At 44.0% G+C, this 57,671-nt stretch carries 53 protein-coding genes, 2 tRNA genes and 1 pseudogene (2 of these 56 running past the window's edge); 55 read left to right on the forward strand and 1 reads right to left on the reverse strand.

The genetic code is table 11. From position 1 onward, the window contains the following. From polA to sdhB, 32 genes and pseudogenes are all read left to right on the forward strand, one after another. On the forward strand, positions 1-180 hold the end of the coding sequence (gene polA / locus DFR63_RS02415) for a DNA polymerase I (protein WP_115884151.1). 2,424 nt of this gene lie to the left of the window's left edge; only the last 180 of its 2,604 coding nucleotides appear in the window; its start codon lies beyond the left edge, outside the window; its stop codon occupies positions 178-180. Positions 181-188: 8 nt separating this feature from the next. Further along, positions 189-1,052 (forward strand): bifunctional DNA-formamidopyrimidine glycosylase/DNA-(apurinic or apyrimidinic site) lyase, encoded by an 864-nt coding sequence (gene mutM, locus DFR63_RS02420; protein ID WP_115884152.1) that lies wholly within the window; start codon positions 189-191, stop codon positions 1,050-1,052. Positions 1,053-1,061: 9 nt separating this feature from the next. After that, complete coding sequence (gene coaE, locus DFR63_RS02425) at positions 1,062-1,655, forward strand: dephospho-CoA kinase (RefSeq protein ID WP_115884153.1); 594 nt, start codon at positions 1,062-1,064, stop codon at positions 1,653-1,655. Positions 1,656-1,727: 72 nt separating this feature from the next. Next, positions 1,728-2,732, forward strand: a complete 1,005-nt coding sequence (gene gap, locus DFR63_RS02430) for a type I glyceraldehyde-3-phosphate dehydrogenase (protein WP_115884154.1) — start codon at positions 1,728-1,730, stop codon at positions 2,730-2,732. A gap of 82 nt (positions 2,733-2,814) precedes the next feature. After that, entirely contained in the window at positions 2,815-3,234 is a 420-nt protein-coding gene (locus DFR63_RS02435) for an antibiotic biosynthesis monooxygenase family protein (RefSeq protein ID WP_115884155.1), read from the forward strand. A gap of 440 nt (positions 3,235-3,674) precedes the next feature. Further along, positions 3,675-4,133: a transcriptional regulator NrdR gene (gene nrdR, locus DFR63_RS02445; protein WP_115884157.1), complete on the forward strand. Its 459-nt coding sequence runs from the start codon at positions 3,675-3,677 to the stop codon at positions 4,131-4,133. Position 4,134: 1 nt separating this feature from the next. After that, the gene (locus tag DFR63_RS02450) at positions 4,135-5,475 is read left to right on the forward strand and encodes a replication initiation and membrane attachment family protein (RefSeq protein ID WP_115884158.1); all 1,341 of its coding nucleotides are present in this window, start codon (positions 4,135-4,137) and stop codon (positions 5,473-5,475) included. A gap of 8 nt (positions 5,476-5,483) precedes the next feature. Next, entirely contained in the window at positions 5,484-6,404 is a 921-nt protein-coding gene (gene dnaI, locus DFR63_RS02455; RefSeq protein ID WP_115884159.1) for a primosomal protein DnaI, read from the forward strand. A gap of 313 nt (positions 6,405-6,717) precedes the next feature. Continuing rightward, positions 6,718-8,649, forward strand: coding sequence for a threonine--tRNA ligase (gene thrS / locus DFR63_RS02460; RefSeq protein WP_115884160.1), 1,932 nt, complete (start codon positions 6,718-6,720; stop codon positions 8,647-8,649). A 199-nt stretch (positions 8,650-8,848) separates the two neighbouring features. Continuing rightward, positions 8,849-9,379 (forward strand): translation initiation factor IF-3, encoded by a 531-nt coding sequence (gene infC, locus DFR63_RS02465; RefSeq protein ID WP_170133372.1) that lies wholly within the window; start codon positions 8,849-8,851, stop codon positions 9,377-9,379. 22 nt (positions 9,380-9,401) lie between these two features. Next, positions 9,402-9,605 carry a 50S ribosomal protein L35 gene (gene rpmI / locus DFR63_RS02470; protein ID WP_115884161.1) on the forward strand — a complete coding sequence of 68 codons (204 nt, stop codon included), beginning with the start codon at positions 9,402-9,404 and terminating at the stop codon, positions 9,603-9,605. Positions 9,606-9,625: 20 nt separating this feature from the next. Further along, positions 9,626-9,985 carry a 50S ribosomal protein L20 gene (rplT, locus tag DFR63_RS02475; protein ID WP_115884162.1) on the forward strand — a complete coding sequence of 120 codons (360 nt, stop codon included), beginning with the start codon at positions 9,626-9,628 and terminating at the stop codon, positions 9,983-9,985. A 401-nt stretch (positions 9,986-10,386) separates the two neighbouring features. Beyond that, a pseudogene (locus DFR63_RS12060) lies at positions 10,387-10,614 on the forward strand (ATP-binding protein); the annotation flags it as partial. 166 nt (positions 10,615-10,780) lie between these two features. Further along, a complete protein-coding gene (locus tag DFR63_RS02485; RefSeq protein ID WP_115884163.1) occupies positions 10,781-11,722 on the forward strand; it encodes a dsDNA nuclease domain-containing protein in 942 nt (313 codons plus the stop codon). A gap of 7 nt (positions 11,723-11,729) precedes the next feature. Then, positions 11,730-13,388, forward strand: coding sequence for a hypothetical protein (locus DFR63_RS11895; protein ID WP_115884164.1), 1,659 nt, complete (start codon positions 11,730-11,732; stop codon positions 13,386-13,388). Between the two features lie 379 nt (positions 13,389-13,767). Next, positions 13,768-14,751 (forward strand): nuclease-related domain-containing protein, encoded by a 984-nt coding sequence (locus DFR63_RS02495; protein WP_115884165.1) that lies wholly within the window; start codon positions 13,768-13,770, stop codon positions 14,749-14,751. 288 nt (positions 14,752-15,039) lie between these two features. Then, positions 15,040-15,822: a YhfC family intramembrane metalloprotease gene (locus DFR63_RS02500; RefSeq protein ID WP_115884166.1), complete on the forward strand. Its 783-nt coding sequence runs from the start codon at positions 15,040-15,042 to the stop codon at positions 15,820-15,822. Between the two features lie 255 nt (positions 15,823-16,077). After that, positions 16,078-17,631: an alanine/glycine:cation symporter family protein gene (locus DFR63_RS02505; RefSeq protein WP_115884167.1), complete on the forward strand. Its 1,554-nt coding sequence runs from the start codon at positions 16,078-16,080 to the stop codon at positions 17,629-17,631. A 114-nt stretch (positions 17,632-17,745) separates the two neighbouring features. Further along, the gene (locus tag DFR63_RS02510; protein ID WP_115884168.1) at positions 17,746-18,822 is read left to right on the forward strand and encodes a M42 family metallopeptidase; all 1,077 of its coding nucleotides are present in this window, start codon (positions 17,746-17,748) and stop codon (positions 18,820-18,822) included. Continuing rightward, positions 18,816-19,559, forward strand: a complete 744-nt coding sequence (locus DFR63_RS02515) for a TrmH family RNA methyltransferase (protein ID WP_115884169.1) — start codon at positions 18,816-18,818, stop codon at positions 19,557-19,559. The genes DFR63_RS02510 and DFR63_RS02515 overlap by 7 nt, the downstream gene beginning before the upstream one ends. A gap of 299 nt (positions 19,560-19,858) precedes the next feature. Further along, positions 19,859-20,923, forward strand: a complete 1,065-nt coding sequence (pheS, locus tag DFR63_RS02520; RefSeq protein WP_115884170.1) for a phenylalanine--tRNA ligase subunit alpha — start codon at positions 19,859-19,861, stop codon at positions 20,921-20,923. Further along, positions 20,910-23,312: a phenylalanine--tRNA ligase subunit beta gene (gene pheT / locus DFR63_RS02525; RefSeq protein ID WP_115884171.1), complete on the forward strand. Its 2,403-nt coding sequence runs from the start codon at positions 20,910-20,912 to the stop codon at positions 23,310-23,312. Before pheS ends, pheT begins: the two co-directional genes overlap by 14 nt. 254 nt (positions 23,313-23,566) lie before the next feature. After that, positions 23,567-23,749 carry a hypothetical protein gene (locus DFR63_RS11625; protein WP_147302193.1) on the forward strand — a complete coding sequence of 61 codons (183 nt, stop codon included), beginning with the start codon at positions 23,567-23,569 and terminating at the stop codon, positions 23,747-23,749. 216 nt (positions 23,750-23,965) lie between these two features. Beyond that, positions 23,966-24,229: a cell division protein ZapA gene (zapA, locus tag DFR63_RS02530; RefSeq protein ID WP_115884172.1), complete on the forward strand. Its 264-nt coding sequence runs from the start codon at positions 23,966-23,968 to the stop codon at positions 24,227-24,229. A 3-nt stretch (positions 24,230-24,232) separates the two neighbouring features. Continuing rightward, positions 24,233-24,766, forward strand: coding sequence for a CvpA family protein (locus tag DFR63_RS02535; protein ID WP_115884173.1), 534 nt, complete (start codon positions 24,233-24,235; stop codon positions 24,764-24,766). A gap of 28 nt (positions 24,767-24,794) precedes the next feature. Beyond that, the gene (gene polX / locus DFR63_RS02540; RefSeq protein WP_115884174.1) at positions 24,795-26,507 is read left to right on the forward strand and encodes a DNA polymerase/3'-5' exonuclease PolX; all 1,713 of its coding nucleotides are present in this window, start codon (positions 24,795-24,797) and stop codon (positions 26,505-26,507) included. Next, positions 26,500-28,827, forward strand: a complete 2,328-nt coding sequence (locus tag DFR63_RS02545; RefSeq protein ID WP_115884175.1) for an endonuclease MutS2 — start codon at positions 26,500-26,502, stop codon at positions 28,825-28,827. Before polX ends, DFR63_RS02545 begins: the two co-directional genes overlap by 8 nt. A 177-nt stretch (positions 28,828-29,004) precedes the next feature. After that, positions 29,005-29,319 (forward strand): thioredoxin, encoded by a 315-nt coding sequence (trxA, locus tag DFR63_RS02550; RefSeq protein WP_115884176.1) that lies wholly within the window; start codon positions 29,005-29,007, stop codon positions 29,317-29,319. 50 nt (positions 29,320-29,369) lie between these two features. After that, the gene (gene uvrC, locus DFR63_RS02555) at positions 29,370-31,145 is read left to right on the forward strand and encodes an excinuclease ABC subunit UvrC (RefSeq protein ID WP_115884177.1); all 1,776 of its coding nucleotides are present in this window, start codon (positions 29,370-29,372) and stop codon (positions 31,143-31,145) included. A 113-nt stretch (positions 31,146-31,258) separates the two neighbouring features. Beyond that, a complete protein-coding gene (locus DFR63_RS02560) occupies positions 31,259-31,870 on the forward strand; it encodes a succinate dehydrogenase cytochrome b558 subunit (protein WP_115884178.1) in 612 nt (203 codons plus the stop codon). A gap of 14 nt (positions 31,871-31,884) precedes the next feature. Beyond that, on the forward strand, positions 31,885-33,636 hold the full coding sequence (gene sdhA, locus DFR63_RS02565) for a succinate dehydrogenase flavoprotein subunit (protein ID WP_115884179.1): 1,752 nt from the start codon (positions 31,885-31,887) through the stop codon (positions 33,634-33,636). 23 nt (positions 33,637-33,659) lie between these two features. After that, positions 33,660-34,439, forward strand: a complete 780-nt coding sequence (sdhB, locus tag DFR63_RS02570; protein WP_115884180.1) for a succinate dehydrogenase iron-sulfur subunit — start codon at positions 33,660-33,662, stop codon at positions 34,437-34,439. A 3-nt stretch (positions 34,440-34,442) separates the two neighbouring features. Here sdhB and DFR63_RS02575 read toward each other — a convergent pair whose 3' ends face one another. Beyond that, positions 34,443-34,853 (reverse strand): hypothetical protein, encoded by a 411-nt coding sequence (locus tag DFR63_RS02575; protein ID WP_162842261.1) that lies wholly within the window; start codon positions 34,851-34,853, stop codon positions 34,443-34,445. A 575-nt stretch (positions 34,854-35,428) separates the two neighbouring features. On the opposite strand from DFR63_RS02575, the gene DFR63_RS02585 reads away from it, so the two are divergent. The 23 genes from DFR63_RS02585 to DFR63_RS02695 all read left to right on the forward strand — a co-directional run. Beyond that, entirely contained in the window at positions 35,429-35,872 is a 444-nt protein-coding gene (locus DFR63_RS02585; protein WP_115884183.1) for a MarR family winged helix-turn-helix transcriptional regulator, read from the forward strand. Next, on the forward strand, positions 35,865-36,674 hold the full coding sequence (murI, locus tag DFR63_RS02590) for a glutamate racemase (protein ID WP_115884184.1): 810 nt from the start codon (positions 35,865-35,867) through the stop codon (positions 36,672-36,674). The genes DFR63_RS02585 and murI overlap by 8 nt, the downstream gene beginning before the upstream one ends. Next, the gene (locus DFR63_RS02595) at positions 36,674-37,264 is read left to right on the forward strand and encodes an XTP/dITP diphosphatase (RefSeq protein WP_115884185.1); all 591 of its coding nucleotides are present in this window, start codon (positions 36,674-36,676) and stop codon (positions 37,262-37,264) included. Before murI ends, DFR63_RS02595 begins: the two co-directional genes overlap by 1 nt. 13 nt (positions 37,265-37,277) lie before the next feature. Continuing rightward, entirely contained in the window at positions 37,278-37,763 is a 486-nt protein-coding gene (locus tag DFR63_RS02600; RefSeq protein WP_115884186.1) for a metallophosphoesterase family protein, read from the forward strand. Positions 37,764-37,781: 18 nt separating this feature from the next. Then, a complete protein-coding gene (locus tag DFR63_RS02605; RefSeq protein WP_115884187.1) occupies positions 37,782-38,321 on the forward strand; it encodes a GNAT family N-acetyltransferase in 540 nt (179 codons plus the stop codon). 82 nt (positions 38,322-38,403) lie between these two features. After that, positions 38,404-38,477 (forward strand) — tRNA-Arg (locus tag DFR63_RS02610). A 239-nt stretch (positions 38,478-38,716) separates the two neighbouring features. Beyond that, positions 38,717-38,790: transfer RNA gene (locus DFR63_RS02615), tRNA-Arg, on the forward strand. A gap of 347 nt (positions 38,791-39,137) precedes the next feature. After that, positions 39,138-39,752 carry an NUDIX domain-containing protein gene (locus DFR63_RS02620; protein ID WP_115884188.1) on the forward strand — a complete coding sequence of 205 codons (615 nt, stop codon included), beginning with the start codon at positions 39,138-39,140 and terminating at the stop codon, positions 39,750-39,752. Next, positions 39,733-40,683, forward strand: coding sequence for a hypothetical protein (locus tag DFR63_RS02625; protein ID WP_162842262.1), 951 nt, complete (start codon positions 39,733-39,735; stop codon positions 40,681-40,683). Before DFR63_RS02620 ends, DFR63_RS02625 begins: the two co-directional genes overlap by 20 nt. Positions 40,684-40,765: 82 nt before the next feature. Then, positions 40,766-42,055, forward strand: coding sequence for a trigger factor (tig, locus tag DFR63_RS02630; RefSeq protein WP_115884190.1), 1,290 nt, complete (start codon positions 40,766-40,768; stop codon positions 42,053-42,055). 133 nt (positions 42,056-42,188) lie between these two features. Continuing rightward, entirely contained in the window at positions 42,189-43,445 is a 1,257-nt protein-coding gene (clpX, locus tag DFR63_RS02635; protein ID WP_115884191.1) for an ATP-dependent Clp protease ATP-binding subunit ClpX, read from the forward strand. A 48-nt stretch (positions 43,446-43,493) separates the two neighbouring features. Continuing rightward, positions 43,494-44,081 (forward strand): ribosome biogenesis GTP-binding protein YihA/YsxC, encoded by a 588-nt coding sequence (gene yihA, locus DFR63_RS02640; protein WP_115884192.1) that lies wholly within the window; start codon positions 43,494-43,496, stop codon positions 44,079-44,081. Between the two features lie 102 nt (positions 44,082-44,183). After that, the gene (gene hemA, locus DFR63_RS02645) at positions 44,184-45,530 is read left to right on the forward strand and encodes a glutamyl-tRNA reductase (RefSeq protein ID WP_115884193.1); all 1,347 of its coding nucleotides are present in this window, start codon (positions 44,184-44,186) and stop codon (positions 45,528-45,530) included. Positions 45,531-45,545: 15 nt separating this feature from the next. Then, positions 45,546-46,370 carry a cytochrome c biogenesis protein CcsA gene (gene ccsA / locus DFR63_RS02650; protein WP_115884194.1) on the forward strand — a complete coding sequence of 275 codons (825 nt, stop codon included), beginning with the start codon at positions 45,546-45,548 and terminating at the stop codon, positions 46,368-46,370. Positions 46,371-46,384: 14 nt separating this feature from the next. After that, on the forward strand, positions 46,385-47,317 hold the full coding sequence (hemC, locus tag DFR63_RS02655; RefSeq protein WP_115884195.1) for a hydroxymethylbilane synthase: 933 nt from the start codon (positions 46,385-46,387) through the stop codon (positions 47,315-47,317). After that, complete coding sequence (locus DFR63_RS02660; protein WP_115884196.1) at positions 47,295-47,993, forward strand: uroporphyrinogen-III synthase; 699 nt, start codon at positions 47,295-47,297, stop codon at positions 47,991-47,993. The genes hemC and DFR63_RS02660 overlap by 23 nt, the downstream gene beginning before the upstream one ends. Further along, positions 47,993-48,973 (forward strand): porphobilinogen synthase, encoded by a 981-nt coding sequence (hemB, locus tag DFR63_RS02665; RefSeq protein WP_115884197.1) that lies wholly within the window; start codon positions 47,993-47,995, stop codon positions 48,971-48,973. The genes DFR63_RS02660 and hemB overlap by 1 nt, the downstream gene beginning before the upstream one ends. A gap of 1 nt (position 48,974) precedes the next feature. Continuing rightward, positions 48,975-50,261, forward strand: a complete 1,287-nt coding sequence (hemL, locus tag DFR63_RS02670) for a glutamate-1-semialdehyde 2,1-aminomutase (RefSeq protein ID WP_115884198.1) — start codon at positions 48,975-48,977, stop codon at positions 50,259-50,261. A gap of 75 nt (positions 50,262-50,336) precedes the next feature. Then, a complete protein-coding gene (locus DFR63_RS02675; RefSeq protein ID WP_245954107.1) occupies positions 50,337-50,852 on the forward strand; it encodes a c-type cytochrome in 516 nt (171 codons plus the stop codon). Between the two features lie 84 nt (positions 50,853-50,936). Continuing rightward, positions 50,937-52,376 (forward strand): MDR family MFS transporter, encoded by a 1,440-nt coding sequence (locus tag DFR63_RS02680; protein WP_115884199.1) that lies wholly within the window; start codon positions 50,937-50,939, stop codon positions 52,374-52,376. Between the two features lie 575 nt (positions 52,377-52,951). Further along, complete coding sequence (locus DFR63_RS02685; RefSeq protein ID WP_115884200.1) at positions 52,952-54,013, forward strand: AbrB family transcriptional regulator; 1,062 nt, start codon at positions 52,952-52,954, stop codon at positions 54,011-54,013. Between the two features lie 328 nt (positions 54,014-54,341). Further along, positions 54,342-56,972, forward strand: coding sequence for a valine--tRNA ligase (locus DFR63_RS02690; protein ID WP_115884201.1), 2,631 nt, complete (start codon positions 54,342-54,344; stop codon positions 56,970-56,972). Between the two features lie 3 nt (positions 56,973-56,975). Further along, positions 56,976-57,671, forward strand: partial view of a bifunctional folylpolyglutamate synthase/dihydrofolate synthase gene (locus DFR63_RS02695; protein WP_115884202.1) — the 5' portion only. Its footprint extends 570 nt past the window's final position; the window shows 696 of its 1,266 coding nt (coding positions 1-696); the start codon lies at positions 56,976-56,978; its stop codon lies beyond the right edge, outside the window.

Genomic DNA, 57,671 nt, shown 5'->3' on the forward strand with positions numbered 1-57,671 from the left:
CAGAAATTTAATGCAGAATTATTATTACAGATCCACGATGAGCTGATCTTTGATATTCCGGAAAACGAAGTGGAAGCTTTTATCCCGGTTATCAGAGATATTATGGAGAATGCTATAGACATCGACGTGCCGCTGAAAGTAGATGCAGGCTACGGAACGGACTGGTATGAAGTGAAGTAGGTGAAGAAATGCCGGAACTGCCGGAAGTAGAACTCGTTAAGCGGGAACTCACACCCGTTATCAATTTAAAGATTACGGATGTCGAGCTGTCGCAGTATATTTACAACGGGCATAAAACAAATAAAAGAACAATCGTCAAAGATAATCTCGACGCCTTTAAGACTCTGGTTGCAGGCAAGACGATTATGCACATCGGCCGGCGAGGAAAGTATTTATATTTCCTGCTCGGTGACGAGTATGAAACGACGCATTTAGTCAGTCATCTCGGCATGTCCGGGGCGTATTTTATCGTGTCGGATTTTGAAGATATTAAAGAACATAATTTTAAAAAGCACTGGCAGGTTATTTTCTCTCTGGATAATGGTCAGAAGCTCATATATTCCGATATACGCCGCTTCGGGGAAATGCATACGCATGAAAGTCTGCATGACTTTCCGCCGTTTGCCCGCATGGCGCCGGAATATACGGATGAATTTAGCCTGGATCATTATATGACGATGATGCGCGCGAAGAAATATGAAAACAAGCCGGTTAAGGCGGCGATTATGGACGGCGAAGTGATTCCGGGCGTCGGTAATATATATGCAGTTGAGAGCTTGTATCTGTCTCATATTCTGCCGACTCGGAAAGTGAAAAATATTTCCGATAAACGCCTCCGCGAGCTGTTCGACCGGATTACGGAAGTGTTTGAACTGTCCTTATCGAGGGGCGGTTCAACAATTTCCGACTACCGGAGTGTTACCGGCGGCAGGGGCGAAATGCAAAACAGCTTTAATGTCTATCAGCGAAAAACATGTCCGCTCGGACATCCGCTCAAGACGAAAGTGATTAATACACGCAATACTTTTTATTGCACAACATGTCAGAGGTGACGAAGGTCCATGTATAAAATAATCGGTTTAACAGGCGGCATCGCAAGCGGAAAAACAACGGTGAGCGACTATTTGAAAAAGCGGGGCTACGTTGTGCTTGACGCTGATGCCTATTCCAAAAAAACAACAGCGAAAAACGGTCCGGCGATTCCTGCAATTATCGAAGCTTTCGGAGCGGATATTGTGGATGAAGCTGGCGAACTTGACCGGAAAAAACTCGGCAGCATTATTTTTAATGATGCCGATAAACGCCGCGAGCTGAATGAAATCGTTCATCCGCTGATCAGGGAGATGATGAATGCGGATGAAGAGAAGTATATTCAAAAAGGACATGTTTTTCTCGATATTCCGCTGCTGTTTGAAAACGGGCTGAACGAACGCTGTGATTACGTGGTAACGGTCTTTGTCGACCGTGATACGCAGATTAAACGGCTGACAGCCCGGAATGATTTAACGGTGGAAGAAGCGGAAGCACGCATTAACAGCCAGATGCCGCTGACAGAAAAAGTTCAAAAGAGCGACTTCAGGCTGGATAATAACGGGACTGTCGAAATGCTGTATGAACAAATCGACAGATTTACAGAAGACTTGGAAAGCATGTGAAAACGTGTTCAATCACGACTTTAAATGTGTTATACTATTTATGAAAAATGATCATTCAAAGGAGCTCTAGTCATGAAAAAAGTTGCAATTAACGGTTTAGGTAGAATAGGAAGAATGGTGTTTCGTATTGTCACGGAATCAAAAGAACTTGATCTCGTTGCTATCAACGCGACACACTCTGCAGAAACTATCGCACATTTACTGAATTACGATACTACGCACGGAACATGGGATAAGCATGTTGAAGTGAAAGACGGCAACCTTGTGGTAGACGGTAAAGAAATTGCTGTAACAGGCGACCGCAATCCTGAGAACCTGCCATGGGCTGACCTCGGCATCGATGTAGTTATCGAAGCAACAGGCGCTTTCAACCACGGTGACAAAGCACAGGCGCACATTAACGCCGGTGCTAAAAAAGTGCTGTTAACAGGACCTTCTAAAGGCGGCAATGTACAAACTCTCGTACGCGGAGTTAACTGTGCAACCTTGGATACTTCATCATACGATGTATTCTCAAATGCATCATGTACGACAAACTGTCTTGCACCTGTAGCGAAAGTACTGAACGATGAGTTCGGCATTAAAAACGGTCTCGTAACGACAGTTCACGCTTACACGAACGACCAGATGAACATCGACAACCCGCATAAAGATTTACGCCGTGCGCGTTCAGCTGCAGAAAACATTATTCCGACTTCAACAGGCGCTGCAAAAGCAACTGCTTTAGTGCTCCCGGAACTCGAAGGCAAACTCGACGGTATGGCACTCCGCGTACCGGTATCTAACGTATCTTTAGTCGACCTTGTAGTAGACCTTGAAAAAGATGTGACTAAAGAAGAAATCAATGAAGCGTTCAAGAAATACGAAGCTGACGCAATGAAAGGTATTTTAGGTGTAAGCGACGCGCCGCTAGTATCAAGCGACTTTAATACAGATCCGCGCAGCTCTATCGTTGACTCAGCCCTGACTATGGTTATGGATAACAACAAAGTTAAAGTACTTTCATGGTACGATAATGAGTGGGGTTACTCTGTAAGATGTGTTGAATTGGCTGAAATGATCGCGAAAGATATTTAACAATACAGTCACAGGAGGATAGTTGATGCTATCCTCTTTTTTGATACAATAAAATTAACAATATGAACGAAGGAGTGCTGGCATGAAATTAGTAAATAAAGAAGGACAAAGTACAGAACTGATTATCAAAGGTGAGACAGCATCATACAAAGGCGAGGAATACGATGTGATTATTCACGACGGGGACCTTGCAGGCGCCGGACATATTGCGACGAATAACTTTATCGTCAAAGAAGAATATATTAAAGAAATGATTAAAAGATTTAAAGGCCGGAAAGGCAATGTCGACCAGTACGACGGCTTTCAGGGCTTTATGCTGATAAAAAAAGACAACAAAATGTCGGTGCTGACAGGCTGGCAGACAACAGAAGACTTTACAGCCTGGGTGGAATCGGAAGCCTTCCAGAACTCGCACGTTAAAAAAGAACAGCGTGTAAAATCCGAAGGCAGCGATTACTTGGAAGCAATGCCGGTACGTGAAAACTTCAGCGTCGAAGGCTAAACTTTTTGTATGAAACAGTCGTGACACCTCTTACTTTGAGGTGGCGGGACTGTTTTTTTTTGATGAGGGGTGGATGGCGATTGAGACGGGCGCGCCACTGTGAATGCGACAATGGCCCAGTAAAGCGTCCAGCACGCCATTGTGAACGCGACAATGGCCCAGTAAAGCGTCCAGCGCGTCATTGTGAATGCGACAATGGCACGGTAAAGTGTCCAGCGCGCCACTGTGAATGCGACAATGGCACGGTAAAGCATCCAGCGCGCCATTGTGAATGCGACAATGGCCCAGTAAAGTGTCCAGCGCGCCACTGTGCCTCCCGCAATGACCAGACAGCCGGCCTGCACCGCCCAATTTACCTCAATCCGCTTTCTTTTTTATGTTTATTGCTTTCGGTGTTATAATAATTGAAACTAATCTATTACAAATGAGGTGAACATCATATGAGATGTCCAAAGTGTCAGCATACAAATTCAAAAGTGGTGGATTCGCGTCATGCGGATGAGATGAATGCAATTCGGAGACGCCGGGAATGCGAAGATTGCGCAACGCGTTTTACAACGTTTGAACGGATTGAACTGTCACCCCTTGTCGTTATAAAAAAGGACGGAACACGCGAAGTGTTCGACAGATCGAAGGTGCTTGACGGCCTTTTAAAAGCTTGTGAAAAACGGACGATTCCTTATGATGAAATTGAAAAGCGCGCGGATAACGTGGAAGCTGCTTTACGGAATTTAAACAAGGCTGAAATTTCCTCGAACGATATCGGCGAATCCGTTATGAAAGAATTAATTACTCTCGATCAGGTAGCATACGTGCGTTTTGCATCTGTGTACAGAGAATTTAAAGATATCGATCAGCTGATGGATATCCTTCAAAATCTAGAAAAAGGTAAGGCGTAAAATGAAATTTAATGAACGTTTAAAACCGAATACGGAGTTTATCGTTTACCAGCCGGGAACTTTGTCCGACGATAATTACGAAGTGCTGAATGCCTTATATTTACCGGTTATCGGCACTGAAGCCTTCGGTATCTATCTGTATTTGTTTGAATCGACAAAAGTATACGATAAGCTTGCCGTCCGTTTTCACCGTGAGCTGATGGACGAGCTGTCGCTGAACTTATCGGACTTTGAAACGTCGCTCGATAAGCTCGAAGCCATCGGACTCGTGCGCACTTATGTATCGAACAAAGAACACGATGACCTCTTTGTCTACAGACTGCTGCAGCCGCTCACTCCGGAGATGTACTTCAAAGATCCCATGCTGTCCATGTATTTATATTCTCAGGTCGGCTCGGCTAAATTCAACGATAAAAAAGACCGTCTTACCTATCCGGAACTGCCCGGCGACCTGACCGAGGTAACGAAGAAATTCACCGAGGTGTTCTACCACGCGAGAGATGCGAAATTCCGTACACCGGATGAACACTTTAAACAGAATGACGTCTCCCGGGGACCGTCGATTGACCTCGATGATTTTGATTTCGAAGTGCTGTATACACACTTGAAGGGGACGCGCATCGATAAGCAGTTTTTTACAAAGGAAGTAAAAAAACTTGTCGTGCAGCTGAGCCAGCTGTTTAAATTAAATGCATATGATATTAAGCAGATTCTATTGCAGTCATCGAGTCCCCAGTTCGGAATCGATAAAGAGCGCTTAAAAACCGAAGCCCGCAAATACTATCAGAAAGAATACGGGGAAGTTATTCCGAGTTTTACAACAGCCGAAGAAGCAGTAAGACCTTCCGGTGATGAATCGTATCTCGACAGCCTCGACAAGGTGAGTCCGCTCGACAGAATTAACGACCTCAGAAATTACAAACCGTCGGAAAACGATTTAAAAGTCGTGACGGAATTAATTGTTAAAACCGGCCTTGAAAACGGCGTGCTGAATGTGCTCATGGAGTATGCTATTCAGATGAAAGAGGGCGATCTGCCGCTCAGATACGTGATGACTATCGCGGAAAACTGGGAAAAAGAAGGTTACCGCACAGCAGCGGAAGCGTATCAGTCGATTATGGAATTCCGTGAAGCCCAGGAAGAAAAACGGCGGAAACGCCAGTTTAAATACGCGGGCCCTGGTGAGGAACAGCCGGCCTGGCTGAAAGAGAAGACAGGCACAAAAGAAAACCGGCAAGGAACCTCTAAGACTAAGAATACGAAGAAAACCGGTGAACAGATGAAAACGCTGAAAGACGATGAAGACTTCAGCAAACTGATTAATAAATTTAGAGAAAATTAGGTGAGGCGATGGAACCGATCAGCAGTTTCGTTAAAAATTCCAGCAGAATTGCGGAGAATAACGAACGTATTTATAACGAAATTATTAATCATCCGAAGATGAAGGCGTTTATGGATGCACATGAAGGTGAAGTTACCCGCTCCATGATTCAAAATGATCTGATGATTTTAAAACATTATATAAATCAGCCGGCTGAATGCGAACCGGCCGGGGAAGGTAAATGCCTGAGCCATCCGGACGGCTTTATTATAAACCTCGATATCCGCCAGGGTCGTTTCAACATGATTTATACTAAATGTCCGATTAAAGCAAAACACGAGGAGTTCTTAAAACGGGAAAGTCTGATACAGAGCTTTCATATTCCGCGGGATGTGCGTGAAGCGACTTTCGATACGATTTTCTTAAATGACGGCCGCCGGGATATTTTAAAAAATGCTATCCAGAAAGCAGATAAAATTGCGCGCGGCGAAGATTTCCGCGGGCTGTATATACACGGCGAGTTTGGTATCGGTAAATCTTATATACTCGGCTGTATTGCAAACGAACTGAAAGAAAAGTCCATTTCATCGATGATGATCTACGTGCCTGAAATACTGCGCGATTTAAAGTCCGGCTTTAACGACGGCACGACGAACGAGCGCTACGATGCAATCAGAAATGCTGAAGTGCTGATTCTGGACGACCTCGGCGCGGAAGATGTAACTGCCTGGAGCAGGGATGAAGTCATCGTCAGTATTTTAAACTACCGCATGGTCGAGCAGCTGCCGACCTTTATCAGTTCAAACTTTGCAATTAATGAACTTAAAGGCCGCTACAGCTATACGAAAACAAACGGCAAGGAAGAAACAAAAGCGCTCCGCATGATTGAAAGAATCCGCGCCTTATGCGAAGAAGTCGAGCTTACCGGTGATAATTTAAGAAACATATAGCTTGATTTATATGAACCGTTCGTGTACTATATAGCTATATTTCATTAATAATCCAAGGACAAGACAATTTTTAAAAGTTTATTGAAGAGAGTGCATGACTTGCTGAGACGTGCATATAAACCGCGAATTGTTACTACCTGAACACGGATGCTTTTTTAATCGAAAGCCGGATGGACCGTTATCCCGAAAGCTTGAGGCACTGGATAGATCTGTGTAAATCAGGGTGGTACCGCGGTAAAGTCGCCCCTATTTTTATAATAGGGACGGCTTTTTTCTTGTTAAAAATAATTTGGAAACTGAAAGGATGTTTAGTATGGTTGAAAAAATCGAAGTAAGATTCCCGGACGGGAACGTAAAAGAGTTTGATTTCGGCGTTACTCCGGAAGAAATTGCCGGCTCAATCAGCCCGGGACTTAAAAAGGCTTCGCTTGCAGCAAAAGTGGACGGAGAGCTCTATGATTTAACACGTCCGCTCGAAACTGACAGTGAAGTTGAATTAATTACAAATAAAAACGAAGAAGGCCTGGAAATCCTGCGGCACTCGACTGCCCACTTAATGGCCCAGGCGCTAAAACGCCTTTACGGCAACGTTCATTTTGGTGTAGGTCCGGTCATTGAAGAAGGATTCTACTACGACTTTGATATCGAAGAAAACATCTCTTCAGAAGATTTCCCTAAAATAGAAAAAGAAATGAAGCGCATTGTCGATGAAAATATCGAAATCGAAAGACGCGTGCTGTCACGGGATGAAGCGAAAGAATTATTTGCAGACGATCCTTATAAACAGGAATTAATCGAAGCAATTCCGGAAGATGAACAGGTGACTGTATATACTCAGGGCGAATTTACGGACCTCTGCCGCGGCGTGCACGTGCCGAGAACATCCAAAATTAAAGTCTTTAAACTGTTATCGACTGCCGGTGCATACTGGCGCGGCGACTCGGACAACAAGATGCTCCAGCGCATATACGGTACAGCCTTCTTTGATAAAAAAGAACTTGCAGCTTACATGGAGCTGCTTGAAGAACGCCGCGAGCGCGACCACCGCAAGATCGGTAAAGAGATGAAGCTGTTTGAAAACAATCAGCTGATCGGTGCAGGCCTGCCGTTATGGCTGCCGAACGGTGCGACAATCCGCCGCGAAATCGAACGTTATATAGTAGATAAAGAAGTAGCACTCGGCTACAACCACGTTTACACACCAATCATGGCGAACACAAATCTTTATAAAACAAGCGGACATTCCGACCACTACCAGGACGATATGTTCCCGCCGATGAAAATCGGCAGCGAAGAGCTTGTGCTCCGTCCGATGAACTGCCCGCATCACATGATGATTTATAAAAACGAACGCCATTCCTACCGCGAACTGCCGATCAGAATCGCAGAACTTGGCATGATGCACCGCTACGAGGCGAGCGGGGCAGTCAGCGGACTGCAGCGCGTACGCGGCATGGTCCTAAACGATGCGCACGTTTTCGTCCGCCCGGATCAGATTAAAGAAGAATTGATCCGTGTCGTGGAACTGATTCAGGAAGTTTACAAGGACTTCGGTCTCAGCGACTACAGATTCCGTCTCAGCTATCGCGATCCTGAAGACACAGAAAAATACTTCGACGACGATGACATGTGGCAGCGAGCTGAAAATATGCTGAAAGATGCTGTCGATGAAATGGGTCTTGAATACGTAGAAGAAGAAGGCGAAGCGGCCTTCTACGGACCTAAACTGGACGTCCAGGTTAAAACAGCGCTCGGCAAAGAGGAAACTTTATCGACTGTACAGCTAGACTTCCTGCTGCCTGAACGTTTCGACTTAACTTATGTCGGCAAAGATGGCGAGGAACACCGTCCAGTCGTTATTCACCGCGGAGTTGTGTCTACAATGGAACGTTTCGTTGCCTTCTTAACTGAAGAATATAAAGGAAACTTCCCGTTATGGCTGGCGCCGCAGCAAGTGGAAATCATCCCGGTCAACGTCGACCTGCATTATGACTATGCACGTGAAATCTACGATGAAATGAAGAGTCAGGGCATCCGCGTCCATATCGATGACCGCAACGAGAAGATGGGCTACAAGATTCGTGAAGCTCAAATGAAGAAAATTAAGTACCAGGTCGTTGTCGGCGATAAAGAAAAAGACGAATCACTCGTCAACGTCCGCAAGTACGGTGAAGAGAAACAGGAGAGCTTTGACAAGGAAGAATTCCTGTGGAACTTAATCGATGAAATCAGACTGAAGAAATAATTTTGACAAACATGACTTAATGCTGTATAGTATTAAGAGTTGAAAGAAACGGACAAGTTGGAGCTCCCGCTTCACACCCGCAAACGCTTTGAGTGACCGGGTAAATGGGGAAATGCAGACGCAGTAACTATTGCGCCTGCAACTTCTTAGGCGGGTGCAGCAATGCATTCGCCTTTTTTGTTCGTTAAATATTCTGGAGGTGCTAAACATAGCTAAAGATCAGACATTGATCAATAATCGTATTCGCGCAAAAGAAGTTCGTTTAATCGGAGAAGATGGTTCACAGCTGGGTATTAAAGCAACGAGAGATGCAATTGAGCTGGCAGAGAATGCCAACTTGGATGTAGTGCTTGTTGCACCAAATGCTAAACCGCCTGTTGCACGTATTATGGATTACGGTAAATACAAGTACGAGCAGCAGAAGAAAGATAAAGAAGCTCGTAAGAAACAAAAGGTAATTAACCTTAAAGAAATTCGTTTGTCACCGACAATCGAAGAGCATGACTTTAACACTAAGTTAGGCCATGCTAAGAAATTCCTTGCTAAAGAAGACAAGGTTAAAGTCTCTATTCGCTTTAAAGGCCGTGCAATTACGCACAAAGAAATCGGACGCAAGGTGCTTGAGCGTTTCGCTGAAGCTCTGAAAGAAGATGGCCAGATTGAACAGAGACCGAAGATGGAAGGACGTTCCATGTTCCTGATCGTTGCACCGCTTGCAGAGAAAAAATAACAATTAATCGGAGGACTTTATCATGCCAAAAATGAAGACGCATAGAGGTTATGCTAAACGAGTTAAAAAAACTGGTACAGGCAAATTCAAACGCTCACAAGCGTTTACTAGCCACTTATTCGCTAACAAAACTACTAAACAGAAACGCCAATTAAGAGGATCAGCTTTAGTTCATAAATCAGATGCAAGAAGATTAGTTCACTTATTAGCTAAATCTGCTAAATAATATAAAAGGAGGAGTTAGAAATGGCTCGCGTAAAAAATGGATTAACATCTCGCAAGAGACGTAAAAAAGTATTAAAACAGGCAAAAGGTTATTTTGGTGCTAAGAGCACTTTATATAGAACAGCTAAACAAGCTGTAATGAAATCAGGTCAGTACGCATACCGTGACCGCAAACAGAAAAAACGTGAATTCCGTAAATTATGGATCTCACGCATCAACGCTGCTGCACGTCAGCACGACATCAGCTACAGCCGTCTGATGAACGGACTTAAAGTTGCAGGCATCGATATCAACAGAAAAATGCTTTCTGAAATTGCTATCGCTGACGACGCTGCTTTCGGTCAAATCGTAGAACAGGCTAAAAAAGCTTTAAATAAATAATACTGTTATAATTTGAAAAGGGCACCCATAAAGTTGGGTGCTCTTTTTTTGTTTTATTGTTGAAATTTAAGTACTTATATATTCAGTTTGAGTAGAAATTTGTGAAACGCAAGTACAGAACAGACAGCCCGAAATTGAAAGTGAAATAAGTCCGGAGCCGGTTTATGAACGTAAGAAACCAGGTCTTAAAAAGGCTCGTCGTTCTCCACAGTTCTCAAAACTTTAATATATGCTTATATATCAACATTTCAAGACATTTTCCAATTTTTTTTGGAGAGTATCTTTTTTTATTTCTGTGTCTAAGAAATTGTAGAAAAATTAGAAGAACTAATATTGAATTTAAAACAATTAAGAGTTTAAAAAAAATTACTATTTATCCTAATTGTGCCGTAAGCACCCAGCTGTTTTTTCAGTTTATCTATGATATGTATGACAAAACAGCGTTCATCTTAACATCGAATAAGGGGCCTAACGAATGGAGAAAATTTTGGGGAGACACGACACTGACCACGGCGATCTTAGATCGCCTCCTTCACCGAAGTGAAATCATTACCTTCGATGAGAATCAAGACAGTATCAGAATGAAATACAGAAGAGCGTTATTTGAAGTAAAGAGTGTTGAGTCCTAATTGGGATAAGCTGTTGAATCTTATTTGGGGTAAAGTGTTGAATTCTACTTGACTGTTACAAATGGTAATTTATAAGAAGATATAATTAAAGATAAAAAAGAAAGGTATTAATTTAGTAAGTAAATTGCTACTATGTAATTAATAGTATTTTTGAAGGAGGGGCAGTATGAGTATAGTTGATAATGGTGGTGCATTTGCAATAAAAGGTTTTAATTACCAAAAAGCTGCAATTATATTTGTGATGATTCACCATTTTGAAAAAAACAACTTTAAAATTGTTCCTGAATCCAAAGATGATTTTGAAGTATATTTAGATGACCAAGTTTATTATATACAAGTCAAAGGTACAAAAAAATTGTCAATTGCTAAATTAAAATCAAAACCTAAAGGAAAAGAATCAATTATTGAAAAAAATTTATTTCCTGGAGTAGATAACGATAATAGAAAAATTTTTTTGTGGGATTTAGCAGAAACAACAAAATCAGAATTAACTAAAGTTAGAGGAACATTATTTCCAGAAAAGTATCAATTTTCGGATAAACAAAAAATGGATTTAGCTGAATCTTTAGAACTAAATCCTTCACAACTTTTAAGATTAGAACACCAGTTTATTTATGTGACTCCCTTTACTAACGATTTAGAGAAAGCTTTGATAATGTTAAAAGGATATATGGTTGAAGAAGAATTGTTAGTCACTAATGAAAGAGTATCTATTGTATTGAGCGAGCTAGCTTTAGAGATAGACCAAAAAAGTGAAATTTTAATTGATGTCGAAGAGGATTTTGTAAATAAAGAGATTGATGGAAATTATCTAAAAAAGATATTTACAAGGGTCAAACAAAAAGAAATGTTTGATGAAGTTTTGAATAATCTAATTTTAAATACACGTACGAAAGAAAAAATAAGAGCTATAAAATTACGAATTCCACTACTTCACACCACGTTAAAAGAGGAAATAAAAGAAAAAATAGTAACAAATGAGGTTATGGATTGTAATACAGATGAAGATGCTATTCGTTATATAAGAAGTTTAATCGGAGAAAATATAGCAACTGAATTATCAATAGCATTAGCGATAGATTACTTTTGTGAAATAGAGGAGGTGTAGAATTATTATGATAATTGAATCTTTTTCAATTTTAGATTTTAGAACTAAAGAAGCGAGAACTTTTGAATTTCAAAATGGAACAAACTTAATAATTAGTAACGGGAATACAGAAGGTAAGTCGAGCCTTCTAAAATCTCTTTATTACACATTAGGATTTGATGTTCGTCAGTTTCCAAGTGGATGGAATAAAGATGATATGTATTTTCAAGTTAGAGTAAATATAGGTAATCAAAAGTTTAATATCACTAGACAAAAAAATTCCTTTAGAGTAAGTGATAATGACGAGATAATGAACGTTAAAGAGTACTCAGAATGGTTGAGTCAGAAGCTAAATATTTATATGGAATTACCTAATGTTTACACTAAGACATTAAGTTTAGCGTATTCATCAGCACTAATTTTACCTTTTTATATAGATCAAGATGACTCTTGGGAGGGAACTCTATATAGAAGGGTTACTGATACGTTAAATCAATATTCTGGTGTTCCACAAAATATTTTTGAGAGTATATTTTTATTATCTGACGAGGAAGTTACTCAACTAAAAAATGATATTGCAATAGATAATAGCAAAAAGAATAGTGTGGAATCTACAATAACAAGTTTCTTTGAGATTGTTGAAGAATACAAAAAAGAAAATGAAGAAGTAGTAGAAATAACAAAAATTGATAAGAAAGTTTTAAAGAATGATATAGATAAATATTTACGTATGTTAAATGATTTTAATAAGCAAGTAACTAGCTATAAAATGAAGTTGTTAAATAAGCAAGAACAACTAGATTTGCAAAAACAAGAGCTAATAGAATTAGAAAAGCTTTTAGATATGAATAAAAATAGATATAGCACTATAAAATCAGAATGTAATTATTGCCACTCTAAATTGACTAAAGAAAAATCATTAACTAGATTAGATTTATCGAATAATTTTTATGAAATTTCAATTCTGAAAGATACTGTAGAAAAAGAAATTAGTAAATTAAGTATTGAAATTGATGACTTGAAGTTAGATAAAGAGAATGTAGATGAAGAAATTGATACCCTCAATGAGCGAATTCAAAAATCAAAAGAGTTACTAACTATAGATGAGTATGTAAAAGCAGCAGCAAGAACTGAAGCAATCAATGAAATGGAGAATTTAATAGAAAAACAAGTCGAACTAAAAGTAAGTTTAGAACAAAATTTAGTGAAACTAAGAAAAACACTTGCGGAATTAAATAAGGAAAAAAAAGATTTGAGAAAGACTATAGAAAATAGATATAATGAGTTAATTATAAATATGAAGACTATTTTTTCAAAGACTAACTTAAATGAACTGGATTTTATGAAATTTAAAAAGATAGATGGTAGTGGAATAGATAAAAATAAAAAATATTTAGCTTATTATTTAATTTATTTTAATTTACTTAGAGAATACGGAACGTATACAATTCCATTTTGTATGGATTCATTTATAAAAAATGAGATTTCAGGTGATAATGCTATAGAAATGTTTGGAGCTATAGAAAAATATTTTTTCGACAGCAATAATCAATCGTTCTTTTCTATTGTATCTGAGAATCTTAAACATTTCGAAAATACAAAAGAGTATAATCAGGTTGAAGTGAATGGAAAATTATTGTTAAAAGAAAATTATGACAAAGTTAGTTTGAAATTTCACTTTGAATAGAGAATATATGGGACTAGTTAATGGGACGACTAACTTATTTTTAATTGAATTGTATTGAAAGGTATAATTTAAAAATACAGGATAGAATTGAAAATAAACGATTTTAAAAGATAGATTAAGTTAATCTATCTCAAACTAGGTCTTAAAAAGGCTAGTCGTTCTCCACAGTTCTCAAAATGTTAATAACGCTGTTATATCAATGTTTATTGCACTTCTCGAAAGTTTCGGGAAGTGTTTTTTAGGTGTTTTTTCTTTTGGGATGTTATGTAAGATTATTTTGTTTGTATAAGTAAATAAAATAACTTGTACGATAAAAAAATAAATCAGCGATTTTCCCTATATATAGGATAAGAAGTATTTTATCCTGAGGAGGAAGATTATGATTGTGACTGAAAGATTTCCAGGAAAGGAATTAGCATACTACCGCGCCTTGAAAAGACGTACGGCACTGCCGGCGAAAGAGGAGAAAAATTTAGCGGTGCTTGAAAAAGGTTATCGTGGAGAATATGAATACGACCGGGTGTTTGACGAGACGGGCCATAGTTCTGTATTCGTGTTTCGGGATATTTACTTGCGGATTGGGGGAAGTGTTGCACAATACGATTGTCTCGTTGTCAGTGATGACGGGATAGTCGTTAATGAAATTAAAAACTATTCGGGTCTTTATTGTTATGACAGAGGGAAGTGGTATATTCGGGATTCTCAAGTGTCGGAAGATGCGCTTGCGCAGCTCCGCCGGGCGGTTGGAAAACTCGTGAAGCTGCGGTATCAGGTGAGAGGCCAGTTTGATATTACTGGGAAGATAGTGTTTCCGAATATTGAGTTCCGCCTGCAGACGAACGACGAAGAGCTTTGGGAGAATGTGGTGCTGCGGTCGGGGCTTCGGAATTACTTGCTGCAGTTTAAAAATTTGTATGCCGGGCGTGTGGCCGAGGAGATTGCAGAGCTGATCCGCGGGCATATTGTTCCCAATCCATATTTCGATAAATGTGCCGATTTCGATGTGCTGCGTAAAGGCTTATACTGCGGCAGCTGCGGCGGATTTGAATTGGAAAATCGAAAATATCATTTGGTCTGTGAGTCATGCGGCTCGAAAGAAACCAAGGAAACCCATATCATCCGGGCGATTAGTGATTATAAAGCTTTGTTTTTAAATGAGAAGCTGACTAAAAAGCGGTTCGTGGAGTTTATCGACTACAAAGTAAGTCCGCGAACAGTACTTCGTATGTTAAATATATACTGTGAACGGACTTGGAACGGTGCTTTTACGTATTATGATTTTAAATATCAAAATTTTGAAGATGCATATGTAAATAGTAATCGTTTATGGAGATATAAAGATTATAATTTAAAATATGAATAATACTGATATGGCGCGCCATTGTAATTATGATAATGGCACAGTAGAGCATCCAGCGCGCCACTGTGGTTATGACAATGGCACAGTAGAGCATCCAGCGCGCCATTGTGGTTGTGACAATGGCACAGTAGAGCATCCAGCGCGCCATTGTGGTTGTGACAATGGCACAGTAAAGTACCTAGCATGCCGCAACTGCTGCATCCATGAGACCCGGCCAAAATATCATCCCGAATCCATCATTGTTCCGCTCCTCTTTTATCGCTACAATATTTATAAAGGAGCGTGTTTATAATGATTCCGCAGTCGGAAATTATGATGATGGCTGCGACAGCGGTCGCAGCAGTCTTATTGCCTTTTATTTTTATGTTTATACTTAGAAAAAAGTTTAAAATCAGATGGCTGCCTTTTATCCTCGGTATCGGTATATTTATAGTCTTCGCATTAATTCTCGAACAGATTATGCATTATATCGTCCTCAGTCCGTCAGCGGACGGCACTATCGAATTATTATCAGCAGCGCCGTGGCTCTACGTACTGTATGGCATATTCGCAGCAGGCATATTCGAAGAAACCGGCCGGCTGCTCGCCTTCTTAATTACGAAGAGACATTACAAAGATATCGACAGCGCTGTTTCATACGGGATAGGGCACGGCGGTATCGAAGCGGTGGCAGTGGTCGGCCTCGGCATGCTTAACGGGATAGTGCTTGCTGTCCTCATTAATTCAGGTTCGGAAGCGCTCAGCGCCTTGCCCGCTGCACCGGAAGATTTAATCCAGAGCGGCCCCTGGTATATGTATCTCGTCACGATTGGAGAAAGAATTCTCGCCATGACGCTTCATATCGGTTTGTCGGTGATCGTTTTCTGTGCAGTCATGATGAAAGGGAAGTGGTGGCTGTATCCGCTCGCGATTATTCTTCATGCTCTTGCTAACACAACAGCAGCTATGATGCAGGCGGGTCTGCTTACTAATATCTACTTAATGTATGCAGGTCTGATCATTATGACCGCAGTGACAACCGTCATCGCAGCAAAATTAGTCAAAGATTACAGAGAAAATGTTTATTCCTTGTAAGATAAAAATCGTCGTACGGTGTTTATCGTTAAATTAAAGATTAATATTCAGATTATTCAACCTTATCCATTAAATGGATAAGGTTTTTAAATTCCGCTATCCTTTATATACCAAGGCTTTAAAGACACAATGCTGATATATCAGCATTGTAAGCGGTAACAATATTTTAAAAAAGCATAGACAAGGGAATGTAAATAGACTATATTTGAGTGGTAATTTCTTATTATAGAAAGAAAACAAAGGGGAATCATTCAAATGGAGACAGTGGTAACGTTTTTTAACGACATCGTCTGGAGTGCTGCACTGGTCATACTCCTCGTTGTCACAGGGTTGTACTTCTCAATTCGCATGAGATTGTTCCAGGTGCGATACATAGTCGACATGGTCCGTCTGATGTTTAAAGGCGGCAAATCAAATGATGGAATTTCAAGTTTCCAGGCAATTGCCGTATCACTTGCAGGCCGTGTCGGAACGGGTAATATCGTCGGCGTGTCTACTGCGATCTTTATCGGGGGGCCGGGCGCTATTTTCTGGATGTGGCTCATCGCCTTCCTTGGTGCGGGGAGCGCCTTTGTAGAATCTACACTGGCACAGATTTACAAGCAGAAAGAGGATGGGCAGTACCGCGGGGGACCAGCCTACTACATCGAAAAGGGGATCGGTGGAACGTTTGGTAAATATTACGCCCTGCTGTTTGCAGTAGTGACTGTACTTGCGTGCGGACTCTTACTTCCGGGTATACAGTCCAACTCGATTTCGAGTTCTGCAACAAACGCACTACCGATGATTGACGGCTGGATGATCGGTGCCTTTCTCGTAGTCATTCTTGCGGTGGTAATTTTCGGAGGAATCCGTTCAATCGCCAACGTAGCGACAGCTGTCGTGCCTTTCATGGCGATTGCTTATATAATCGTTGCGGTTATCATTGTAATTATGAACATTGGAGATGTACCTGCTTTAATCGGTTTAATCTTCAGAAGTGCCTTCGGTCTTGAACAGCAGTTTGCAGGTACGGTTGGTGCCATGATTATGATCGGTGTTAAACGCGGACTGTATTCAAACGAAGCTGGTCAGGGTACGGGAGCTCACGCAGCAGGTGCTGCTGAAGTATCCCACCCGGCGAAACAGGGTCTGGTTCAGTCGTTCTCAGTGTACATCGATACATTATTCGTATGTACTGCAACTGCACTGATGATTTTAATGACAGGCATGTATAACGTTTCTGACGGCAATGATGGTTTAATTATCGACAACGGCGTCTATCAGACTAACGCTGACGGCGAAAAAGATGTCAGCGGTACGGTGACATTTACCCAGGCAAGCATCGACAGCGCTTTCCACGGTATGGATTCGTTCCAGGAAGGCTTTATCGGTTTTGGTTCGTACTTTATCGCATTCGCGCTGTTGTTCTTCTGCTATACGACCATGCTCGCTTACTACTATATAGCGGAAACCAACCTCGTTTATATGCTGAGAGGAAGAATGCCTTGGCTGAAAATTGTGCTCGGCCTCGTTTTAATCGGTTCTGCTTTTTACGGTACAGTGTCAACTGCTGACCTTGCATGGCAGATGGGTGACCTCGGTGTAGGACTGATGGCATGGATTAATGTTATCGGTATACTCATTCTGCAAAAACCGGCGCTTAAAGCGTTCAAGGATTATGAACGCCAGTACAAGCTGCAGAAAAAAGGAGAAATCGACGAGATTGTCTATACACCGGAGCGCGGGGAATTTAAAGATCATAACTTCTGGGTGGATGAATACCCGAGAAGAGATGAAGAAGGCTACTCTTATCCGGACAGAAATTAATTTTTATGAAGCATTCTCTTAACGGGAGTGCTTTCTTATGCAGTGAAATTATTTCGAAACGTGAAATACTTATGCTAAAATTAAAGAAACAACAATTTAAAAGGGGAATTTTAAATGGATAAACAGCTTGAAATGTTAAAGGATTTAACCGATGTAAACGGTGTTGCGGGGTTTGAACATGCAGTCAAACAGAAAGCTAAATCTTATCTCGAGCCGCTCAGCGATGAAATTATTGAAGACAATTTAGGCGGCGTTTACGGAAAGAAAAATGCAAAAGACGGCAGTAAAACGATTCTGATTGGCGGCCATCTGGATGAAATCGGCTTTATGGTGACTGAAATCGATGACAGCGGCTTCCTCAAATTTACGCCGATTGGCGGCTGGTGGAATCAGGTCATGCTGTCGCAGCGCATGCACATTACAACGGGTGAAGGAAAGGTCATCACCGGCGTAATCGGTTCGAAACCGCCGCACGTGCTGTCACCGGAAGAGCGTAAAAAGCCTGTTGAGATTAAAGATATGTTTATCGATATCGGTGTTGCCTCAAAAGATGAAGTGCTGGAAGCGGGCATTGAGCTCGGTGATATGGTGACACCGGCCTCGGAATTTGAAGAGATGACCAACAAAAATTACCTGCTCGCTAAAGCATGGGATAACCGTTACGGTGTCGCTTTATCAATCGATGTAATGAAGAATCTTGAAAAAGAAGATATTAATATTAACCTGGTGAGCGGGGCGACAGTCCAGGAAGAAGTCGGCCTCCGCGGTGCGAAAGTGGCGGCGAATAAAGTGAAACCGGACCTTGCCATCGCAGTGGATGTCGGTCTCGCTATGGATACGCCGGGCATGAAATCATCAAACGGTACAGGAGATCTCGGCAAGGGTCCGCTGGTTCTCCTCCTAGACGGCTCGAACATCGGCCACGTACCGTTCAGAAAACACGTATTGGCAGTTGCCAAAGATAAAGATATCCCTGTACAATTACAAGTGATTCCGGGCGGAGGCACGGATGCAGGTTCTTTCCACGTATCGAACGAAGGTGTGCCGTCACTCGCTATTGGAGTGCCGGTGCGCTACATGCATTCAAACGTGTCTATTATGCATAAGGAAGACTACCAGAATGCGGTGAAACTCGTAACTGAAGTAGTCAAATCATTAAACGACGATAAGGTGGACGAAATTATTTGGTAAAAGAAGTTATTTCTTCAAAAGATAACACGCGCATTAAAAATTACCGTAAGCTCCATACGGCAAAAGGGCGCAGAAAGTCAGACCAGTTTTTAATCGAAGGTGTTCACTTAGTTGAAGAAGCGGTTAATTATAACCAGCCGGTCGATACGATTATTATCGAAGACGGTTTTAAGCACGATTTAAATATTGAAAAATTTAAGACGCTGTACGTTTCACCGGATGTTATGAAATCTTTATCGACACTCGAAACACCGCCAGGCATCGCAGCTGTGATGAATCAAAAATCGCCGGGCAAACTCGATTTTAACCGTGTGCTGCTGCTTGAAAATATCCAGGATCCGGGTAATCTCGGTACGCTGATCCGCACGGCGGATGCATTCGGTTTTAAAACAGTCTTGATTACACCGGAGAGCGCGGATCCGTATAATCCGAAAGTATTAAGAAGTGCCCAGGGCAGCCATTTCCATCTGAATATTTTACAACGCTCGGCAGCGGAAGCAGCTGAAACTTTTAAAGGCATTAAAATCGGCACCTCGCTCAATGACGCGGTCTACATTGATGACTTCAATAAGCCCGACGGTGATCTTATGCTTGTGCTCGGCAACGAAGGGCAGGGTTTGACAGACGAAACACTCAATCTGATGGATATCAATGCGAAAATTGCTATGCCTGGATCCAGTGAAAGTTTAAACGTTGCGATTGCCGGTGCGATTATGATGCATCATTTTAAATCTTGATTTTAACTGTATTTCAGCTATAATAAGTGTAACAATATTATAAAGCTGCTTCGGTTGAAGTTAGGAATAAATGATTATCGAGACCAGTCACAGAGAACATTAATATCAGCTGAAAATTAATGTATGGTTTTAATCAGTGTTCACCTGATTGATGAAGTATTTGGGACCGCGTCACCATATAGACGTCAATAAGTGTCTGCAGCTGCAGAAAATTAGGTGGTACCACGGAACTCCGTCCTTTTATTAGGACGGGGTTTTTATGTTTTTAATAATATTTTTAAATATGAGGAGTGACGGGCATGACACAGGAGATGGAAACAACCCAGCTTGAATTTAACGATAAATTAAGCACAATCAATAACAGTAAAGCACTCGCTGATCTACGCGTTGAATATTTAGGTAAAAAAGGCAAAGTAACCGGATTAATGAAAGAGATGAAAAATCTTTCTAATGAAGAACGTCCGGCTTACGGTCAAAAAGTAAACGAGCTGCGGACTCACATTGAGAAGCAAATCAGCGAACTTGAAACTGAACTGTCAAAACAGGCGATGGAGAAAAAACTGGCAGAAGAAACAATCGACGTGACACTGCCGGGCCGCACGCTTGAAATTGGCGGTTCGAACCCGATCGACCGGATTGTAGAAGACATCGAGGATTTCTTCATCGGCCTCGGTTATGAAATTAAAGAGGGCTACGAAGTCGAGCAGGATTACTACAACTTTGAAGCGCTGAATCTGCCGAAATCACATCCGGCACGCGATATGCAGGACAGCTTTTACATTTCTGAAGAGATTCTGCTCCGCACGCACACGTCACCGGTGCAGGCGCGCACACTTGAAGCGCAAAATGGCGAAGGCCCGGTTAAAATTATCTGTCCCGGAAAAGTGTACCGCCGCGACAGCGATGACGCGACGCATTCACATCAGTTTACGCAAATTGAAGGCCTCGTTGTCGATAAAAATATTCACCTCAGCGACTTAAAAGGCACGCTTGAGTTATTTGCGAAAGAAATTTTCGGCGCAGACAGAGAAGTCCGTCTCCGTCCGAGCTACTTCCCGTTCACAGAGCCGAGCGTTGAAGTGGATATTTCATGCTTTAAATGTAAAGGCGCGGGCTGCAACGTCTGCAAACAGACAGGCTGGATAGAAATTCTCGGTGCCGGCATGGTGCATCCGAACGTACTTGAAATGGCTGGCTTCGATTCAAAAGAGTATTCCGGATTTGCTTTCGGAATGGGGCCGGACCGCGTAGCTATGCTGAAGTACGGTATCGAAGATATCCGGCATTTATACACGAATGATTTAAGATTTATCGATCAGTTTATTCCGACAGAGGATGGAGGAGAATTAAATGAGAGTATCTAGAGAGTGGCTGGAGACGTTTATCGATGTTAAAGTGCCGACAGATGAACTTGCTGAAACTATTACGCGCGGCGGGATTGAAGTGGACGACCTTATCGATTACACAAAAGATATCAAAAAACTTGTTGTGGGCTATGTGAAGTCGGTTAAACCGCATCCTGAAGCGGACCGTCTCAACTTGTGCGAAGTAGACACGGGCAAAGAAACAACGCAGATTGTCTGCGGTGCACCAAACGTGCAGAAAGACAGCTACGTTATCGTCTCGAAAGTCGGGGGCAGACTGCCGGGCGGCATCAAAATTAAGCGTGCCAAACTCCGCGGCGAAGTGTCGGAAGGCATGATCTGTTCATTAGAAGAGATTGGTGTAAAAGAAGAATTTGTCCCGGCTGAATATCAGGGCGGCATCTTCATGTTCAAGTCAGAGCAGACACCTGGCGAAGATGCGCTTAGAGCTTTGTATCTGGATGACCAGGTGCTTGAGTTCGACTTAACACCGAACCGTAAAGATGCACTGTCGATGATCGGGGCTGCATACGAAACACGCGCCCTGTTCGGCGGCGAAGTTGAAGTGCCGGAAGAGACAGTATCCGAAGCTGATGATATTGTGACAATGACAGTTGAAAACGAAGATGCCGAAGCAGTGCCGTTTTACGCAGTTCGTGAAGTGTGGGATGTTGAAATTAAACCTGCGCCGTTATGGATGCAGATCCGTTTAATTAAAGCGGGTATCCGTCCGATTAATAATGTCGTTGATATTTCGAACTACGTGTTAATGGAATACGGCCAGCCGCTCCATATGTTTGACCGCGACCGCATCGGTTCTGATAAAATCGTGACGCGTTTTGCACGTGAAAACGAGAAGTTCACGACGCTCGACGGCAAGGAACGCACGCTGAATACTGAAGATATCATCATTACAAATGGCGAGGTGCCAATCGCTCTCGCCGGTGTCATGGGCGGCCAGGATTCAGAAGTGACAGAGCAGACAATGAACGTTGTTATTGAGTCGGCTTTATTCGACCCGGTTAAAATCCGCAAAGCGAGCAGCCGCCTGAACCTTCGCAGTGAAGCATCACAGCGTTTCGAAAAAGGCGTCTCGCATGAATTTATTTTACCGGCGGTAAACCGCGCAGCATATTTATTAGAAAAATATGCAGGCGGCAAGACGCTTAAAGGAATTGCATCGGAAGGACAGCTCGATTTGGAACCGGGTGTGATTCAGACATCTGCGGACTTTATCAATAACCGTCTCGGTACGGAACTGACGGTGGCTGAAATTCTCGGAATACTGCAAAGACTCGGTCTCGGCGCAGAAGAGAAAGACGGTGCGATTGATGTACTGATTCCGTCACGCCGCGACGATTTGAAAATTCCTGAAGATATTTCCGAGGAAGTGGCGCGTATTTTCGGTTACGATAATATTCCGTCCACACTGCCTCAATACTCGGTCATTACACCGGGGCGTTTGTCAGATGAGCAGCAGGAAGTCCGCGTGATTAAACGCCAGCTGAATGCGCAGGGCTTCTCACAGGCAATTAACTACGCGCTCACCAGCAAAAAGCGCATCGGCGAGTTTACGACGCTGACCGATTCACTCGCACTGTTAATGCCGATGAGCGAAGACCGCGCAGTGCTTAGAACTTCTCTTGTGCCGCACCTGGTGGATAACGCGACTTACAACGTCAACCGCCAGCAGAAAAATGTGTCACTGTTTGAAATCGGCAAGATTTTTAAGACGAACGGACAGGATCAGCTGCCAGATGAAATTGAAATGCTGGCAGGTATCGTCACAGGAGACCAGCACAAGACTGCCTGGATGAACACAAGGGTACCGTCTGATTTCTACACGGTAAAAGGTGTGCTGGAGTCATTGTTTAAAAAACTCGGGCTCGTTGACCGCGTAACTTACAAACAGTCATCTGTACACGATGAACTCCACCCGGGCCGCACGGCAGAAGTCTATCTGGACGATAAAGTCATCGGCTTCGCAGGCGAACTGCACCCGCAGTACGCTGAAGATCATGACCTCGGCCAGACGGCAGTTTTTGAAATTAACCTCGCAGAAGTACTGCGCGTTAAAACAGGCAGCATACTGTATGAATTCCTGCCGAAATATCCGTCGATGTCACGCGACGTTGCGCTGGAAGTTGAAAGCGACGTGCAAGTATCTGAGATTATCGGAAAAATTAAAACTGCGGCGCCGAAATATTTAGCGGACGTTTATCCGTTTGATGTATACGAAGGCGAGCATATCGCAGACGGCAAAAAATCTGTCGCCCTGCACCTCACATATTTAAACAAGGAAAAAACGCTCACCGATAAAGATATCGAAGCACTTCACACTCCTGTAGAAGAAGCTTTAAAAGAAGCGGGCTATATATTAAGAGGATAAAATAAAGAGAAGCAGAGACGAAATTTGTCTCTGCTTTTTTGCTTGATGGATGGTGAATTGCCGGGCAGTTTGCATTAGTGATGAAGATTTTGCGCTGGGTAATGCGTTTTGAGGTCGGTTTTGCATTAGTCTGCTGTTTAATGCACTGACTAATGCGTTTCAAGTTGTATTATGCATTAGTCTGGTCATTTATGCTCTTACTAATGTTTTTTAAGTGCTATTTCGCATTAGTAAGATTCTTTTTATCGTGACTAATGCATTTTGAAGTAGATTTTGCATTAATCTGGTCAATTGTGATTACACAAATGCATGAAAACGAGCAAGGTAGCGATAAAAACCATGACCCTGCTCATAATGAAGACGAAAATGAGCAAGGTAGCGATAAAAACCATGACCCTGCTCATAATGAAGACGAAAACGAGCAAGGACACTCCTAAAACGTCAGCCTTGCTCAGCACGGAGGACTAAGAAGAAGAAAAACCACTAAAATGGAGAGAACTCCCAAAAATCAGCTGCACCTATCATCAAAATCATCCGCAAACCCAATCCCGGCACCATTTTAATTCCTTGTATTAACATTAGGGGATAAGTATAATAAACTATTGAAATAGGTAAATGTGTGAGAAATTTTATCGAGATGGGGGCAATGTAATATGAGCGGAAAGAAAACACGCATTGCTGTAAAAATATACAATGAGTACTATACGCTGGTCGGCCGCGAGAACGAGGACCATCTGAGACGGGTGGCTGATGCTGTCGACAGTAATATTACGGCGATTGCTTCTAAGAGTCCGGGGCTTGATACGACAAGAAAAGCGGTGCTTACGGCTTGTAATATTATGGATGATTATATAAAGTTAAAAGAAAAATACGAGGCGCTGGAAAAAGAACACAGCGCGCTTAAAAAAGGGAACTAGCTTATGACTTTGATACTTCTACTTATACTTTTAATCGGACTGATTGCCGGTTACCGCCGCGGGGCAGTGCTCCAGTTTATGCACCTGCTCGGTACAATATCGGCAATCGTCATTGCTTCATTAAATTATGAAACACTCGGCAGCAGATTTTATTTAATCATGCCGTACCCGTCCACTGCCCAGGAGAATCCGAATCCGGTGCTCAGCGAAGTCGGTAATTTTGAATATGCCTACTATTATATGTTTGCTTTCTTTATTATTTTTATCGTCAGCAAAGTAGTGATTCAGATTATCGTTAGCGGATTTGATTATTTCCAGCAGGTCACAACCGGAGGACTTACGACCAGTATTACCGGTACAGTGCTCGGCCTCATCGAAGCGGTGTACTTTATCGTTGTCATACTGTTTTTCGCTGCAACGATTCCTTATCTGCCGCTGCAGGAAGCTCTGGCGGATTCGGGCATTGCCACATTTATAATGGAACACACATTTATAGTATCAGACAAATTAATAGAATGGATACAAGTAGAGTCATAGAGATATGACTCTTTTTTCGGAGGTAGACATGAATAAAAAAGATGTAATCAGGCTGCTCGAAAAGATAGCAGTATATATGGAACTGAACTTGGAGAATCCCTTTAAAGTTTCCGCCTACAGAAAGGCGGCGGCGTCTTTAGAAGCTGACGGGAGAACCCTCGGGGAAATCCCTGATTTCAGCGCGCTGAAAGGTATCGGCAAAGGAACTAACGAGGTGATTACGGAGTTCGTTCAAACAGGCGAGTCATCGGTCTTAAAAGAATTAGAAGATAAAGTGCCGAGCGGCCTGATCCGCATGCTGAAACTCCCAACGCTCGGGCCGAAAAAAATTGCGAAAATTCACGATGAGCTCGGCATCAGCACGCTGGAAGATTTAAAAGCGGCCTGTGAAGCCAAAAAGGTCAGTGCGCTTTCAGGCTTCGGCAAAAAGACGGAAGAGAACATTTTAAAATCGATAGAATCGGTACTGACCAGACCTGAACGCTATCCGCTTGCCCGTATATTAAAATTTAAAAAAGTAATTACGGACGTTATCGAGACGATTCCGGGCGTCGAACGCTACGATATGACAGGCAGCGGCCGCCGGACAAAAGAAACGTCGAGAGATCTGGACTTTATCGTTAAAGTGGAAGATTATGAACTGTTTACAGAAACTATGATTAATCAGAGTTTCGTAACAGATGTAGTGTCCCGGGGCGATAAGAAATTGTCGATTGAAATCGAGCACGACTTCGAACAGATTAACGTCGATTTCAGATTTGTTAACGGCGAAGAATATATTTCAACGCTGCAGCATTTTACAGGTTCAAAAGACCATAACGTAAAAATGCGCCAAATCGCAAAAGCGCGCGGTGAAAAAATAAGCGAATACGGCGTTGAAACAAAAGAGGGCGTAAAAACTTTCGACACGGAAAGAGAGTTCTACGAACACTTCGACCTGCCTTATATTCCGCCGGCTATGCGGGAAACGGGCAAGGAAACCGATGTCGGCATTAAAGAAATTGTTAAACCGGAAGATATTAAAGGCGACCTGCACATGCATACCGTATACAGCGACGGCGCCTGCAGTGTGAGGGAAATGGTAGAGGCTGCAAGGCAAAAAGGCTACGAATATATCGTGATTACTGATCACTCGAAAAGTCTGCGGGTGGCCAACGGCTTAAGCGACGAACGTCTGCTTCAGCAGCTCAAAGAAATCAGGGAGATCGATGCGGAATATGACGATATCGACGTTTACAGCGGTACGGAAATGGATATTTTAGCCGACGGTACACTCGACTATTCAGACGAAATATTACAAAAACTGGATTACGTCATTGCCGCCATTCATTCGAGTTTCCAGCAGTCTGAAGAACAAATTATGAACCGTCTGAAAACGGCGATGGATAATCCTTACGTGCGGCACATCGCTCATCCGACGGGGCGGTTAATCGGTGTGCGGGACGGGTATCCGGTAAATATGGACGACTTGTTTCTTTATGCACAGAAGACAAATACGGTGCTTGAAATTAATGCCAATCCGCAGCGTCTTGATCTGTCTTCGGACGTCATTCATAACCGAGATGTGATGTTTACAGTCAACACCGATGCGCACCATACCGATCATTTCGACTTTATGAAGTACGGCGTGGCTGCGCTGCAGAAAGCCTTCGTGAAAAAATCGCAGGTATTGAACACATGCACAAGAGAAGAATTTAAAGCATTTATTAAAAAAGGTAAGCAGAGTGATATAAATGAATGACAAAACATTCACCAAACTGGAATTCGATAAAATTCTCGAATCCGTCAGAACATTTGCAGTCAGCGATAAGACGAAAGAGAAACTGAATTTTTCAATCGTCGAAACTGACTTAGCAACAGTAGTTAAAAATATAGAAGAGGTTGATGATGCCTCGGCTATGCTCAGGTACCGCCACGTTGAACTCGGGGGAATCAGCGACATTAAACCCTTCGTCAAGCGGGCGGAAATCGGAAGCATTTTAGGCGTGAGCGATTTTAATAAAATTAAATCGCTTTTAAACAGAAAGCATATGTTAGCAGGTCTCGTGAACGCTTTTGAAGAAGATGAAATCTTTCTGCCGAATATTAAACCGTATATCGCAGAACTTGAAGACATTCATTTTCTCTACAAGCGCATAACGGAAACTGTCGATGAAGTCACCGTCCTTGACCACGCATCACCTGAACTTCTCCGTATCAGGAGAAAGATCGGCGCGGAAGAACAGAAAATCCGCGAACGCTTAAACGATATCGTCAGAAAAAATCAGCGCAAGCTCTCCGACAGTATTATCACCATGCGGAACGGCCGCTACGTGATCCCTGTCAATGTGGATTACCGGAGCGAATTTAAAGGCATTATCCACGACTCGTCACAGAGCGGACAGACGATTTACGTCGAACCGTCAGCAATCGTTGATATGACGAATAATATTACACGCTTAAAAGAATCTGAAGAAGCAGAAATTACACGTATTTTAAGCGAACTGACAGAACAGGTCAGCACAGTCGCGCATGATTTATATGAACATAATATAAATCTGCACCATATTGATTTCGTCTTTGCGAAAGCGAAATACGGTGCGCATATTAAAGGGACGAAACCGCTGATTGCAGATGATGAAAGCATCCGTTTAATCGGTGCCTTCCATCCTCTAATCGACAGTGATACGGTCGTGAAAAATGATATCGTCGTCGAACCTGAAACAAAAGCCGTTATTATTACCGGACCGAATACCGGCGGTAAAACAGTAACGATTAAAACAGTCGGTTTATCCGTCTTAATGGCGCAGGCCGGCATTCCGATTCCTGCCCGCGACGGCTCTGAGATCTCAGTCTTTAAAAATGTCTATGCAGATATCGGTGACGAGCAGTCGATTGAGCAGTCGCTGTCGACTTTCTCAAGCCACATGGTAAACATCGCTGATATTTTAAAGCGCGTTGACAGCGATTCGCTGGTGATTCTGGATGAACTCGGTGCGGGGACGGACCCTGAAGAAGGTGCTGCACTTGCGATCAGTATTATTGAATACCTGCTCGAAAAACAGGCGAAAATTATTTCAACGACACATTATCCTCAGCTGAAATCGTTCAGCTATACGCGCGAAGATGTTATCAATGCGAGTGTCGAGTTCGACGTGAGCACTTTATCCCCGACCTACAGATTATTAATGGGCATTCCGGGTAAATCAAATGCTTTTGAAATTTCCGAGAAGCTCGGCCTTAGCACCAGTGTTATCGACCGGGCACGGGAGCTCACCGGCCGCGATAATATGGAAGTCAACGAAATGATTACAGCACTCGAGCGCCACACAACACTTGCGCGCGAGCACGAGCAGGATACACAGGAGCTGCTGAGAGAAGCTGAAAAACTGCAGAAGGAACTGAAAGAATCAAATGAGCAGTTTACCAACTTTAAAGATAAATTAATTAAGAACGCTGAAGATGAAGCGAACCGCATCGTTAAACAGCGGGAACTTGAAGCGGCTGAAATTATTAAAGAGCTTGAAATGATGAAGGAGCTTGGTGCGGACAGCATTCAGGAACACGAACTCATCAAGGCTAAAAAAGAATTATCCGACAGCTATTACGCGCGTGATATTAAAAAAGACATCCGCAACGAAAAAGAAGAAACCCTGCAGACCGGTGATGAAGTTGATGTGCTGACTTACGGGCAGAAAGGTGAAATTATCGGCCTTAACGGCGATGAAGTCACTGTGCAGATGGGTATTATTAAGATGAAGCTCGACAAGTCCGAAGTGAAGAAAAGAAAAGCGAAAAAAGCTGAAAAACCGGTGACAATCCGGCAGAATAAAACCCAGGTCAAAAGAACGCTTGATCTTCGCGGCGAGCGTTATGAAGATGCTTTAATTCGTCTTGAGCAATATCTTGACCAGGTGCTTCTGTCGAACTACGCAGATGTCGAGATTATTCACGGAAAAGGCACCGGCGCCCTGCAAAAGGGTGTGCAGGAGTATTTAAAACGCCATCCGAAAGTAGCTTCATTCCGGGGCGGCATGCCGAGTGAAGGCGGCTTCGGCGTGACGATAGTCGAAATGAAGTAGGTGATTCCGGTGGATAACTTTGATATGTATAAACTTGCGAAAGTACTTATTGTTATCAGTGTGATAATGTTTATAAGCGGCATTGTTTACCTGATATATTTTACCTAAGCAATACCGTTGAGTGACAAATTGAATTGTTGTATAATGAAATCATTACAAATATGGAGGTAGTTTTAGATGGCTATTATTGAAGTGAACGACGCAGGATTTAAAGAAGAAATTGGTAGTGGAATTACATTAGTAGACTTTTGGGCACCATGGTGCGGGCCTTGTAAAATGATCGCTCCAATCCTTGAAGAATTAGCGCCTGAAGTTGAAGGCAAAGCTAATATTGCTAAATTAAATGTTGATGAAAACCAAGCTACAGCAAGCGAGTACGAAGTGATGAGTATTCCAACTTTAATTCTTTTCAAAGACGGCGAGCCTGTTGACAAAGTAGTTGGATTCCAGCCTAAAGAACAACTTGCTGCATTAATAGAAAAACATGCTTAAATTTTAAAGCCGCCATTGAGGCGGCTTTTTTTATGAAGAAGGGATGAATCATGTCTGAACTTAAATTGAAATTATCAGTCCTGCCCGTTGAACCCGGCTGCTACTTAATGAAAAACAGCGACGGTGAAATTATTTATGTGGGCAAGGCGAAAAACCTGCGGAACAGGGTGCGTTCGTACTTCACCGGCGCGCATGATGAGAAGACGATGCGGCTCGTGGCCGATATCGTCGATTTCGACTTTATCGTTACGCAGTCGGAAGTCGAATCGCTCCTCTTAGAAAATACATTAATTAAAAAACATCTGCCGAGATACAACATCCTGCTGAAAGATGATAAAAGCTATCCCTTCATTAAAATTACGAAGGAAAAACATCCTAAGCTGGTCGTCACGCGGACGGTAAAACCAAAAACCGGCAAGTTTTTCGGACCTTACCCGAACGCTTACAGCGCGCATGAAACGAAAAAGCTGCTGGATCGTATATATCCGCTCAGAAAATGCAACGTCATGCCGGATAAACTCTGTCTGTACTATCATATCGGCCAATGTCTCGGACCTTGTGTGTTTAACGTTACAGACGAACAAAACCAGAAGATGATAGACGGCATTACAAACTTTTTAAACGGCGAAACTGACGGGGTAATGGCAGAGCTGAAAGAAAAAATGCAGGCAGCTGCTGAAGAGCTTGAATTTGAGAAAGCGAAGGAATACCGGGATCTGATGGGGCATATTGAAAATACTATGCTGAAGCAGAACATGCTGACAGCCGATATGACGGCGCGCGACTGTTTCGGCTACTCAGTGGATAACGGATGGATGTCGGTCTCGGTGCTCTTTATCAGAAGCGGTAAATTAATAGAGAAAAAAGCGGAAATGTTCCCGATGAATGACTCAGCGGAGGAAGAGTTCTTTAGATTTATCGTACAGTTTTACGATTTGAATTCGAATCTGATGCCAAAAGAAGTGCATATTCCTAAAGAATTTAACGTCTCGCTGCTGGACGAAGCGCTGCCGGCAAAAGTGAAAGCACCGGCGCGCGGGGCAAAACGCGAAATGGTGGATCTTGCGATTAAAAATGCCGGCATCGCCATCGAAAATAAATTCGAAATGATTGCGCGCGATGAAGAGCGGACGATTAAAGCGATTGAGACCCTCGGCGACGTTATGAATATCGAAACACCGCGCCGCATTGAAGCGTTCGACAACTCAAATATTCAAGGCGTGGACCCGGTCAGCGTGATGGTGTCCTTTATCGACGGGAAACCTTCGAAGAAGGACTACCGCAAATATAAAATTAAAACGGTCAAAGGGCCGGATGACTATGCCTCCATGGCTGAAGCGGTCAGACGCCGCTACACGCGTGTCTTAAAAGAACGGCTGCCGCTTCCTGATCTGATTATCGTCGACGGGGGAGTCGGCCATATGAATACAGTTAAAGGGGTGCTCTTAAACGAACTGTCGCTCGATATTCCGGTGGCAGGTCTTGCGAAAAATGACAAACACTCGACGGCGGAACTGCTCTACGGGGATCCGGCGGAAATTGTCCCGATGAAAAAGAATTCGCAGAGTTTCTATCTACTCCAGCGGATTCAGGATGAAGTACACCGCTTTGCAATTTCATTTCACCGGAATACGCGCCGGAAAACGTCAATTGTGTCCCAGCTGGATAATATCGAAGGGGTCGGACCGACCCGGAAACGAAAGTTACTTTCAAAATTCGGTTCAATTAAAAGAATGAAAGAAAAGAATGTGAGCGACTTCACAGAGATAGGAATTCCGAAAAATGTAGCGGAAAATATAGTTGAGAAACTGAATGAACAGGCATAAGGCTGCGAATGTAAAAGAAAAGTGTAAAAGATTAAACGGTATCTTGATTTGTAAAATTATTACGGGTAAAATAAGAGTTAAAGTTTGTTGACAAATAGTTAGGGGGGTCTTTTGTGTCGAATCAAGATTCAGGTTTTTACATTCGCAGATTACATTCATTGCTCGGAGTTATTCCGCTGGGAGTCTTTTTAATCCAGCACTTGCTTGTTAACTTTACCGCTACATACAGTGAAGAAGCATTTAACTTCGCTGCAGGTATTATGGGTAACCTGCCGTTCGTTATTCTGCTTGAAATTTTCATCATTTACTTACCAATTCTGTTCCACGGTATCTACGGTATTTATATCGCTTTTACTGCTAAAAATAATGTGGGCAGATACGGAACATACCGCAACTGGATGTTCCTGCTTCAAAGAATTTCCGGTGTTGTGGCGTTTATCTTCATCGCGGTTCACGTTTACCAGACTCGTATTCAAGTCTTTTTAGGTGAAGAAGTAAACTTCCAGATGGTTGAACAGATTGTTGCAAATCCATTCTGGCTTGTATTCTGGATTGTCGGTGTGGTTGCAACGGTATTCCATTTTGCAAACGGTTTATGGACGTTCATGATTACATGGGGTATTACGCAGTCCGAAAAATCACAGCAGGTTATGAGCTACATTACAGTTTTAGTTTTCTTAGCAATTTCTACAATTGGAGTAATGGCAATTTTTGCGTTTGTATAAAAGGAGTGTAAATAATGGCGGATAATAAAGTAATCGTTGTCGGCGGGGGACTCGCAGGTTTGATGGCAACGATCAAAGCAGCAGAATCTGGTGCGAATATAGATCTATTTTCAATCGTTCCGGTTAAGCGTTCACACTCGGTGTGTGCACAAGGCGGAATTAACGGGGCAGTAAACACGAAAGGTGAAGGCGACTCACCGCTGATTCACTTTGACGATACTGTATACGGCGGAGACTTTTTAGCAAACCAGCCTCCGGTTAAGGCAATGACGGAAGCAGCGCCGAAGATTATCCATCTTCTTGACCGCATGGGTGTAATGTTCAACAGAACGCCTGAAGGTCTGCTTGACTTCAGACGTTTCGGCGGAACGCTTCACCACCGTACAGCTTACGCAGGTGCAACAACTGGCCAGCAGCTTCTGTATGCGCTCGATGAGCAGGTGAGAAGCTTTGAAGTTAAAGGACAGGTCGACAAGTACGAAGGATGGGAATTCCTCGGTGTTGTCGTGGACGATGAAGGCAAAGCACGCGGTATTACAGCTCAGGAAATTACAAGCGGTGAAATTAAAACCTTTAAAGCTGACGCTGTGATTATGGCTACAGGCGGCCCTGGTATTATCTTTGGTAAATCGACGAACTCGATGATCAACACAGGATCAGCGGCATCGATCGTTTATCAGCAGGGTGCAGTGTACGCAAACGGTGAATTCATTCAGATTCACCCGACAGCAATCCCGGGAGACGATAAACTCCGTCTGATGAGTGAATCAGCACGCGGAGAAGGCGGACGTGTCTGGACTTATAAAGACGGCAAGCCATGGTACTTCCTCGAAGAAAAATATCCGGACTACGGTAACCTCGTACCTCGCGATATCGCAACACGTGAAATCTTTGACGTGTGTGTGAACCAGAAACTCGGCATTAACGGCGAAAACATGGTTTATCTTGATTTATCACATAAAGATGCACATGAACTCGATGTAAAACTCGGCGGAATTATTGAAATCTACGAGAAATTTACAGGCGACGACCCGCGTAAAGTACCGATGAAGATCTTCCCGGCGGTACACTACTCGATGGGCGGTCTGTACGTGGACTACGATCAGATGACAACGATTCCAGGGCTGTTTGCAGCGGGCGAATGTGATTACTCGCAGCACGGCGGGAACCGCTTAGGTGCGAACTCACTGCTGTCAGCAATTTACGGCGGTATGGTTGCAGGACCGAAAGCGATGGAATACGTGAAGACACTTGAGACTTCCTACCAGGATCTTGATGAGTCGGTTTACGAGAGACACGCTCAGGCTGAGCAGGAGAAATTCGACAACATCCTTGCGATGGACGGTACGGAAAATGCTTATGTAATTCACAGAGAACTTGGTGAAATCATGACAGCTAACGTAACAGTAGTTCGTCATAACGATAAATTGCTTGAAACTGACAAGAAAATCTTAGAGTTAATGGAGCGCTACAAACAGATCAACATTAACGATACTAAGAAATGGAGTAACCAGGCGGCCTTCTTTACACGCCAGTTATGGAATATGCTTGTCCTTGCGCGCGTCATTACTATCGGCGCTTACAACAGAAACGAATCGCGCGGTGCACACTTCAAACCGGAATTCCCGGACCGCAACGACGAAGAATGGCTGAAAACAACTAAAGCACATTATGAAGGACCGGCTGAAGCACCGAGATTCGAATACGAAGACGTTGACGTGAGCCTGATTCCGCCGCGTATTCGTGACTATTCAACTAAACATTAGTAGAAGGGGATGGCTAAATAAAAATGAGTACTACAGCAACTGAAACAAAAACAATAAAGCTAAGTATCAAACGCCAGGAAAATCCGGAAACTAGCAGTTACTGGGAAGAGTTCGAAATTCCATACCGTCCGAATATGAATATCATCAGTGCACTTATGGAAATTCAAAGAAATCCGGTCAACGCAAAAGGTCAGAAAACAACACCGGTAACATGGGACGCGAGCTGTCTTGAAGAAGTCTGCGGCGCATGTTCAATGGTTATCAACGGTACGGCGCGCCAGTCATGTACTGCGCTCGTTGACCAGTATGAGCAGCCGATTAAATTAGAACCGATGAGCACCTTCCCTATAGTGAGAGACCTGCAGGTAGACCGTTCGTTCATGTTCGATAACTTAAAACGCGTCCAGGCTTGGGTGCCGATCGATGGTACATACGACCTTGGACCAGGACCTAGAATGCCTGAGAAAAAACGTCAGATCGCGTATGAATTATCTAAATGTATGTCTTGCGGCGTATGTTTAGAAGTTTGCCCGAACGTTAACAGCAAATCTAATTTCATGGGCGCAGCACCAATTTCACAGGTACGTCTGTTCAACCTTCACCCGACAGGCAGCATGACTAAGAACGAAAGACTAGATGCACTAATGGGTACAGGCGGCATCGCAGAATGCGGAATGGCTCAAAACTGTGTCGAAGCATGTCCAAAAGGTATTCCTTTAACGACATCAATCGCATCAATGCAGCGTGAAACAACATTCCACATGTTCAAATCATTCTTCGGAAGTGACCACGAAGTTAACTAATATTTATACTGGTAAGGCGAGACCCCCGCTGTTGCGGGGGTCTTTTTTGTTTGCGGAGTTTCTGCCCTTGTGATGAGCAGGGTCGTTGTTTTTATCGCCACCTTGCACGTTTTCGTCTTCATAATGAGCAAGATCATCGTTTTTATCGTCACCTTGCACGTTTTTGCCCTCATAATGAGCAAGGACATGATTTTTGTCGTCACCTTGCACGTTTTCGTCTTCATAATGAGCAAGGTCATCGTTTTTATCGTCACCTTGCACGTTTTTGCCCTCATAATGAGCAAGGACATGATTTTTGTCGTCACCTTGCACGTTTTCGTCTTCGTAATGAGCAAGGTCATTGTTTTTATCGTCTCTTTGCACGTTTTTGCTCTCGTAATGAGCAGGGTCGTCGTTTTTGTCGCCACCTTGCACAATTTTGTCTTCGTAATGAGCAAGGTTATCTTTTTTGTCGTCACCTTGCACGTTTCTGCATTAGTTATAAGGAAAACGAGCTCACTAATGCATTTCTAACCCCCAAACGCATTAGTATCGATAAAAATCGACAAACCAATGCGAAATCTCCCCATACGCCTGTATTTCTACACCAATTTGCGGTACTATTTTCATAAAGAACCACCTCATTCCAAACTAAGGGCGTGATGCCGCAATGATTATGAAATTAACTTACTCAATTATAGGTACGTCCATAACAGGGGCTCTGCTGATCATCTCGATACCTTTCTTATTCAACAATCCGATAGGAAATATCTTGTATTTTATAATTACAATTCCCGCAGCGGCCTTAATATTCTTCGCCGTTACGTCAATCAGAACCCGCCGCAAATTAGATGAAGAATTTAAGCAGAAGTTTCATTAAAGAGCAGACCGCGACGTCTGCTCTTATTCATTTTCACCATCCGCACCAAACGCATCCGCCCATCTTCCTATTTTTTTCTTTCGATTTACGTTATTATATTTATAAAGGATGTTTAAGGGGACTGGCTACTATGTATGATGAGCAGGAGACTAAATCAATTGAAAAATCGTTGCGCTACATCGCGTCGCATGTCCGGGTGAACGGCAGGGAAATTCTAAAACATCATGATATTTCGCCGCTCCAGTTTGTGGCGCTGCAGTGGGTGGGCGACAAGGACGGTATTACCATCGGCGAACTTGCGATGAGACTGTACCTTGCGCACTCGACGACGACGGATATTGTCGATAAACTCGAGAGCGGCAATTACGTGAGGCGTGACCGTTCCGATAAGGATAAACGCCTTGTGCTTGTGAGCATGGAGGAAAAAGGCAGGGAGATTATCCAGCAGGTCATCGATAAACGAATCGATTATATTGCGAAGATTACGGCGAACCTGGATGAAGCAGAGCGTAAAATACTGCCTGCAGCACTGGAGCATGTTCTCAGGGAAAGCGAGAGAATAACATATGAATAAACCGATAGGCATTATGGATTCGGGGGTCGGCGGACTGACGGTAATGAAGGAAATTATTCATGCCCTGCCGAGCGAGGAAGTGTATTATTTTGCGGACAGCCTGCACTGTCCGTATGGGCCGAAAAGTCAGGAAGATGTTAAACGCTACACGGCAGAGGCCGTGGAGTTTTTAATTAATAAAGGCGTCAAAGCCATCATTATCGCCTGCAATACGGCGACGGCGGCAGTGATGCCGGAGCTCCGCGATGAAATTGATATTCCGGTTTACGGGGTAATCAATCCGGGTTCCCTCGGTGCGCTCAGAAAGAGCGATAATAACGAAATCCTGCTTTTAGCGACCGAAGGGACGATAAAATCCGGCGCCTACGAGCAGGGCATTTTAAGTTTTGATCAGGATGTAAAAATTCATAAACTGGCCTGTCCGGAATTTGTGACGCTGATCGAGAGCCTGGATTATGAAAATCCGGATATTACAAGACGGACCGTGGCCGAAAAACTCGCGCCTTACAAAGAGATTAAGGCGGATACGGTCATCCTCGGGTGTACGCATTTCCCGATTATCGAAAAGTATATCGATGAGTTTTTTAAGGGAGAAAAGCATATTATCGATGCGGGATTTGAAACCGTGTCGGTTGCGCTGGTGCAGCTGCATAAGAAGAAACTGCTGACAGCGGATAACAAATCACCGGTCCATAAGATTTTTATCCACGGAGAGAACCAGCGTTTTGAAAAGGTAATGAACAGCTGGATTCCGAATATAAACTACAGCATGGAAAATATTTTATTACAGGAGAGTTATTAATGACAAAAATAGTTATAGCAAGCGGAAACCAGGGGAAAATTAACGACTTTAAAGCAATATTTGAAGGTTTCGAAGTTGTCGGTATCAAAGAATTATTACCGGAATTTGAAGTTGAAGAAACCGGTACGACTTTCAGAGAGAACGCGATTTTAAAATCCGAAGCAGCTAAAGAAGCATTAAACCTGCCGGTCGTGAGCGATGATTCGGGCCTTTCGGTGGAAGCGCTCGAGGGCAGACCGGGCGTATACTCTGCACGCTATTCAGGCGAAGGTGCGACAGATGAAAAGAACAATCAAAAACTGCTCGAAGAGCTGGAAGGCATCGACAACAGAGCTGCATATTTCACATGTGTGCTCGCTTTATCGATTCCGGGAGAAGAAACGCTTACTTATGAAGGCACTTTAGCTGGTGAAATTTTACATGAACCGCATGGTGATAAAGGCTTCGGCTACGATCCTCTGTTTAAAACGCTTAAAGGAATTTACCTCGGCGAGATTACTTCCGAAGAAAAAGGGGAAATCAGTCATAGAGGGAAAGCACTCGAAAAATTAATGAATGATACGAAAGCATTTGACAAGTTAAAAAAATAGGGGGGATTTACAGATGAGAGTTTTAGTCATTAGCGACAATCACAGTGAAAGAAATATTTTAACTGAAGTGTATGACACGGTAAAACCCGACGCGGCCATTCATCTCGGCGACAGTGAATTTCCATATGACGATCCGGAAATGGAAAAATTTCTGCGTGTTCTTGGCAATACTGACCGCGATGATACTTATCCTGAAACGGGACTTTTAGAAGAAGCAGGCATGTTTTATACGCACGGTCATCTGTTCGGCATTAAATCTGACCGTCGTACCCTCGCGGAAAAAGCAGCGGAAACAGGCGCGAAATATGCGCTGTACGGGCATTCCCATGTAGCTAAAATCGAGAAAATCAATGGCGTTTACGCGATAAACCCCGGCAGCATTACGTCTTCAAGAAATGAGTATCCGGAAAGCTATTTAGTCATCGACACGGATACACAAATCGCCTCGTACTACAGCCGGAAGCATAAGCTGATGGATGAATTTAACCTCGGCAGCTAAAAAAGGGGGATTTGCAGCATGAAAATCAAAATTAATGAAGACCTGGAACTGAAACAGGTTCAGGTAAATGAACGAAAAGAAATGTTTAACCTGATTGATGAGAACAGAGCCCAGCTTCGTGAATGGCTGCCCTGGGTGGACTTTATGAAGACGCCGGAGCAGTACGGACCGATTATCAAAGAGTGGATTGAAACGAACGATGCCCGGTCGGCCTTAACGCTCGGAGTGTATTATCAGGGAGAGCTCGCAGGCACTTGCGGTTTCAACACTATTGACGGACTGAGCAGGCGAGGTCAGATTGGCTACTGGCTCGCTGAAAAATATACTGGTACAGGAACGATGTCAAAAGCTGTAGAAGGATTAGTCAATTACGGCTTTCAGGAAATCGGTCTGCACCGGATAGAAATTATAGCGGGAACAGAAAATATAAAAAGCAGAAAAATTCCGGAACGGCTGAATTTTACCCAGGAAGCGGTTATGAAGGATTATGAATTTTTATACGACCATTACCATGACTGCGCGCTTTATCGTCTCTTAAAAACAGAGTGGTTAACGTAAAATTAACATTATATTAAAAAAACCAAAAAATGCATTGACTTTCACTATGCGCTCTGGTTATAATAACTATTGTGTTAATTAAGTCCTGGTAGCTCAGCTGGATAGAGCAATGCCCTTCTAAGGCATCGGTCGGGGGTTCGAATCCCTCCCAGGACGTCAATGTTTAGTAAGCTCCCGCATCGGAAAAGGTGCAGGAGCTTACTTTTTTATATGAATGTTAAAAGCGTAAATATACACTATCATTAATAATGGTGTATATTTTATGAGCAGCGGGTATGTACTTTCAGGTAGAGAAAGACGTCTAAAGACTGAAAAAAATGTACATAAGGATGATACAGAATATAGAGCTCAAAATGGAGTGAAAGTCTGTTATAATATAAATATTATTAAACTATGTCCCGGTAGCTCAGCTGGATAGAGCAGCGCCCTCCTAAGGCGCAGGCCGCGGGTTCGACTCCCGCCTGGGACGTTACTAAAACAGTTTGACAATGAATAGCCTGTGTTTTTCCATAAACTTATTTTTATACATGTGAAGTTATTCAAGCTAAGGGTTTTTATCTCTCCCTTGAATATTATCCGTGATTCGTCTACAATTACATCTCGAGAGACAACCGAATAACTTTGGGGAATGCTGTTTATTCGTGTCAGACGTGTGTCGTGCCGGTGATGATTTTACCGGCGGCACAATTAGGGGAGTGGAAAGTTTATTTCTGCTCTTGTTTAACCATATAAACATCTTAAAACTCTCTAAATGCTTTTAGAGAGTTTTTTTATTACCAGACAAATAGAAAGATTCACCCTGCGAGGAGATTATACATGAGTAAATTTGATGAACAGATATTAGTAGTAAAACGCGACACATTATTTAATGGAGAAGCGCATGCTTTTAACGGCTTTATTTCTAAAGACGACAACCGCTACAAGGAAATCGTGAAGTCATTCGGCAATTTTGAAGTGAAGCGCCGCGGCGATATGGAAGAGGATCCGAACTACAAGCAGCTGATCAGCTACTGCATTATTACCAGCAGTGACGAAACGCTTGTCTACAAACGTCTTGACGGCGGCGGCGAGGCGCGCCTACATGGTCTTCTTTCGATCGGGGTCGGCGGCCATATGAATGATGTGGAGTCTGAAGAGAATATCAACGGCAAGCTCCGCGTCAACGCTGCGCGCGAGCTTGAAGAGGAAGTCGGCTTGAGTGCTGACGACGTGAGAAACATTGAAATTCACGGCTTAATCAACGATGACGATAACGAAGTCGGCAAAGTTCATATCGGTCTCGTTTTAAAAATCGATGTTGAAAAAGATAAAATTATTAATAAAGAAGAAGACACCATTGCACTTGAATGGGTTAAAAACGATATCCTCGAAACGATGTCTCCGTACGAATCGTGGAGTGAACTGATTATCCGTGATGCTTATGGACAATAAGGTTGCGACACACCACAGATTTATTAAGAAGTTCGAACGCGATCTGAAAGCTTATTTTGATGCAGGTGATGACGCGCGTTTTCTGTCAACGTTTTCTAAGTACACGAATCTCGCAGAACCGTCAGAGCATGCTGAAGAGATGCTCTATGAAACGCTGCTCCGGTCGAAACGTCCGGGGGAGCTCGTTGATTATTCTCTTGAACAGATGAACAACGGCGACGGCAATTACGAAACGCATATGGTGTATATGCTGCAGGCGTTATCCGATATGGGCAATTACGAAGAGGTGCTGGAGTTTTCCGGCCACCTGCTCGAAGAGCCGATTCCTCAAAGTTTCCGCATCGATATTTTGTCCTTGAGACAAAATGCAGCCAACAAACTCCGCGGAATGCTGAGCGACCAGGAACCGGTCATTTCTAAAGAGGAATTCGATAAATTCAACCTGTTTCAGCAGCTTGAATTTGTGGAAAAGATTACGGCAGCGCACGATATAACCTATGCGAATCTCATAACGGAAGTTTTCAGCGAGATAAAACGCAACGAGCTTAAGACCGCTATGCTTTTATATTTGCGAAGCGTACGTTCTAATGGTACGCTAACCTTTGAGAAATGCGGTGTGAAGATGACGGTGCAGCCGGCAGAGCTCGGCAGTCTGGAAGAGTATTTTATCGTTAAGGATGTCCTGCCGAAGGTGCTGGATGAAGTTGAACAGTTCAACCCGTCCTTTACCGAGGCTGCGGCAGAGCTCCTTATGGGGCACGCGATATATATGTATCCGGTGCAGCCTGATTTTACGGCTGAAGCGGCAGTGAAAGCTTACTGTGAACGTATTGAAGAAATGCTCGGCATGCCCGAATCTTACGAAGCGGACGCTAAAGTCAAACACTGGCTCGGTGAAATCGAACGCGAGATCGCAGAGAATTCGCTGTAAATCAATCATTTGAATCAATATTTGTATGTGTTATAATATACAGGTTAATTGAAAAAAACGACTTAATGGAGGAAAATGTATTATGTCTCAAACATGGGAAAAACAAGAAGGTAACGAAGGAATTTTAACAATTACAATTCCAGCTGAAGAATTAAACACTGCTTTAGATGAAGCATTTAAAAAAGTTTCTAAGGACATTAACATGCCTGGATTCAGAAAAGGTAAAGTACCTCGTCAAATGTTTGAAAAACGTTTCGGTGTAGAATCTCTTTACCAGGATGCTTTAGACATTCTGTTGCCTGAAAACTACGCGAAAGCTGTTGACGAAGCTGGTATTACACCGGTTGCTCAGCCTGATGTGGATGTTGAACAGATTGAAAAAGGTAAAGATGTTATTCTTAAAGCAACTGTTACAGTTGAGCCTGAAGTTAAACTTGGCGAATACAAAAACCTTGAAGGTGAAGAAATCGATACTGACGTGACTGATGAAGAAGTTGATCACCAAATCGATCACATCCTGACTGAGTACTCTGATTTAGTTGTTAAAGAAGAAGGTACTGTTGAAGAAGGTGACATCGCTACTATCGACTTCCACGGATTCGTTGACGGCGAAGCTTTCGAAGGCGGACACGCTCACGACTACGAAATCGAAGTCGGTTCAAACTCATTTATCCCGGGCTTTGAAGAGCAGATGGTCGGCATGGAAATCGGCGAAGAGAAAGATATTAATGTTACTTTCCCTGAAGAGTACCACGCTGAAGAGTTAGCTGGTAAGGAAGCTGTATTCCAAGTTAAAGTGAACTCGCTTAAACAAAAAGAAACACCGGAATTAACAGACGAGTTCGTATCTGAACTTGAAAACCGCGACGCTAAAACTGTCGACGAGTTAAAAGCTGCCCTTAAAGATGAAGTGAAAGCTCAAAAAGAAAACGACTACGAAGTCACATTAAAAGAAAGCTTAGTAGCTAAAGCTGCTGACAACGCTGAGATCGATGTACCGGATGCAATGGTGGACACTGAAACTGACCGTATGCTTCAGGAATTCGAGCAGAACTTATCACAGCAGGGATTAAACCTCGAACTTTACACACAGCTGTCAGGTCAGGACGAAAATGCCCTCCGCGAACAGATGAAAGAAGATGCTCTGAAACGCGTACGTACTAACTTAACGTTAAGACAAATCGCTGAAGAGGAAAACATCGAAGTAACTGACGAAGATACAGATGCTGAACTCAGCCGTTTAGCTGAACAATTCGGTATGCCTTTAGATGATGTTAAGAAAGCACTTGGCGACGCTGAGATGCTTAAAGAAGATGTTAAAATCCAAAAAGCTTTAAACGTATTGGTAGACAACCGTAAAAAAGCTGAGTAATCTATTAATTGAACCACATACATGAAAAGCTCTGCACGTCTAGTGTAGAGCTTTTCATCAATATGCAGCTCAATTGATTTAAGATAGATTTTCTAGTATATTTTATTGGAAGTATATAATGAGGTGTGTATAAATGTTTAAATTTAACGAAGATGATACAGACTTAACCTGCTCTTTCTGCGGTAAAGATCAGGAACAGGTCAAAAAACTTATAGCCGGCAGCGGCGTATATATTTGTAACGAATGTATCGAGCTCTGCTATGAAATTATAGAAGAAGAACTGAAGATGGATACGACTGCAGTTTTCGATTATATTCCGAAGCCTCAGGAGATTTTAGAGTCTCTTGATGAGTATGTAATCGGCCAGCTGAATGCTAAACGCGCACTCAGCGTTGCTGTCTACAACCACTACAAACGCATTAACAATACGGGCGAAGATGAAGTTGAAATTGCGAAGAGCAACATCGCTTTAATCGGTCCGACAGGGAGCGGTAAAACACTGCTTGCCCAAACACTTGCACGCTCCTTGAACGTGCCGTTTGCGATTGCGGATGCGACGAGCCTGACTGAAGCGGGTTATGTCGGTGACGATGTTGAGAATATTCTTCTCCGTTTAATCCAGGCAGCGGACTTCGATGTTGAACGCGCGGAACAAGGTATTATTTATGTCGATGAAATCGATAAAATCGCGCGCAAGAGCGAGAATACTTCAATTACAAGAGACGTATCCGGTGAAGGTGTCCAGCAGGCCCTTCTTAAAATCCTTGAAGGCACAACAGCAAGCGTGCCGCCGCAGGGCGGACGCAAGCACCCGAACCAGGAGTCTATCCAGATCGATACGACGAATATCCTGTTTATTCTCGGCGGTGCCTTCGACGGTATGGAAGACATCATTAAACGCCGTCTCGGCGACAAGGTAATCGGCTTCGGCGGCGCGACTGAGGACTTGTCCGACAAGGATGCGCTGATGGCGAAAGTCCGTCCGGACGACCTTCAGAGCTACGGCCTGATTCCTGAATTTATCGGCCGTGTACCGATTATCAGCTATCTCGAAGAACTCGATGTCGACGCTTTGAAATCTATTTTAACAGAGCCGAAAAATGCGCTAGTTAAACAGTATACGAGAATGATGGCAATCGACGACGTTGAACTGATTTTTGAAGAAGATTCACTCGATGCAATCAGTGAACTTGCTATTGAACGTAAGACAGGTGCCCGAGGACTGCGCTCTATTATCGAAGAGCGCATGGTGGACATTATGTTTAAAGTTCCTTCAAATGATGATATTAAGAAAGTCGTTATTACACGGGAAACGATTATCGATGAAAAAGATCCGCTGATTTACGATGCAGAAGGCAACGAAATTACAGCAGACCAGAAAAGTGCATAAAGACTAGAGGCTGTCATTGCGACAGCCTTTTTTAAAGGAAGTGACAAGATGAAAATTAATCCAAGCAATGTAGATATTATAATTTCTGCAGTATCTAAAGAGCAGTATCCTGAAACAGGTCTAAAAGAGATTGCTTTAAGCGGACGCTCTAACGTCGGCAAATCTTCATTTATCAATGCAATCTGCGGCAGAAAAGGTGTGGCGCGGACTTCTTCAAAACCGGGTAAAACGATTACGCTCAACTTTTATAATGCGGACAACAAGTTTGTCTTCGTCGACGTGCCGGGCTACGGATATGCGAAGCAGTCTAAATCCGAACGCGAAAAGTGGGGCGGCATGATTGAAGGCTATCTTAAAAACCGCGAAACTTTATCGTGTGTTGTGCAGCTGATCGATCTCCGCCATCCGCCGACAAATGATGATATCGCAATGTATGATTTCTTAAAATATTACGAGCTGCCGGTCATTATCGTGGCAACGAAATCGGATAAGATTGCCCGCGGCAAAATACAAAAGCATATCAGCGTTATTAAAAGAGAGCTTGAGATGGAACCGGAAGACCAGATTTTCCCATTTTCATCTGTAGATAAAGTGAAATTGCCTGAAATTATGACAGCTTTACAAAAGTTTGTCTAGATTGCTTGATATCTATCTAATTTATAATTAGTATAAATAGGGAACAGGTAAACTCGCGCATTTTTAGAAATATGTGCGGATTAGTTTTGAGGGGGCATTATAGTGCATATTATTGCATTAAGTCTAAATTATAAAAATACCGGTGTGGAAGAGCGTGAGCAGGTGACCTTCCAGGACGATGAAGTCGTTGAAGCGCTGCATAAGCTGCGCGAGCAGAAGAGTATTTTGGAAGCGGCGCTGCTGTCGACGTGCAACCGCACGGAACTTTATGTCGTGAGTGACCAGGAACATACGGGGGCGTATTATTCCAGAAAATTTCTCGCGGACTGGTTCGATGTTGATTACGAAAAAATTAAGCAGCTGACGGATATAAAAGTGGCAGATGAGGCTGTATCTCATCTGTTTAAAGTAACCGCCGGACTCGATTCTATGGTGCTCGGCGAAACGCAGATTCTCGGACAAATCAGAGACGCGTTTTTAACAGCCCAAGAAGAGCATACGACAGGGACTATCTTTAATAAGCTGTTTAAAGAAGCAATCACTGTTGCGAAACGCGGTCATAATGAAACCGATATTTCGAAAAATGCAGTATCGATTTCTTATGCTGCGGTGGAACTGGCTAAACGCATCTTTGCGAACGTTAAAAAGAGCCGGGTGCTCGTTATCGGCGCAGGCGAAATGGCCGAAGAATCACTCTTGAATTTAACATCAAACGGCATCGAAGATGTTGTCGTTTTAAACCGCTCGCTGGAAAAAGCGGAAGAGCTTGCTGTGCGCTTTAACGGCCGTGCAGAGAACCTGCACGCCCTGGAGTCTGAATTAAAAGAAGCGGATATCGTTATTTCAAGCACATCGTCACCGGATTATGTCATTAAAAAAGATATGATCGATGAGGTCAATAAAACAAGAGGCACTTCACCGCTGATTCTGATTGATATCGCGCTGCCGAGAGACATCGATCCTGCCATTGATTCGAGCGGCAATGTATATATGTACAATGTCGACGATCTGCAGGGCTTAGTCGACGCTAACCTCGCTTCACGCGAAGAAGAAGCAGAGAAGATTATGGCGATGATCGACGGCACGACAGCGGAATTCGAAGAGTGGCTGAACGTGCAGGGTGTCGTGCCTGTGATCCAGGCAATGCGCACGAAGTCGCTGAATATTCACGATCAGACGCTGGAATCATTAGAGCGCAAGCTGCCGGATATGTCCGACCGCGAGCGCACGGTGATCTCAAAACATATGAAGAGTATTATTAATCAGATGCTGAGAGACCCGATTATCTTTACGAAAGAAATCGCCGGCGACAAAAAACGCGATGAAAAACTTGAAGATATTATGGCGATGTTCCACATCGAAGAAGAAGTCGAAGCTCAGCGTGAGGTTTCGAACTCCCAACAGAAAGAAAAACTGCAAGCAAGAAAAGAACAGCTTAACCTTAATTAGCAAGGTGGATATCTTATGGATATGATGTTCCGCGTTCAAGAAATTATATTATTGTTATACTTTATCAGCCTTTCTGCACTGTCATATGATTTGTTTTTAAGAAATCGACAAGTCAGAAAGGCTTCTCTGTATGTGCTGACTCCTGCTGTTATACTGCACTTTTTGTCGGTAGTGCAGCTTGGGGTCCAGCTTGGCAGAATTCCGATTCTGACACTCGCTGAAAGTATCTTCAGCTTAAGTCTGATACTGATCATTGTCGGAATTATTCATTTTATAAAGACGAAATCGGAATTTATCCTGCTGTTTTACTTAATGATTACTATATTTTTAATGACGATTTATACATTTTCGTCGCTGAACTTCAGCTCAACGGCGCTGACGCTTGAAATTGTCAACGAACTTTTAGTCGTCCATGTGGGCAGTGCGCTGCTCGCTTATGTCGTCTTCTTTATCGGTATGCTGAACGCCGTTATATACTTAATTCAGCGCCGCAATTTAAAAGAGAAAAAGTTTAATAGAAGTTTCTTTTCGCTGTTCAGTATCGGCACGGCCGAAAAAGTAATGCTCAGACTGACCTTTATCGGTGTGATTTTAATGAGTATAAGTATTATAATAGGAATCGTCTGGGGACTTCAGATTATCGGCCCTTCTGTTCTCTACGACCCGAAAGTTATCGGCACCGTGTGTGTTATTATTATGTACAGCATCATTTTAACAATGGTTAAATTTAAAGCCGATACGGCTAAGTTTGCCGTCTCCAGCATCGCAATTTTTGTGCTGGTCATGCTGAATTATTTAATTCTTTCAGAAATATCCAATTTTCATTTCTGGTCACTTTAAGGAGAGTATAAAATATGAGAAAAATTATTGTTGGTTCACGCCGGAGCGGTCTTGCTTTAACGCAGTCGAAGCAGTTTATAAAGAAGCTTGAAGCGACCTATCCGGAAGCTGAAATTGAAATAAAAGAAATCGTTACTAAAGGAGACCGCATCGTCGATGTACAATTATCGAAAGTCGGCGGCAAGGGGCTCTTTGTTAAAGAAATCGAAGAAGCACTGAAAAATAAAGAAATCGATATGGCCATCCACAGTTTAAAAGACGTACCGAGCGAACTGCCGGAAGGGTTTACTATTGCCTGTGTGCCTGAGCGCGAAGATATGCGCGATGCATTTTTATCGAATAACAAAGTCTTATTTAAAGACCTGCCGAAAGGAAGCGTTGTCGGCACGTCAAGTCTCCGCCGCGGCGCCCAGCTGCTCTCTATGCGCGATGACATTACTGTCAACTGGGTCAGAGGAAATATCGACACGCGCATTAAAAAAATGGAAGCGGGCGAGTACGATGCGATTCTGCTTGCAGCTGCAGGACTGAAACGCATGGGCTGGAGCGACAGCATCGTAACAGAATACTTTGATCCGGAAGAGTTCATCCCGGCGATTGCCCAGGGAGCACTCGGCATTGAAGTGCGCGAGGATGACAAAGAACTGATTGATATGCTGGCATCCGTGCATTCTGAAGATGATGCAACGTGCACTACAGCTGAACGCACTTTCTTAAAACGCATGGACGGCAGCTGCCAGGTGCCAATCGGCGGTTATGCAACGCTTGAAGACGGAGAATTATATTTAACAGGCTTAATTATGTCTGAAGACGGCAGCGAACGCTATGTCGTTAAAAAATCGCATGAAGACCCTGTAAAACTCGGTAACCTTGTGGCGGACGAAATGGAAAAAGCCGGTGCCAAAGAGATTATAGATATGATTAATGAGACCAATGCCGGCAAGTAAACCGGTGGTTTATGTCACGCAGTCAACCTTTGAAGAGGCGCCGGACGACGACTTAACTCTCGTCCACGCCCCGCTCATTACGACTGAAAGTCTGCCTTTTGACACTGATGTCTTAAAGACGCAGTATACCTGGCTCGTTATGACGAGTAAAAACACGGTGAAGCATTTTCTGCCGTATTTTAAAGAGGTGCAGGCGGATAAAATCTCGAGCATCGGCGCGAAGACGACGGAAGCGTTGAACATGCACGGCATCGATGTGGACTTTGAACCGTCGACGTATACGCAGGAAGGCTTTATCGAAGAATGCACGATTCATCCCGGCGATAAAATACTCTATCCCGCGAGCAGCCAAAAGCGGCCGCTGATGCGCGATTACATGAGGGACAGAGGTGCTGACGTTACTGAAATCGAACTGTATTACCCGAAAGTTCATGAAGGGTCTATTGAGAGAATCAGGGACAATCTCGGCACCATCGATTATTTAACCTTGTCATCGCCGTCTGCAGTAGAAAGTCTTATGGGCAATTTTACTAAAGAGGAACTTAAAGATATTCATTTTATCGCAATCGGCCACGTGACCGAAACGCGTTTAAACAAGTACGGCTTAACTGCTTCAAAACCGGAGCATGAAACACTCGGACATATGATTAATTTTATTAAGGAGAGTATTCAATAATGAATTTTGACAGACACCGCCGTTTAAGACAAAGCGGTTTTATGCGCGATATGGTGCGCGAAACGAAACTATCAAAAGATGATTTAATCTATCCGATTTTTGTCGTTGAAAAACCGGACGTAAAACAGGAAGTGTCATCGATGAAAGGTGTATACCAGATTTCATTGAACCTGCTTAAAGAAGAGCTGGATGAAGTGGTGGCACTTGGCATTAAAAGCGTTATTTTCTTCGGTATTCCGAATGAAAAAGATGCAGAAGGCACAGGCGCCTACCACGATCACGGCATCGTCCAGGAAGCATGCCGCCTGTCGAAAGAGCATTACCCGGAACTGCTCGTTATACTGGATACGTGCCTGTGTGAATATACTGACCACGGCCACTGCGGCTTGATCAATCCCGTTACAGAAGATGTCGACAATGACGCGTCACTGCCTCTCCTTGTACAGACTGCGGTATCGCAAGCGAAGGCGGGCGCTGATATTATTGCACCAAGCAATATGATGGACGGTTTTGTCGCGGAAATTCGCCGTGGACTCGATCAGGCAGGTTTCTCTCATATTCCGATTATGAGCTACGGTATTAAATATGCATCTAAATTTTACGGTCCGTTCAGGGATGCTGCGGAATCGACACCGTCCTTCGGCGACCGCCGCACTTACCAGATGGATCCGGCCAACCGTCTTGAAGCGCTCCGTGAATTAGAAAGTGATGTGCTGGAAGGTGCGGATATGATGATCGTTAAACCCGCGCTGTCTTATCTCGATATTATCCGCGATGTGCGCAACAATTCCAACTTGCCGATTATCGCCTACAACGTGAGCGGTGAGTATGCGATGACACGGACTGCGATTGACCTCGGCCTCGTTGATGAAGAAGTAATCGCAGAACAGATGATTTCCATGAAGCGTGCAGGCGCAGATATGATTATTACTTATTTCGCAAAAGAGCTTGCGGAAAAAATTAATAAGGGAGAGATTTAGGATGTATAACAAGTCAAAAGAACTCTACGATGAAGCGGTTAAAGTGATGCCCGGCGGCGTTAACTCTCCGGCCCGCGCCTTTAGATCAGTCGCCGACCACCCGCTCTTTATCGACCACGCGAAGGGTGCCCGTCTCTACGACGTCGACGGCAATGAATTTATCGACTACTCGCTCAGCTTCGGGCCTTTAATTTTAGGCCACGCAGACGATAAAGTCGTAAAAAGCGTCCAGGACGCTGCGGTTAAAGGCACATCTTTCGGTGCGCCGACAGAACTTGAAACGACTATGGCTGAACTTGTTATGGAACGCGTGCCGTCCATCGAAATGGTCCGCATGGTATCGTCAGGGACTGAAGCAACGCTCGCAGCCCTGCGTCTCGCCCGCGGTTATACAGGCAAAAGCAAAATACTTAAATTCGAAGGCTGCTACCACGGCCACAGTGACTCACTTTTAATTAAAGCAGGTTCCGGTGTTGCGACACTCGGTCTGCCGGACTCTCCGGGCGTACCTGAAGGGACTGCGAAAAACACGATTACTGTCCCTTACAACGATGAAGCAAGCTTAACAGAAGCATTCGATAAATTCGGCGATGATATCGCAGCTGTGATCATGGAACCTGTTGCAGGCAACATGGGTGTCGTGCCGCCGGTTGAAGGCTATCTTCAATTCGTGCGCGATCTTACAGAAAAAAATAATACGCTGTTAATCTTCGATGAAGTGATGACCGGCTTCCGTGTCGGCTACAACTCAGCACAGGGCTACTTCGGCATTACACCGGACTTAACATGTCTCGGTAAAGTCATCGGCGGCGGCCTGCCGGTCGGTGCTTACGGCGGTAAAAAAGAAATTATGGAACGTATCGCACCAAGCGGTGATATTTATCAGGCTGGAACGCTTTCCGGCAACCCGCTCGCTATGAGCGCGGGACTCGCAACGCTCAGCCAGCTGACTGAAGAAAGCTATGACTACTTCGGCAAGCTCGCAGACCAGCTTGAAGCGGGACTGAAAAAAGTATTTGCCAAGCACGATCAGCCGATTACGGTTAACCGTGCAGGTTCAATGATCGGTTTCTTCCTGACTGAAGGCCCGGTGACTGACTTCGACAGTGCAAATACAAGTGACCTGGAACTATTCAGAGCGATGTACCAGGCCCTCTTAGACGAAGGAGTTTACCTGCCGCCGTCCCAGTTTGAAGGTATGTTCTTGTCCACAAAACATACTGAAGCAGACATCGAGACGACAATTAATGCGTTTGATAAGGCATTAAGTAAAGTTACGGGTAAATAATTTAAATTTTGTACTTCATGACTTATAGATTATGTGTATAATAGTGAGTGATAGTATAAATGGGGGGTAGACATAATGAGTGATAACAAAAAACGTCCACGCGGAACAAAAGTCGATGGCCAGCCTCGCTACATCGAAAAAAATCCGTCTGACAAAACTAAAGGCACAGTACACCTTTACTGGTTAGTACCTGTGATTATCGTTTTCTTAATCGTTCCTTTACTTATTTTCCACTTAGGCAGCGGCGGCGGTGATACTGCTTCCGAAGAAGAATCCGAAACTGAAGAAACAGCGGATTCAGGAGAAGAGTCGGGCGGCAGTGAAGGCGAAGAATCTTCTGAAGAAGGCGGCGAAGAAACTGCATCAAGCGGAGATGTTGATGCTGAAGGAATCGCACGCGATAACTGTGCATCATGTCACGGTCAGGACTTTTCAGGTGCAATGGGTCCAGCTTTAGCAGGTACAAGCCTTGCTGAAGATGAGTTTACATCAACCGTCCGCGAAGGCCAGGGTTCAATGCCTGCTTTCAGTGAAGATCAGATTGCTGACGATGAGCTGACTGCACTTTATGAGTTCTTTGGTGAACAATAATATTTGAGATAAAAAGACAAACTCGTATTGTATGAGTTTGTCTTTTTCTATATATAAACAAACTTAGGGCAGGTGACTGGAACTATGAATAACACGAAGGAAAGAGGAAATTTAAAGGCGCGCAATCTGGTCATTGCCATATTAATTGTCGGTGCTTTTATTTCGATTTTAAATCAGACGCTGCTGGTGACGGCGGTGCCTGTCATTATGAAAGATTTGAATATTCCATTCAGCACCGCCCAGTGGCTGACGACGGGCTTCTTTTTAGTGAACGGGATTATGATTCCGATATCCGCATTTCTAATTAATAAGTTTACGACGCGGAAATTGTATATGACCGCGATGATGTTATTTACAGCAGGCACGGTAGTTGCAGCACTGTCGACGGTATTTCCTGTACTGCTCACAGGGCGCATTCTGCAGGCCGGAGGCGCGGGTATTATGATGCCCTTATCCCAGGTCATTCTCCTGCAGATGTTTGACGTTGAAAACAGAGGAAAAGCGATGGGACTGTTCGGATTGATTATCGGTTTTGCGCCGGCTATCGGACCGACTTTGTCAGGCTACATCGTAGAATTCTGGCCGTGGCGCTCCCTCTTTATTATTATTGCGCCGCTCGCAGCACTGAATATCGTCTTTGCGTATTTTTATATGCGGAACGTTACAGAACAGACCAATCCGAAAGTCGACATCCTGTCGATTGTTATGTCCACTTTAGGTTTTGGCGGTTTACTGTACGGCTTCTCAGTCGCCGGAGTCAGCGGCTGGATGAGCTTAGAGGTGATCGTGCCGATTCTTGGCGGCCTCGTGATCGTCGGCCTCTTTGTCCGCAGACAGTTTATTTTGGTTCAGCCGATACTTGAAATCCGGGTTTTAGCTAATCCGTACTTTCTTATGGCCTCGCTGATCGGGATTATCGTTTTCGTCTCGATGGTCAGTGCCAACAATATCGTCCCGGTCTTAATGCAGGATATGCTCGGCTTCACTGCCTTTCAATCCGGGCTGTCACTTTTGCCGGGTGCGCTTGTGATGGGAATTATGTCGCTCGTCGCCGGCTGGCTGTTTGACCGCTACGGCATCCGGATTCTGACCTTTACCAGTCTCTTCTTGATTTTAGCGACCTCTGTGCTGCTGTCCTTTTTGACAGTTGAAACAACATTCACCTATATCACGATTGTTTATACTGTGCGCCTGCTCGGCGTCGGTCTGTCCATGATGGCATTAACAACTTACGCCATGAATGCGCTCGAAAATCACATGATCTCCCACGGCACATCGCTGAACAATACGATGCGCCAGATCGGCGGGTCGCTTTTCACCGCACTCTTTATTACGATTATGACGGGCGTTGCGTTCAATGTCTCCGGCGGCTCCGCTGGCGGCCCGTCTCCTGCCGACGAAATCACGGGCGTTAATTATACCTTTATCGCCTCGGCAGTGCTCGCAGTCATCGGTCTGATATTTGCCTTCTTCTTAAAAGAGCAGGAAAGAGTTGTGAGCGATAAAGGAAACGAGGATAGCTAGTGTTTGTGTGATAAAGATTACGGGAGTGAGGGGAGGCGGATGGCTTCGGATGACAACGGCGTTTTCCCGTTGTTAATCGGGAGGCTTGGGATAACAACGGCGTTTTCCCGTTGTTAACCGGGAGGCTTGGGATAACAACGGCATTTCCCCGTTGTTAATCGGGTGGCTAGGAATAACAACGGCATTTCCCCGTTGTAAACCAGACAGCTTGGGATGGCAGCGGCGTTTTCCCGTTGTTAACCGGGAGGCTTCGGATAACAACGGCATTTTCCCGTTGTTAATCGGGTGGCTTGGAATGACAACGGCATTTCCCCGTTGTTAACCGGGCGTAAGCACAGCGAGTATTAATGAAGAATGAGGGTATTGTGTCAATATAATACTTGTCTAATAGACTTTTGATAAAATAAACGGCTTCAAGTACGACACGGAGTCCCCGTCGTACTCAAGATTAACCGCAGCCAATCCCAGGTACATCACCGCCCGCACCTCGCATAAGTGTAAAAAGCAACTTACTTTATATCGAGCGTAATATAAGTTATTATTATAGATGACACTTGAATAGATAAGGTGATTTTATGAAAGTACTTCGTTTCCTGCTGCTCGTCGCTGCGGCGGCCCTGATTTCAACGGGCTTATCCGCACTCGGCATGATTTTGCCGTGGCTCTTCGGTTCGATGATTGCGACAATTCTCTACATCCGGCTGGTCCGCCGCGAGTTGTTTTTCCCGCGCTGGCTCGGTGATCTCGGGGTCGCGATTATGGCAGTCGAAATCGGCTCCACTCTGACGCTCGATGCTTTAATGGACATGCGCGATGATTTATTTAATATTTTTCTTATGACCATTCTCGTTCTTTTACTCAGTCTCGCCTTGTCCCGGCTGTTTATCTACCTGACCGGCAGTACGCCGGAAACGGCAATTCTCGCTTCAGTGCCTGGAGCCCTCTCCCAGATGCTGATTATGGCAGAGGAGGAGAAGCGGGCGGATATTCTGCTCGTGACGCTCACTCAGATGTCGCGGATTATTTTAATCGTGCTGATTGTGCCTTTTGTTTCAGGACTCTTCCAGCCGTCTTCTGAAATCGGGGCGGAGCCTGTCGCGGTCGATTACATCTCAACGATTTTTATACCTGAAATGCTGATTATTCCCGTCGCTGCCTTTGCGATGATTTTCCTTCTTCAGAAGATAAACTTCCCGGCAAGCTTAATGCTCGGACCGATTATCGTCTTAATTATATGGAACTTAACGACAGGCATTGAGTTTTCGCTGGATCTTGTTTTTATTAATATTGCGCAGATCCTCTTCGGTATCCGGATCGGACTGCAGATTGCTTCCCTGATGACACAGCTGAACAAGCGCCTGATATTTTCGATTCTCCTGCAGAATCTGATTCTTATCTTCGGCACCATGTTTATCGTCTTTATCTTCCAGCTGTTTACAGTGCATCAGTTTAACGACCTCTTCTTAAGTGCCGCACCGGGCGGGCTTGGGCAGATTATCGTTATAGCGATTGAAACGGGCGGTAATATCGCAATGATTTCGAGTTATCATATCTTCAGGATATTCTTTATCATTATCGTCGTTGTGCCGATTGTCGGCTATTATTTAAAATATCTGAACAGAAAACGCACGCAGTAACGGAGGCCGACTTCAATCTTGACAGTTTTTTAAAAGTCGCATACTATTAACTTATATAAATATGAGAAACGTAGAAGAGTAGCTGTATGCAGGCGTCAAAGAGAGTAAACGATAGTGGTGAAAGTTTACCGGTGCATACTGTGAAGGTAGCTATGATAAGTTTTGTGTGAACGCTCCAATAGGAGTGACTAGCTCAAAACGTGCGGTGAGCGTTAATCGCCAAGTTGAGATGCAGGCTTAAGGCCTGAATTTAGGTGGCACCGCGGAACTCCCGTCCTATTACTGGACTGGAGTTTTTTTGTTTTTAAAATAATGAGGAGTGATCGATATGGAAATGCCGAAAAAGTATAATCCGGCTGAAGTTGAAAAAGGCAAGTATGAGAATTGGGTAAAACGAGGCTTATTTAAATCTGATGTCACAAGCAGTAAAGAACCGTTTTCCATCGTCATTCCGCCGCCGAACGTGACAGGGAAGCTGCACCTAGGCCATGCCTGGGATACGACGCTGCAGGATATTATTACGCGCATGAAGCGCATGCAGGGCTACGATGTACTGTATCTGCCGGGGATGGACCATGCGGGAATTGCCACGCAGGCTAAGGTAGACGCGCGCCTTCGTGAAGCCGGCATTAAAGCATCTGACATCGGCCGCGAGAAGTTTTTAGAGCACGCCTGGAACTGGAAAGAGGAGTATGCGTCTCATATCCGCGAACAGTGGGCAAAAATGGGCCTCGGTCTCGATTACGATAAAGAGCGCTTTACACTCGATTCAGGCCTGTCAAAAGCCGTACGTAAAGTATTCGTTGATATGTATAACAAAGGTTTAATTTACCGCGGCGAGTATATTATTAACTGGGACCCGGAAACCGAGACAGCGCTCAGTGATATCGAAGTGATTCACAAGGATATTGAAGGCAAGTTCTATCACGTCAAATATCCGCTGACTGACGGTTCGGGCTACCTTGAAATCGCAACGACGCGTCCTGAGACTATGCTCGGAGATACAGCGGTTGTTGTTCACCCGGATGACGAACGCTATCAGGACTTTATCGGCAAGACGGTTACTCTGCCGATTATCGGCCGCGAACTGCCGATTATTGCGGATTCTTACGTGGATAAAGATTTCGGTTCCGGTGCTATGAAAGTGACACCGGCGCACGACCCGAATGATTTTGAAATCGGTAACCGCCACGATCTTGAACGCATTAATGTGATGCATCCGAACGGTGTCATTAACGAACTCGGAGGCAAGTATGAAGGGCTCGACCGTTTCGACTGCCGCAAGCAGCTGGTCAGTGACCTTGAAGATGAGGGCTATATGCTGAAAATTGAAGCGCATGTGCACTCTGTCGGCCACTCTGAGCGCTCGAACGCTATCGTTGAACCGTATTTGTCGACGCAGTGGTTCGTCAGCATGAAGCCGCTCGCCAAAAAGAGTCTCGACAACCAGAACACGGATAACCGCATCGACTTTGTGCCGAACCGTTTTGAGCACACCTTTAACGGCTGGATGGAAAACATCCGCGACTGGGTTATTTCACGCCAGTTATGGTGGGGCCACCAGATTCCTGCCTGGTATCACAAGGAAACAGGTGAAATTTACGTCGGTGAGGAAGCGCCGGAAGACAGTGACAACTGGACGCAGGACGAAGATGTCCTCGATACATGGTTCTCAAGCGCGCTCTGGCCGTTTTCTACCATGGGCTGGCCGGAAGAAACGCCTGACCTTGCTAAATACTTCCCGACCAATGTGCTGGTGACGGGTTACGACATCATCTTCTTCTGGGTCGCGCGTATGATCTTCTCATCTCTCGAGCAGACCGGTGAAAAACCGTTTGACGATGTGCTTCTGCACGGCCTGGTCCGCGATGAACAGAACCGCAAGATGTCGAAATCACTCGGCAACGGGGTTGACCCGATGGATGTTATCGACAAGTACGGTGCGGATGCGCTCCGCTACTTCCTGTCAACGGGTTCAACGCCGGGGCAGGACCTCCGCTACAGTGACGAAAAAGTGGAGAGTGTCTGGAACTTTATCAACAAGATCTGGAATGCCTCGCGCTTTGCACTGATGAATATCGGTGAAGACTTTACACTTGAAGATATTAATTTAGAGGGCGATAAATCGCTTGCTGACAAGTGGATTCTGACCCGTCTTAACGAGACAATCGCAGATGTAACCCGCCTGTCTGAAGACTATGAGTTCGGTGAAGTCGGCCGTGCGCTCTACAACTTCATCTGGGATGACTTCTGTGACTGGTATATCGAGATGGCCAAGGTGCCGATGACTCACGGAACGGACGAAGAGAAACAGATGACGCGTTCAGTGCTCTTATATACACTCGATAAAATTCTGAAAATGCTGCACCCGTTCATGCCGTTCGTAACGGATGAAATTTATCAGACAATCAACAAAGAAACATCGATTGTCGTGAGCGACTGGCCGGTTGTCGATGAAGCTTTAAGCTTTGACGATGCGTCGGCTGAAATGGAACTGCTCGTAAATATTATTAAATCAGTCAGAACGACACGCAATGAAGTCAACACGCCGTTATCGAAACCGATCGATATTAAACTGGAAGTAAAAGACGATGCGAGACGGGCTGCGGTTGAGCGCAACAAGCATTACATCGAGCGCTTTACAAACCCGGAACACTTAACTATTTCTGCATCAATCGACAAAGGTGACGATGATAAGACAGACGTTGTAAAAGGGGCAACCGTTGTCCTGCCGCTCGCTGGACTTATCAACAAAGAAGAAGAAATCGCGCGTCTTGAAAAGGAACTGGACCGCCTTCAGTCTGAGTTAAAACGCGTGGCAGGCAAGCTGAACAATGAGAAATTTGTCAGCAATGCGCCGGATGCAATCGTTGAAGAAGAACGTAAAAAACAAGCGGGCTACGAGGCGCAGTATGAAGAAGTTGAGGCGCGCCTTAAGAGCTTGAGAGGTGTGGAATAGCCGATGGATTATCAGGACAGTCTGAAGTGGATACACGAACGGACGAAATTTGGCATTAAGCCCGGTGTGAAGCGTATGGAATGGATGCTCGGGGAGTTAGACCATCCTGAGAGAAAAATTACAGGCGTTCACATTGTCGGCACTAACGGCAAGGGCTCGACGCTGTCTTATATGAGGAGTGCACTGAATGAAAACGGCTATACAGTCGGGAGCTTTACGTCTCCTTATATCGAAGTCTTCAACGAACGCATTTCGATTGACGGCCAGCCGATTTCAGATGAAGATATCGCGCTTTTAGCTAACCTCGTGCGCCCGGTGTCGGAGCGCATGATCGAAGAAACCGATCTCGGCAACGCCACGGAATTTGAGATTATTACAATGATGATGTTCGTCTACTTCGGCAACGTGCATCCGGTGGATTACGTGCTGGTGGAAGCAGGGCTTGGTGCTACCCATGACTCGACCAATGTCTTTAGTCCAGTCATGACGCTCCTCACCAGCATCGGTCTTGATCATATTGATATTCTCGGTGATACGCTCTTAGACATTACTAAAGATAAGTCCGGCGTCATTAAAGAAAATATTCCGCTCGTCTTTAACGTCAAAGACGATACATGCCGCGACTATATTTATAAAGTGCTGGATGAGAAGAACGCCAAAGGCATCGAATTCTCAAGGGACATTATTCTGACGGAAAAC

Origin of the sequence: Jeotgalicoccus halotolerans, from assembly GCF_003387165.1 — a bacterium.
Lineage (GTDB): Bacteria > Bacillota > Bacilli > Staphylococcales > Salinicoccaceae > Jeotgalicoccus > Jeotgalicoccus halotolerans.

Excerpts from the sequence above, each read along its gene's own strand:
- mutM (WP_115884152.1), top strand. The coding sequence starts at position 189 with ATGCCGGAACTGCCGGAAGTAGAACTCGTTAAGCGGGAACTCACACCC.
- coaE (WP_115884153.1), top strand. The coding sequence starts at position 1,062 with ATGTATAAAATAATCGGTTTAACAGGCGGCATCGCAAGCGGAAAAACA.
- gap (WP_115884154.1), top strand. The coding sequence starts at position 1,728 with ATGAAAAAAGTTGCAATTAACGGTTTAGGTAGAATAGGAAGAATGGTG.
- DFR63_RS02435 (WP_115884155.1), top strand. The coding sequence starts at position 2,815 with ATGAAATTAGTAAATAAAGAAGGACAAAGTACAGAACTGATTATCAAA.
- nrdR (WP_115884157.1), top strand. The coding sequence starts at position 3,675 with ATGAGATGTCCAAAGTGTCAGCATACAAATTCAAAAGTGGTGGATTCG.
- DFR63_RS02450 (WP_115884158.1), top strand. The coding sequence starts at position 4,135 with ATGAAATTTAATGAACGTTTAAAACCGAATACGGAGTTTATCGTTTAC.
- dnaI (WP_115884159.1), top strand. The coding sequence starts at position 5,484 with ATGGAACCGATCAGCAGTTTCGTTAAAAATTCCAGCAGAATTGCGGAG.
- thrS (WP_115884160.1), top strand. The coding sequence starts at position 6,718 with ATGGTTGAAAAAATCGAAGTAAGATTCCCGGACGGGAACGTAAAAGAG.
- rpmI (WP_115884161.1), top strand. The coding sequence starts at position 9,402 with ATGCCAAAAATGAAGACGCATAGAGGTTATGCTAAACGAGTTAAAAAA.
- rplT (WP_115884162.1), top strand. The coding sequence starts at position 9,626 with ATGGCTCGCGTAAAAAATGGATTAACATCTCGCAAGAGACGTAAAAAA.
- DFR63_RS02485 (WP_115884163.1), top strand. The coding sequence starts at position 10,781 with ATGAGTATAGTTGATAATGGTGGTGCATTTGCAATAAAAGGTTTTAAT.
- DFR63_RS11895 (WP_115884164.1), top strand. The coding sequence starts at position 11,730 with ATGATAATTGAATCTTTTTCAATTTTAGATTTTAGAACTAAAGAAGCG.
- DFR63_RS02495 (WP_115884165.1), top strand. The coding sequence starts at position 13,768 with ATGATTGTGACTGAAAGATTTCCAGGAAAGGAATTAGCATACTACCGC.
- DFR63_RS02500 (WP_115884166.1), top strand. The coding sequence starts at position 15,040 with ATGATTCCGCAGTCGGAAATTATGATGATGGCTGCGACAGCGGTCGCA.
- DFR63_RS02505 (WP_115884167.1), top strand. The coding sequence starts at position 16,078 with ATGGAGACAGTGGTAACGTTTTTTAACGACATCGTCTGGAGTGCTGCA.
- DFR63_RS02510 (WP_115884168.1), top strand. The coding sequence starts at position 17,746 with ATGGATAAACAGCTTGAAATGTTAAAGGATTTAACCGATGTAAACGGT.
- pheS (WP_115884170.1), top strand. The coding sequence starts at position 19,859 with ATGACACAGGAGATGGAAACAACCCAGCTTGAATTTAACGATAAATTA.
- pheT (WP_115884171.1), top strand. The coding sequence starts at position 20,910 with ATGAGAGTATCTAGAGAGTGGCTGGAGACGTTTATCGATGTTAAAGTG.
- DFR63_RS11625 (WP_147302193.1), top strand. The coding sequence starts at position 23,567 with ATGCATTTTGAAGTAGATTTTGCATTAATCTGGTCAATTGTGATTACA.
- zapA (WP_115884172.1), top strand. The coding sequence starts at position 23,966 with ATGAGCGGAAAGAAAACACGCATTGCTGTAAAAATATACAATGAGTAC.
- DFR63_RS02535 (WP_115884173.1), top strand. The coding sequence starts at position 24,233 with ATGACTTTGATACTTCTACTTATACTTTTAATCGGACTGATTGCCGGT.
- polX (WP_115884174.1), top strand. The coding sequence starts at position 24,795 with ATGAATAAAAAAGATGTAATCAGGCTGCTCGAAAAGATAGCAGTATAT.
- DFR63_RS02545 (WP_115884175.1), top strand. The coding sequence starts at position 26,500 with ATGAATGACAAAACATTCACCAAACTGGAATTCGATAAAATTCTCGAA.
- trxA (WP_115884176.1), top strand. The coding sequence starts at position 29,005 with ATGGCTATTATTGAAGTGAACGACGCAGGATTTAAAGAAGAAATTGGT.
- uvrC (WP_115884177.1), top strand. The coding sequence starts at position 29,370 with ATGTCTGAACTTAAATTGAAATTATCAGTCCTGCCCGTTGAACCCGGC.
- sdhA (WP_115884179.1), top strand. The coding sequence starts at position 31,885 with ATGGCGGATAATAAAGTAATCGTTGTCGGCGGGGGACTCGCAGGTTTG.
- sdhB (WP_115884180.1), top strand. The coding sequence starts at position 33,660 with ATGAGTACTACAGCAACTGAAACAAAAACAATAAAGCTAAGTATCAAA.
- DFR63_RS02585 (WP_115884183.1), top strand. The coding sequence starts at position 35,429 with ATGTATGATGAGCAGGAGACTAAATCAATTGAAAAATCGTTGCGCTAC.
- murI (WP_115884184.1), top strand. The coding sequence starts at position 35,865 with ATGAATAAACCGATAGGCATTATGGATTCGGGGGTCGGCGGACTGACG.
- DFR63_RS02595 (WP_115884185.1), top strand. The coding sequence starts at position 36,674 with ATGACAAAAATAGTTATAGCAAGCGGAAACCAGGGGAAAATTAACGAC.
- DFR63_RS02600 (WP_115884186.1), top strand. The coding sequence starts at position 37,278 with ATGAGAGTTTTAGTCATTAGCGACAATCACAGTGAAAGAAATATTTTA.
- DFR63_RS02605 (WP_115884187.1), top strand. The coding sequence starts at position 37,782 with ATGAAAATCAAAATTAATGAAGACCTGGAACTGAAACAGGTTCAGGTA.
- DFR63_RS02620 (WP_115884188.1), top strand. The coding sequence starts at position 39,138 with ATGAGTAAATTTGATGAACAGATATTAGTAGTAAAACGCGACACATTA.
- tig (WP_115884190.1), top strand. The coding sequence starts at position 40,766 with ATGTCTCAAACATGGGAAAAACAAGAAGGTAACGAAGGAATTTTAACA.
- clpX (WP_115884191.1), top strand. The coding sequence starts at position 42,189 with ATGTTTAAATTTAACGAAGATGATACAGACTTAACCTGCTCTTTCTGC.
- yihA (WP_115884192.1), top strand. The coding sequence starts at position 43,494 with ATGAAAATTAATCCAAGCAATGTAGATATTATAATTTCTGCAGTATCT.
- ccsA (WP_115884194.1), top strand. The coding sequence starts at position 45,546 with ATGGATATGATGTTCCGCGTTCAAGAAATTATATTATTGTTATACTTT.
- hemC (WP_115884195.1), top strand. The coding sequence starts at position 46,385 with ATGAGAAAAATTATTGTTGGTTCACGCCGGAGCGGTCTTGCTTTAACG.
- DFR63_RS02660 (WP_115884196.1), top strand. The coding sequence starts at position 47,295 with ATGAGACCAATGCCGGCAAGTAAACCGGTGGTTTATGTCACGCAGTCA.
- hemB (WP_115884197.1), top strand. The coding sequence starts at position 47,993 with ATGAATTTTGACAGACACCGCCGTTTAAGACAAAGCGGTTTTATGCGC.
- hemL (WP_115884198.1), top strand. The coding sequence starts at position 48,975 with ATGTATAACAAGTCAAAAGAACTCTACGATGAAGCGGTTAAAGTGATG.
- DFR63_RS02675 (WP_245954107.1), top strand. The coding sequence starts at position 50,337 with ATGAGTGATAACAAAAAACGTCCACGCGGAACAAAAGTCGATGGCCAG.
- DFR63_RS02680 (WP_115884199.1), top strand. The coding sequence starts at position 50,937 with ATGAATAACACGAAGGAAAGAGGAAATTTAAAGGCGCGCAATCTGGTC.
- DFR63_RS02685 (WP_115884200.1), top strand. The coding sequence starts at position 52,952 with ATGAAAGTACTTCGTTTCCTGCTGCTCGTCGCTGCGGCGGCCCTGATT.
- DFR63_RS02690 (WP_115884201.1), top strand. The coding sequence starts at position 54,342 with ATGGAAATGCCGAAAAAGTATAATCCGGCTGAAGTTGAAAAAGGCAAG.